We start from the raw sequence: 57,671 nt of genomic DNA on the forward strand, positions 1-57,671 counted from the left end.
TCTAAAATTGGTTTTATAAATTCTTCTAAAGAATCCATTTTTCCAGTATCATAGAACAATTCTTTTAGCCTAACAGTGCCAATATCAAGAGATATACAAGAAATAATTCTATTATTTTTTATTAAACACAATTCACTAGAACCACCACCTATGTCTAAAGTGGTTCCATCCTTAAAAGGACTTAATAAATTTAAAGCCGCAAGACCACCTAAGTAACTTTCGCTTTTTCCATCTATACAGCGTATATTTAAAGACAGATTATCTTTGATTCTTTTAATGAAATTTTTTGAATTTGGGGCATCTCTTAAGGCTGATGTGCCTACTATAAATATTTTTTTGCACTTATGCTTTAAAGCACATTGTTTGAAAAAAGCTAAGGCATCTTCGGCTCTTTGCATGGCTTCTTCTTGGAGAATTTTGCCATTATTATAAGCATTTTCTCCAAGTCTTACTTTGCGTTTGTATTCACAAGTTGTATAAAAACCATATCTAGAAGTTTTTTCAAAAATCACCATTCTAATGGAGTTTGAGCCAAGATCAACAACGGCTGTTTTTTTTGCCATTAAAATTCTCTATCTCTATGTTTGAGTTTTAATTCTTCTATAGTTTCTACATTATCAGGATCAGGAATGATACATTCATATGGGCAAGCAACAATACAGGCAGGCTCTGAAAAATCATTAACGCACTCTGAACAAAGATCAGGGTCTATTACATAAATTGGACTATTTTCATAAATAGCTTCATCAGGACATTCTTCTCTGCAAGCATCACAACATACGCAGTCTTTTGTAATTAAAAGAGACATCATAACCTTTCAAAAATTTAAAAAATAATTTTAGTTTATACAATAACCAAACTTAAATAAAATATAAAAATAGAAATAAAGATAAATTTTTTGCACCGAAGGTGCAAAATTGTTAAGATTTTTTAGGGAAGCAGAAACGGTATCCTCTACGACGAACTGTTTCTATGGTAGATATATTTAATGGTTTATCCATTTTTTGACGAATTTGATTGATAGCTACTTCGATAACATTTGGAGTTACTAGCTCAGGTTCTTCCCAGATGGCATCTAAAAGTTGTTCTTTGGATACAATTTGATCCGAATGTCTTGCTAAGTGCGTTAAAACTTCAAAAGGTTTTCCTTTAAGTTCTATATCTTGACCTTTATAAGTAATTTTTTCCTCATCTGGATCAATAACTAAGTCTTCAATTTTAATAACATTGGTTCCGCCAAGTCTTAGTCTTGCTTCAATTCTTGCGAGTAGAATATCAAAATCTAAAGGTTTTTTAACAAAATCATCAGCTCCAGCTTTCAAAGCTTTGATTTCTGTTTCTTTGTCTGTTTTTGAAGACATAATCATAACTGAAGTTCTTGGAGATTTATGCTTAATAGTGTTAACAAGTTCCGCTCCATCTCCATCAGGTAAAGTCCAGTTTGCTAAAACTAAATCATAATGTCTAATGCCGATAAAGTATTCTCCATCTTTAAAATTTTCAGAAGAATCAGTTTGATAACCAAATTCATTAAGATTGTCTATAATTGTTTTATTTAGGCTAATCTCATCTTCTATAACTAAAATTCTCATTTGTTCTATCCTTATTAAGAAAAATTTAAAGAATTATATCATAGCTTAAGTAAATGTTTAGATATCTTTAAAAAAAAATTAATATTTTTTTTTCAATTTAACCCCAACTGTAGCATTTTTTATTATATGGGGTTTGAAAATTTTTATGTTAAGATTGGTTAAATTAGGAAAATCTTTTTTTAAATTTAAGCTTACAAAGTCTAAAGACTCTTCAAGGGTGTAAAATTCTTCTTTTTTATACCATTTTTTAATTTTGGTAATTACCTCTGCATAATTTAAAAATTCATTTGCTTTAGCTTTAAGCTTGATAATAATTTTTTGTTTTTTCCTTCTTTCGAAATCTAATATACCGATGATACACTTAAAGTGAAATTTTATTTTTATATGACTTTGCATTCTTCTTTAAAAATCAATCTTTTAATATTAGGTAGATGTTTATATACTATAATAAAAGCGATAATGAAAACGGGTGCATGTGTATGAATTTCTAAGTCATAATTAAATATAAAAGAACTTGCAACAAAAGCAAGTAATGCTGCTAAAGAAGCTAGCGAAGATATTTTAAAAATTTTTCCAATAACTACCCACACAATAAATGCTGTAAGCACTTCCAATGGAAGCAAAACTATCATAGCACCTGCTCCTGTTGCTATGCCTTTTCCTCCTTCAAATAACAAGTAAATTGAAAAACAGTGTCCAAAAATAGCCAAAACTGCCACGCTCCAAAGCAAAGCTTGATCATAATGAAGAAATTTCAAGATTAGTAAAGGAATAGCTGCTTTTGCAAAATCTAAAATTATTGTAGCAATGGCAAGTTTTTTTGCTAGTTTGGGATTTTTTTCTTTTACTACTCTTAAAACATTGGTTGCCCCTATACTTTTTGAACCTTCTTTTTTGATATCAGTTTTAGCAAAAAATTTAGCTAGGATTAGCCCAAAAGGGATTGAACCTAAAAGATATATAAAAGCGTAAATTATTAAATTTTCCATAATATCCTTTTCAAATCATCTTAAAATTTTAAGATTTATAACTAAAAATTATATCTTATGAAAATAAATAAACAAAAAATAATTTTTAAGATAAAAATAGTATTAATTAATTATAAATATTTTTTAATAATATTTATTTTTATTTAAGCTCTAAATGATTATTATTTTATTTTAATTTATCTTTAATAGGAGTTTGTAAATGAAAGTAAAATCATTGCTAATCGCATCCTTAGTTGCTTTTTCAAGCTTAAATGCTGCAAGTCTTATAGATGAAGCTAAAAATTCAGGTCTTGTTGCCTTACCAAAAGATCAAAAAGGCGTTGATGAAATTTTGAAACAAAATGGAGTAAAGGCTAGTGAATTTACTCTTGAAAAAGCAGAGCTTGGTAAAAAGCTTTATTTTGAACCACGCCTTTCAAAAAGTGGTATCATTTCTTGTAATACCTGTCATAATGTAGGACTTGGTGGAATAGATGGAATCAGTGCTGCAATAGGTCATAAATGGACAGCAAATCCCCATCATTTAAATTCACCAACAGTTTATAATGCAGTTTTAAATAGTACTCAATTTTGGGATGGTCGTGCAGGTACTCTAGCTGATCAAGCTAAAGGTCCAATCCAAGCTGATCCTGAAATGGCAACTCCTGCTAAACTTGCAGTAGAAAAAATTTCATCTTTGCCTGAATATGTGAGTGAGTTTAAAAAAATCTATGGTAAAAGCGGTGTAAATTTTGACAATATTGCTGATGCAATTGCAAATTTTGAAAGAACTTTGATCACTCCATCTCGTTTTGATAAATTTTTAGAAGGCGATGAAAAAGCTTTAACAAAAGAAGAGCAACAAGGTTTAAAACTTTTTATAGATAAAGGTTGTGTAGCTTGTCATAATGGTGTGAATTTAGGTGGCAATATGCAAGCGTTCGAAGTTGCTGGTAAATATAAATTTGCAAATTTAGGCGATTTTAAAGGTGATGCAAATGGCATGGTAAAAACTCCAACTTTAAGAAATGTTGCTGAAACTGCTCCATATTTTCATAATGGCGCTATTTGGAATCTAAAAGATGCTATTAAGGAAATGGGTAGTGTGCAACTTGGCATTAAAATTTCTGATAAAGAAGCAAAAAGTATTGAAACTTTCTTAAAATCTTTAACAGGAACAAAACCAGCAATTGTTTATCCACAACTTCCTATTTCTACTGAAAGAACTCCTAAACCTGAACTATAAGGTTCTAAACAAGCTCTATTTTTAGAGCTTGTTTAAATTTCTTTATCTTAGCTTTGTTATAATTGTCTTTAAATTTTTGCTAGAAAGGTTTGCAATGAAACTTTTTGGAACCGATGGAGTTCGTGGAAAAGCGGGTGAATTTTTAGATAGTTTTTTGGCTATGCGTTTAGCAATGGCTGCGGGTATTTATTTTAAAGATAAAAGTATTACTAATAATATCTTAGTAGGAAAAGATACAAGAAGAAGTGGCTATATGATAGAAAATGCTATTGTTTCAGGGCTTACTTCTATAGGATATAATGTTATACAAATTGGTCCTATGCCAACTCCTGCGATTGCATTCTTAACTGAAGATATGCGTTGTGATGCAGGGATTATGATTTCAGCTTCTCACAATCCTTATTATGACAATGGTATTAAATTTTTTGATGCTCATGGAAATAAACTCAGTGAAGATATAGAGAAAAGAATAGAAGAAATTTATTTTGATGATAAGCTTATACAAGCCTCTAAGGTGGATATGGAAAAAATTGGTCAAGCAAAAAGAATTGATGATGTTATAGGAAGATATATTGTTTCTATTAAAAATTCTTTTCCAAAAGATCTTACTTTAAAGTCTTTGCGTGTGGTTTTAGATGTGGCTCATGGGGCAGCTTATAAGGTAGCACCTACTGTTTTTAAGGAATTAGGTGCTGAAGTTATAGTAATGAGCGATAAACCTAATGGACTTAATATCAATGAAAATTGTGGAGCTTTGCATCCTGCAAACTTAGCTGCTGAGGTAAAGCGTTTGCGTGCAGATGTAGGCTTTGCTTTTGATGGTGATGCAGATCGTTTGGTGGTTGTAGATGAAAAAGGAGAAGTGGCTAATGGAGATAGTTTATTAGGGGTTTTAGCGCTTTATCTTAAAGAACAAGGTAAATTACAATCAAGTGTTGTGGCTACTATAATGAGTAATGGTGCTTTAAAAGAATTTTTAAATAAACATGGTATAAAACTTGATACTTGTAATGTGGGCGATAAATATGTGCTTGAAAAATTAAAAGCTAATGGTGGAAATTTTGGTGGAGAGCAAAGTGGGCATATTATTTTTAGTAATTATGCAAAAACTGGAGATGGTTTGATAGCTGCTTTGCAATTTAGTGCTTTAATGCTTTCTAAGAAAAAATCTGCAAGCTCTATTTTGGGTCAAGTCAAACCTTATCCTCAGCTTTTAACCAATCTTAAAATTGCAGAAAAAAAAGATTTAGATAAAATTAAAGGTTTAAAAGAATTAAAAAAAGATTTAGAAAATAAAAATATTAATACCTTATTTCGCTATTCTGGAACAGAAAATTTGATAAGACTTTTGCTAGAAGCTAAAGATATTAAGCTCTTAGAAAAAGAAATGAAAAATGTTGTGGAGTTTTTTAAGAAAGCTTTAAATGGCTAAAACTTTTAAATTTATTTTTTATTTTTGGGGTGCCTTTGTTTTGGTTTTTACTCTTGATCAATGGGTAAAATCCTTAACTTTAGCAGGACTTAGATGGCAGAGTGAATACTTAGATTTAACTTATGCTCTAAATACAGGCGTAGCTTTTTCAATGTTGAGTTTTTTAGAACATAATTTAAAATATTTACATCTTGCTTTAATTGGCGTGCTTTTTATTTATCTTTTTTGGCAAAAAACACTTTTAAAAACTCATAGTATAGCTTTTGGAATGATGCTTGGTGCTGGTGTTTCAAATTTATTGGATCGTTTTATACATGGAGGTGTAGTGGATATGTTTTTTTGGCATAAATGGTTTAATTTTGCTATTTTTAATGTTGCAGATGTCATGATAAATATAAGTGTGGCTTTGATTTTAATACAAGAAATATTTAAAAAAAGGAAAAAAGATGACAGAATGGATTAATGATTATTATTTTTGGATTAAATGGGTGCATTATTTGGCATTTGTTTCTTGGATGGCGGGTCTTTTTTATTTACCTCGTCTTTTTGTGTATCATGCTGAACATAAAGACAATAAAGGTTTTGTCGAGATTGTAAAAATTCAAGAAAGAAAACTTTATTTTTATATACAAACTCCTGCAATGATTGTGACTTTAATCACAGGAAGTTTAATGTTGCATGCTCATAAGGAAGTTTTAATGGTAGGTTCGGGTTTTATGCATGTTAAACTTACCTGTGTTACACTTTTGATTATTTTCCATATACATAATTATTATTGTTTAAAAGCTTTAGCAAATGATACTTCTGCTAAAAGTGGGAAATATTTTAGAATTTATAATGAATTCCCAACTATAATGTTTATTATTATCGCTTTAATGATGGTTGTTCGCCCCTTTTAGTTTGTCTCCGCTTTAAATTCCATACTAGCGGAGTTAAGCGGATCAATATTTTCTTTCATGATATCGATATAATCTTTATTTTTAAGACGCTTATCATCTCTAAATACTGCACGCACAAGATCCATTCCTGTGTAAAAATCTTTCATTAAAACCACAAAAAGATATTGACCAAATTCAGTTGCGATTAAAGCATTTTGATCTTTTATGATGGCACCACTTGTTTTAAGCCCTAAAAGTTCTATGAAAAGTTCTTTTTCGAGATTGCAATTTAGAGTTTTATTAAATTTATCAATTTCTATTTTCCCTGAAAAAATTTCAGTTAAAAAGACATATTTGATAATTTCTTTCTTATCAAAACAAGCTTTGGCTATATTAGCATTTTGTTTTTCTTGTATAAATTTAGCATAATCATTTAGATTAAATGCATTGATTAAAAGCTCCCCATCTAAAAAGCTAAAAGCCCCACTGCCCACTCCTAGGTATTCATGATGAGAACTGACATATTCGTCATTAAGCTTGTTTTTTTCTAAAGAAAAACTCCAACCATTGTTTTGGGTATAGTCTTTAAAAAATTCGCGTATGATTTGATAATAAGTAAATTCATTATCTTTAATGCTCACTCCTAGACTTTTAGCGATATTATCTTTGGTAAGATTTGATTTCATTAAAGGATAGGTTGTGATTTGTTGCGGGGCTAAATTTTTAGCAATTCCTAAGTCATTTAAAAGTTGTTTTTCGCTTTGTCCTGGAAGATTGAAAATAAGATCTATACTAAAAATAGGTAAAATTCCTAAAGCTTTTGAAATTTTTTCTTGAAGTTCTTTAGATGAACCAAATTTATTATATCTTGCCACTTTTTTTAAAGTTTCATCATCAAAACTTTGAATTCCGCAACTTAAACGATCAATTATACCTTTAAACATAAAAAGCTTATTTGGATCAATATGATTTGGATCACTTTCGCATGAAATTTCTTTTATATTAAATAATTTTTTACAAAGTTCTAAGGTTTTTAATAATTCCTCTTCGTTAATCAGTGTTGTACCACCACCCACATACATGGAAGTAAAATCAAAACCTTTATCTTTCATGATTTTAATTTCTTCTCTAAGATTTTGAAAATACACTTTGGCTAAATTTTCATCATAATAATATTTATGAAAGCTACAATAAGGACAAAAAGTATGGCAAAAAGGTACATGGGCATAAAGCATATAGCTTTTGTCTTGTTTTGGAATTTTTTCTTCGGGTTGTTTTAAAAGTTCGACATTGAAACCTTTTTGGAGGGATTTTTCCATCATAGTATGAGAGTATTTTAAAGCTAAATTTTGAAATAAATTCATAAGTGGCCTATATATTAAAATATTTAAGATATAACTTTATCAATTTTTAGCTAAAATAGGAGTAAATTTTTTATTTCTTAAATAAAAAATGGGATTAAGTTTTTAAATTATTTAAAAAGGATATAAAATGGATAAAGCCAAAATTGTTCAAAATTTAAATGCTTTGTTTAAACAAAGAGCAGAGTTTTACTCTTATTTTGATGAAAATATTGCCAAAATCAATAATACTGAAGTATTTGATTTTAAGAATGCTAAAAATTTAAATCCAGAAGAGGTATATAGGCAATTTTATCATTTTGATTATGCTATAAGAAAATTATTGCCTGCTATTTACAAGGCTTATGAAATTACAGATGCAGATTTAGACAAAGATTTTTAATTTATTTAGAGAATAGAATAAACTATTCTCTAAAAGACATATCTAAATTTTTTGATTCTTCTTTTATATTTTTGCCTGTATCTTCGCTTTGCTCAAATCCTCCACCAAATGCTTTGATTACATCTACTATGGAATTAGCATAAGAATATTTAGTATTATTAAAAGCAACCGCAGCATTAAGCCAATTTTGACGTGACTCTAAATAATCTTGCAAAGACATTTCTCCTATATCATAGCGTTCTTTAGCAATTTCATAGATTCTTTTGTAAGATTGTTCGCTTGCTTGTGCATTATCGTATTGTAAGCGTATAGTTTTTCTAGCTACTAAAGCATAGCGAATTTCTCCAAAAGCAGTAATCAAAGTATTTTGATAATTTACAAAAGCTTCATCTTTATTAAGCTTAGCTAAATTTACATTTTGGTAAATTTCACCCCAATGAAAAATAGGCAGAGTAAAGTTTCCACCTATATTCCAAGTCTTAGAACCTCCTTTAACCAAGGTATCTAAATCCCCACTTTCAAATCCCAATAATCCTGTTAAAGAAAGGCTAGGTAAGAAAGCCGTGCGAGCTACTCCAACAAGATAATTTTGCTGAGTTAATTTTTCTAAAGAAGAGCCAATATCTGGACGTTGAAGCAAGATGGTACTTGAAATTCCAGTTGGAATGTCAAATTCTTTAAGATTAAAAACTTGATAGTTTTGATTTTTGTAAAGTATGTCATTTAAATCATTTGAAGTTAAAATTTTTAAAGCTTTAAGGTAATTTTCTTTATTTAATTTTGCTTCATTATATTGCAAAGCCATACTTTCTAAGTTGGCTCTTGCTTGAGCAAGTTCATATTCACCTACAGCGCCAACTTGAAATTTTTCATCATTAATCCTATAAATTTCTTTTGCAGATTCATAGGCTTCTTTAAGAGCATTTTCATTTTCATAAGCATTTACAAGATTAAAATAAGTTTGAACCGTATTTGAAATAACAGAAAGTCTTGCAGCTTCATAATCATACTCACTTGCTTTAAAGCCTGATTTTGAGGCGCGATATGTATCGCGATATTTTCCCCAAAGATCGATTTCATAGCTTAAATTAAGCCCCATTTTAAAATCATTACCGTAACTTACTTCCCCGGTTCGATTGCTTGGAGCATTTATAGCTGTTTTTGCACGATTACCGCTTGCGCTACCATCAAATTTTGGCAATAAACTGCTAAAATCTATGCCTAATTGAGCAGCAGCTTGTTCCATGTGTATGAAGGCAAGTTTTAAATCATTATTATTTTTAAGTGCTAAATCAACCACTTTATTTAAATTTTCATCATCAAAATCTTTCCACCAATTTTTTGTGATAGAGCTATTGTTTTCTTTTTCCCAGGATAAGGCTCCAAACTTATTATCAATGCTATAGTTTGCTTCGGGAATATTTAAATTTGGACTTAAAGAGCAAGCTGAAATCAAAAGAGTAAAACTTGCTATAGCGCTAATTGAAATTATTTTATTCATGAACCTTACCTCTTTTTTTATCTAGCCATTCATTAAAATTTTCTAAAAGATAGAAAAATAAAGGCACAAAGAATATCGCTAAAGTTGATGCTGCGATCATTCCACCAATAAGCCCTGTTCCTAAAGAGTGTCTTGAAGCACTTCCTGCTCCTGTTGCGAAAATCATTGGCAAGACCCCAAAAGTAAATGCCAAAGAAGTCATTATGATAGGACGAAAACGAAGTTTTGCTGCTGCAACAGCTGCTTCAAAAACTCCTTTGCCTTTTTTAAAGCGCTCTTCCATTGCAAATTCTACGATCAAGATAGCATTTTTAGCTGAAAGTCCAATCAAGAGCAAAAGTCCTGTTTGAAAATATATATCATTGCTAAATCCTCTTAAATATACCAATAAAAATGATCCAAATACCGCAAAAGGCACAGCTGTTACAACTGCTAAAGGTATAAGCCATCTTTCATATTGGGCAGCTAGAATTAAGAAGACAAATATCATCCCTAAAGCAAAAGCATAGCTTGCTGTTCCTTTGCTAGAAACTTCTTGATAGGCTGATCCACTCCAAGCTATGGAATAATCATCCCCTAAAGTTTCTTTTGCTACTTGAGCAATCGCTTCTATAGCTTGACCTGAAGTATAACCTGGTGCGGGTTGACCTTGAACTTGTGCCGCTGGGAAAAGGTTGAATCGTTTTACATCATCAGGCCCTGAACTTCTTTGTAAAGTTAAGAAAGAATCAAGTGGTATCATTTTTCCATCGTTTGATCTTACAAAAATATTTTTTAATGCATCTTGTGTATTTCTAAAATCACCTTTTGCACGGATATTTACTTGGAAGTTTTTGCCTAACATAGAAAAATCATTAACATAATAAGTGCCTATAGTTGCATTCATTGTGTTAAAAACATCTTGCATGTTAAGATTGTAGTGTTTTAATTTATCTCTATCAATTATAAGCTTGTATTGAGGGAAAGTTGTATCAAGGGTTGTTCTTACTCTTGATAGTTCTTTTCTTTGGTTGGCTACAGCAACAAGTTTATTTACATCTTTTTGTATTTCATCATAACTTTTTCCACTTTTGTTTTGAACATACATTTCAAAACCACCTGTGATGCTTAATCCAGGTATAGGAGGTAGGCCTATAAATATACTTGAAGCGTTGCGATCAAAAGCAAATTTTTTATTAAGTTCCATGGCGATTTCATCAGCACTCACATTTCTATCTTTCCAATCTTGCAAGCCTATAAACATTGCAGCAGCGTTTTCTTTTAATGAGCTTGTAAAAAGATCAAATCCTATCATAGCCATTGCATCTTTAATTCCATTGGTTTTTAAAACTTCTTGACTTATATGATCAACTTCTGAGATTGTTCTATGAAGTGCTGAAGCCGAAGGAAGATTAATAATGCCAATCATCAAACCTTGATCTTCTTCAGGAACTAAAGAGCTTGGTACAGCTTTATAAAGATAAAAAATTGCCCCAAGCATAATACAAAAAATTAAAACAAAGCGAATGGTTCTTTTTAAAATATATGCTACTCCTGTGCTAAATACAGAAGTACTCCAATCAAAAAAATCATTAAATTTCTTTACAAATTTAAATGGCTCTCCTTCATTACGTCGTAAAAAGAGTGCACATAAAGAAGGTGTTAAAGTAAGAGCAACAAAACCTGATATGGCTACAGATATTGCTAAGGTAAGGGCAAATTGTCTTTGAATTTCTCCAACAAAACCTGATATAAAAGAAACGGGTATAAAAACAGCACAAAGTACAAGAACAATTGAAATAACCGGAGAGCTAACTTCTTGCATCGCTTGGATAGCAGCATCTTTTACGCTTATTTGTTCATTTTCGTGTAAAATCCTATCGATATTTTCCACAACTATAATCGCATCATCTACAACAATCCCTATAGCTAAAATCAAGGCAAAAAGCGTAAGCAAGTTAATACTAAAGCCTAAAACATAAAGTCCAGCAAAAGTTCCTAATAATGAAACAGGTACTGCTATCATAGGAATAAGGGTTGCACGGAAATTCTTTAAGAACATATACATAACAATGATAACTAAAATTAGAGCTTCAACAAAAGTTTTAATTACTTCTTTGATTGATTCTATCACAAATTTTGTTGTGTCGTAAGGAATTTTATATGTTAAACCTTTTGGGAAATTTTTTGAAAGTTCTTGCATTTTAGCCTGGACAAGTTCTGCTGTATGCAATGCGTTTGCCCCTGATTGAAGATTGATTATAATCGGAACTGCATCATTGCCATTTAATCGTCCTTGTGAGCTGTATTGCTGTGATCCTATTTCTACATCAGCTATATCTTTAAGTCTTAAAAATGATCCATCATCATTTGTTCTTAAAATAATATTTTCAAATTCACTAGGATTTTGTAGTCTTCCTTGCATAGTGATTGAATAAACATAAGGGGATTTTTGAGTTACGGGCTCTTCGCCAATTTTACCAGTTGCGTATTGAGCATTTTGGTCATTAACCGCAGAAATTACATCAGTAGCTGTGATTCCAAATTTATTTAATAAATCAGGTTTTAGCCAAATTCTTAAAGAATAATTACGATTTCCTATAGCGTTTGCATCCCCAACTCCCGGAACTCTTTTTAACTCATCTAAAACATTTAAAGCGATGTAGTTGTATACATCCACTGCACTCATTGAACCATCATTTGAATACATAGAAATTGCAGCAAGTGTTGCTGAAGAAGTTTTTCTAACAGTTACTCCAAGTTTTTTAACTGCATCTGGCATTTTTGCAGTTGCAGCTGAAATTCTATTATTAACATCTATAGTGGCTTGATCGGGATCTGTGCCGATATCAAAATAGACAGTCAAACTCATAGTTCCTGAAGAACTTGAAGTTGAATCCATATAAATCATATTATCTGCACCATTGATTGCATCTTCGATAGGACTTGCAACCGTTGAAGCAATGGTTTGTGCATCAGCTCCTGTGTAAGTTGCGCTTACCTTAACTGTAGGAGGAGTTAAAGAAGGATATTGTTCTATGGGTAAATTTGTAAGACCGATGACTCCAGCTAAAGAAATGATAATTGCAACAACTGAAGCAAAAACAGGTCTTTCGATAAAAAATTTAGAAAACATTATTGTGCTCCAATTTCTTTAACTTCGCTACCAACTTGAATTTTTTTAAAGTTATCTAAAATGATTTTGTCGCCATTTTGTAATCCTTTGTCAATGATAGCGTATTCATTGTTTTGGTAGCTTATATGTACAGAAGATTTTTCTACTTTTCCATTTTTAACAAGAAGAACATAAACATCATTTTGATCTTGTTTAATAGCTATTTGAGGCACTTTAAAGCCATTTTTTTGTATAAAACCTTCTGAAGTAATTGTTGCAAAAGCACCCGGTAAAAGTGTTGAGTTGTTGTTATCAAATACAGCTTTGGCTTTTACTGTTCCACTATTAGCATCTATAACGGAATCAATAAAATAAAGTTTGCCTTGAACGGTTTCTCCATTAAGATTTAAATTTGCATGAATGCTGTCTAAATCCCATTTTCCGCTTTGAGTATTGCGGACTAAATTTAGTTTATCTGTATCTGAAATAAAGAAATCTGCGTAAATAGGATTTAAATTTGTAACTCTAACTAGTTCAGTTGTTGAAACACTTACATAATCCCCTATATTAACTAAAGCATCTCCTATAGTACCATCAAAAGGAGCTTTTATTTCGGTATGATCTAGATCAATTCTTGCATTTGCAAGTTGTGCTCTAGCAGTTGTTAGACTAGCTTTTGCATTATTAAATGTAGCAAGAGAAGAGTCGTATTCTTTTTGAGAGATTGCATTTTTGCTAAAAAGAGCCTTGGAACGATTAAAATCCTTGCTCGCGTTTTCAAAAGTTGCCTTAGCCATTAAAGCTTGTCCGTAAGCTGAATCAACGCTAGCTTTAAATTTATCTTGCTCTACAATAAATAATGTCTGTCCTTTTTTTACCTTATCTCCAGCCTTAAAAAGTTTATTTACTATTACGCCACTAACTTGAGGTTTTATAATAACATCATAATCACTGACAAGTTTAGCAGGATAAGTAAAACTAAGTGACAAATCTTCAGATTTAGCACTCATTGTCGTTACAGGTTGAGGCGGCATTTGTATTTTTGGTGCTTCTTCTTTGCTACAAGCAGTGAGTAAAAGCACAACACTTAAAGCTAAAATAGTATTGTTTTGAAATAATTTCATGGTTTTACCTTGAAAAATTAAATTAAAAATTGTAATATTTATTACAAAAATTTTTGGCTAATTATATCTTAATTTTGGTTAATAAAATTATTTTTTAAGCTTTGGAGCCATTGATCCCATTTAGAAAAACGTTTACAACAAATTCAACATGTTCTTTTTGTTCTTTTTTATTTTTCAAAGGAGCATTAATTAAAACATTAAGATGATGATAAGGTTCTTTTAACATAGTGCAAAAAAGAACAGCAAGTTTTTCTGCATTTTTTTTCATATAAGAATTATTTTGTTGTTTAAAAAAATCCATAAGTATGTTATAGGAAAAATTTTGTTGATTGTTTTCTATCCAATTAGCAAGGTGTCTATCTTTATCATAAACTTGAGAATAAACAATTTTACCAAAAGCTACAGCTTCTGGTTGATTAAAAATTTCTATAAAAGTTAAACCAAAAGAAGTTAAAATTTCTTTTAAAGTACCATTTTCAATTTCTTGTGTTTTGGAATAAATAAGATGAAAATGTTTTTTACATATGTCATCTAAAATTTCAAAGAATAATCCTTCTTTGCTTTTAAAACTATTATAAATATTAGAATAAGATCCTCCGGATAATTTAATAATATCACTCAAACTTGTTTCTTGGTAACCTTTTGTTAAAAAAAGCTCTAAGGCCACTGCTTTGATTTTCTCTTGTCTAGCTAAAACTTTTTGTGATGGTGTTCTATTTGAGTTCATTTTTTATCCTTTGTAAGAGTGTTTTTGGGGTATACAAATATACTTTTTCTAAAAACCGAAATTTTTTCATTATCTTTTGCATAAGCTTTTATATGTAAAGGAAAGATTACATCTTTTTTATCGTTGTTTGCTAAATTTTTTGTAGCTTTGATAACAACTATTTTTTTAACTTGTTCTCCTGCTTTTAATTTAAAAGGTTTGTTTGGTCTTATGATTTCAATTCCATCATTTATTCCGTCTAAATTTGCCGTAAAATAATATTCATGAGGTTTAGAATCTGTATTTTGAAACAAAAAGGTATAAGCATTTGAAATGACTAATTTACCTTTAACATTTGAAATATTATATAATTCACTACTACGATTGATATTTAAAAGCATGCTTTCTTTTTTGCTTCCCATGATAATTAAAGCCAATAAAGCAATTAAAAGAACTATAAAATATGCTATCGTTCTAAATCTTAAATAATGAACCTTAGAACGCGTTTCAATAGCTTTTGCACTTGTCCAATTGATCAAACTTGGACGATTAAATTTGCTTTGTACCTTAGAACAAGCATCGGCACATTCAAGACAATTAATACATTCAAGTTGCATTCCTTTGCGTATGTCAATATGAGTTGGACAGATGCTAACACAGGCTTCACAACCTATGCATTCTCCTTCAGGCGGTTTTTTATGAAGTTTGATGTGTCCATCATAAATCAAACCCCCGCGTTTTTCATCGTAGATCACTTGCATTGTATCATGATCAAACATTACAGATTGTATTCTTGCATAAGGACAGACATAAATACAAAATTTTTCTTGTAAATAGGTAATATCCAAAGTAAAAAGTAAGCTAGCACAAAATAAAACTCCAAGTAAAAGTAGATGCTCACCAGGATTTTGAATATAATTGAAAAAATCTTCAGGAGGAATAAAGTACCAAAGTAAATTACTAACAGCAACTAAAGATATAAAATAAAAAATTATTACTCCAAGAAATTTTTTAAAATATTGTCCCTCATATTCTTTTTGTTTGTTATTGATATTTTTGCGAATTTTAAGAATTTTAGTTTGTATGATATCTCTATATATAACTCTAAAAATTGTTTGTGGACAACTCCAAGCACACCAAATTCTTCCACCTAAAGTTGTAATAAAAAAAATAAATAAAAAAAGAAATATAAGAACAAAAGGCATGAGATAAAATTCTTGTGTTGAAAAAGAAATAAAAAATAGGTTTAATTTAGAATGATCAAAACTTAAAAGAAAAAAATGATTTTCATTAATTCTTATGAAAGGTAGGGCAAATATGATAATACTTGCAATTAAATATACAAAATATCGTTTTTTTGTATAGTTTGTAATGTGTCCTTGCATTTTTAGACCTTAATTATAATTTTTTAGCACTTTGTAATTAAGGATTATAACCGATAAAAACTAAAACAATTTTTAAATGCTTTCTAAGTCAGAATTAATAAGAAGTGTTTTATAATTATATTTCACAACAAAAATTTACACAGAAAGGTGGTGAGGACTGTGCCAGGAATCAAGGTGCATCCTAACGAGTCTTTTGATGAAGCGTATCGTAAATTCAAAAAACAAGTAGATAGAAATCTAGTTGTAACTGAAGTAAGAGCAAGAAGATTTTTCGAGCCTATGACTGAAATTCGCAAAAAACAAAAAATTTCAGCACGCAAAAAAATGCTTAAAAGACTTTATATGCTTAGACGCTACGAGTCAAGACTCTAACCCAAAAGCCCGAAAGGGCTTTTTTTATATCTACGAACTTCATTTGGTGTTAAATTAAAAAGTATTTATTATTTTTTGTTAAAATTTCTAATCTAGATTTTCTGTTTTTAGGATAAACTTATGAAAAAAATCAAAAAAATCATTCAAATTGGTATGATAGGTGGTTTAGCAGCTGTTGCTGGAGGTGCTTTAGCAGGTTGTGGAAGTAATAATGACAATACAGATACTTTAAATCAAGCAGCTAATGCTCAAGGAGCTTTTGTAATTATAGAAGAAACAGCTCCAGGGCAGTATAAAATCAAAGATCAATATCCAAGTGATGAAACAAGGGTAGTTTTAAAAGATCTTAATGGTACAGAAAGAATTTTATCCAAAGAAGAAATGGATGCTTTGATTAAAGAAGAAGCAGCTAAAATTGATAATGGAACTTCAAATTTAACTAAAGACAATGGACAAATCAGCAGCGGGGGATTGAGTTTAGGAGAAACTTTACTCGCAAGTGCTGCAGGCGCTATTTTGGGAAGTTGGATAGGTTCAAAGCTTTTTAATAATCAAAATTTTGCTAACCAACAACGCGGTGCTTTTTCAAATCAAAGTGCTTATCAAAGGAGTGTTAATAGTTTTAATAAAGCAGGCACAACAAGCTCTGCTTCAAGTGCTAAAAAATCAGGTTTTTTTGGTGGAGGCTCTAAAGCTGCAAGTTCTAGTTCTTCTTTTGGCTCTTAAGGATAATTAATGCAATTACTACAAGTAGACAAACTTCAAAAAGATTATTTAGAAAATATAGGTTTTTCTTGGCATACAGATGAAGATGGAAGTGATTATATTAGCAATAAGTTAGTTTGTGTTAAGGAAAGTGAAGCTAATGCTTATTATGAAGCGGTAAATGAGCTTTATGATATGTTTATTGCTGCAGCGCAAGAAGTGATTGATAATGATCGTTTTGATGAGCTTGGAATTCCTTTTAATCTTATTGATGCGATTAAGATGAGTTGGGAAAATGAAGTGCATTGGCACTTATATGGGCGTTTTGATTTAGCGGGTGGACTTGATGGTAAGCCTATAAAACTTATAGAATTTAATGCTGATACCCCTACTGCTCTTTTTGAAAGTGCGATTTTACAATGGGCGCTTTTAAAACAAAATGGAATGGATGAAAGCGCACAATTTAACAGCATTTATGAAAGTTTGATGGATAATTTTAAAAGACTTATTACCCTTGATGAAAGTGTTGAAGGGTTTGAAGAGCATTATCAAGGATGGAAAATTCTTTTTTCAAGTGTTGCAGGAAGCAAAGAAGAAGAAATCACTACAAAATTACTTTCTCATATAGCCAATGAAGCAGGTTTTCAAACTAATTTTTCCTTTGTGGATGAGGTGGAATTTAGCGAAGAGGGTATTTTTAAAGAGGGCGAAAATTATGAGTATTGGTTTAAGCTTATTCCTTGGGAAGATATAGCCATAGAAGAGGGTGAACTTGCCATGCTTTTAACTCAAATTATGCGTAATCAAAGAGCAATTATTTTAAATCCTGCTTATACGCTTTTATTTCAATCTAAGGGAATTTTAAAAATTTTATGGGAACTTTATCCAAATCATCCTTTACTTTTAGAAACAAAAGATACTCCTTTAGAGGGTAAAAACTATGTTAAAAAACCTGTTTTTGGTAGAGAAGGTGCAAATATCAGTATAATTAAAGATGGAAAAACTTTGCATGAGAATGTAGGTCCTTACGGGAATAATAAGGCTATTTATCAAGAATATGTAGAGTTTAATTCATGTGAAAACGAATACTATCAAGCAGGTGTTTTCTTTGCCTATGAAGGGTGTGGTTTAGGATTTAGAAAAGGTGGTCTTGTGCTTGATAATTATTCTAAATTTGTAGGACATATCATAAAGGATTGAAAAATGAAAATTGTTTGTTTAGATGCGGCAACTTTAGGGGATTATGATTTAAGTGTTTTTGAAAAATTTGGTTCTTTACAAATTTATACTACAACAAATAAAGAGCAAACCATAGAGCGTTTAAAAGATGCTAATGTCGCCATGACAAACAAGGTTGTAATTGATAAAGATGTGATTGATGCTTGTAAAAATTTAAAACTCATTTTAGAAACTGCTACAGGGGTTAATAATATCGATATTGAGTATGCTAAAGAAAAAGGTATTATTGTAAAAAATGCTGCTGGGTATTCTACCATGAGTGTTGTACAACATACTTTTGCATTTATGTTTGCTTTTTTAAATCAAGTGCTTTATTATGACAAATGGAGTAAAGAGGGTAAATGGTGTGAAAGTCCTATTTTTACAGATTATAGCAGAATTTTAAACACCTTAAGCGGTAAAAAACATGGTATTATAGGCTTAGGAACTATAGGTAAAGAAGTGGCAAAAATTTCAAAGGCTTTTGGAGCTGAAATTTATTATTATTCTACGAGTGGAGCTAATAAAAACGCAGATTTTATACATTTGGAATTAAAAGATTTATTAAAAACTTGTGATATTATAAGTATCCATGCACCTTTAAATGAAAAAACTAAAAATTTACTCACCTTTGAAGAATTAAAGCTTTTAAAAGATAATGCGATTTTGATTAATGTAGGAAGAGGTGGGATTATCAATGAAAATGATTTAGCTAAAATCATAGATGAAAAAAATATTCGTGTAGGGCTTGATGTTTTAGAAATTGAACCTATGATGAAAAATCATCCGCTTTTAAGCATTAAAAATAAAGAAAATCTTATTATCACCCCTCATGTTGCATGGGCGAGTAAGGAAGCTTTAAATGCTTTAATGGATATAGTTTATAATAATTTAAAAGAATGGATAGAAAATGGCAAGTGAACATAGTTTTGATATTTCAGCAGCTTTAGATAAGCAAGAGTTAAAAAATGCTTTTGAACAAGCTAAAAAAGAACTTGATAGTCGTTATGACTTAAAAGGAATTAAGTGTGAGATTGATTTAAACGAAAAAGAGAGTATTTTTAAACTCAGTTCTTCTAGTGAAGGAAAACTTGATGTTCTAAAAGATATAGTGATTTCTAAACTTATCAAAAGAGGAATTAATCCTAATGCTATTAAAGAGCTTTCTCGTGAAAGTGGAGCAATGTTTCGTTTAAATTTGAAAGCAAACGATGCTATTGATAGTGAAAATGCTAAAAAAATCAATAAAGCTATTAAAGATAGCAAGCTTAAAGTTAACTCTTCGATTCGTGGTGAAGAAATTCGTGTTGTAGCAAAACAAATCGATGATTTACAAGCTGTGATGAAGCTTGTAAAAGAGCTTGATTTAGAGTTAAATATCAGTTTTAAAAATCTCAAATAAGGTTAAATTTGAAACATTGTTTAGCTCTATGTTTTGTTTTTTTTCTTTGTGCTTGTAGTGTGAAAAATCAAAATTTTTCAAGTCAAAGCTTGATGGTTTTGATTGCTTCTCCTATGATAAAAATCAATGATGCAGCTTTTTTAAAAAAAGAAAATAATGCTTTAAATTTGGAAGTTTATAAACTAGGGCAAGCTTTTTTTGAACTCAAAATCAAGGATAAAATTTGCATCAATGCAGTGTGTTATGATAAAAAAGTGTTTAATCAAAAATTTTTTAAAAATGTATATTATGATGATATTTTAAGTGATATTTTAAAGGCAAATGCTTTATGGCAGGGTAAAAATTTAGAAAAAACTGATTGTGGTTTTGAGCAAAATTTAAAAGCAAAAAATTATGAAATTTTTTATCAAGTTTGTGATAATAAAGTAAGTTTTTTTGATAAAATTTCACATACTAAAATTATCTTAACGCATATTCAAAATTGAAGGATAGAGTTTGAAATTTTTTTTACTGGTATTTTGCTTTGTAAATCTAGCTTTAGCACAAGTTTATAAAGGTGAATTGTATTTTTATCATTTGCAGGATAAAGAAATTTTTGCCATAGTTTATGATAATGCACCTATGACTCCACTTTTTGACAGGGATAAAAATCAAACAAGTTCTAGTTTTTTAATTGTTGATGATATAAATGGAAATTTAGAGATTCCACTCTTTAAGACAAATGATTTTTGGCAGGATGAGCGTAAAAAATATAAAATCAATTCTTCTAAAATGCTTACATATGATAATAAAAATTTTCAAGGAGAAAATTTAGGAACGACTACTTTAGAACTTATTGAAACGCAAGATGGCATTCGTATAAAGCGTAGTCTTGATTTTATAGGTTTTAATGATGATTTTAAAGAATTTCATCCTGTTCATAAGGGTGTATTTAGCTTTGAACAAATTCGCCAAAAACCTATTTTTTTGCAAGATGGAAAAATTAGTTTTGAAGAATGGTATTATTTTTATGAAGATGGCATGAGTCGTGCTATTTTAGAGTTAAATAATTTTGTTTATGATATTAATGTTCACGCGTTTGTAAAACTAAATGATTTGTATAATACTGAAAATCAAAAATTTCAAAATCTTTTACATGAGAAGCTTAAAAATACATGTGATGAGTGTTTTGAAGATCTGCAAAATTTACAATTTAATAATAATTTTTTGCTTAATAATGGAAAACTAAAAATTTGTTATCTACCTTTTGAAGGTCATTTTTTAGATGAAAATATTTGTGTAGAATTTAATGAAGATGAACTTAAGGAATTTAAAAAATAATGGAAAAATTAAAAAATTTTTTAAGTTTGAAAAATATAGAAGATACTCAAATTTATAAAGAGCTTAAGTGTGCTAAAAATGAGGCTTTGATTCTTAGAGAGCTTTGTAGAAATTATGTCGTTTCTATTTCTTCTATCAATGCCTTTACTTTATTATCGACAATTTTTGGAAATGATAAGTATCTTTATCTTGATGCTTTGGAGGATTTAAAAAAACTTATCGAAAGAGGTTTTGTAAATCAAAATTCGAGTTTTTTTAAAAGTTTGGAAAATAATAAAACTCAAACATTAACTCTTGCCTTATTGCAAAGCGAGCTTAGTCTAAGTGAATATTTTTTAGAATTTTTAGAAGCAAAACCTCGTTTAAATTTTGAGAAACAAGAGGCTTATGCAGATTATTTAGAATATTTAAAAGATGAATTTGTGCGTATTCAATTATACGAAAGATTAAGTTTTATACAAAAAAGTGCTTATAATAGTGAAATAAAAAATCAAATTAAACTTTATGAAAAACATATCAAAGAAAGACTAAAAAAAAGTAAATTTTATAATGTATTGGCTGATATTTTTAAAGAATACAATCTTGAACATAAAGAACAAATTATTTTTCTAGCACTTTTAAAAGAAGAATACGCCTTAAGTAATGAAAGTTCGATTTCTAGAGAAATGAATTCTTTACTTTCTTTAATCAGTGAAAATGATTTAGAAAGGCATAAAAATAAAAAACTATTACAAGAAAATGCTCCTCTTTTAAACTTAATCGAGTATGATGAATATTTAAATGCTTTTGGAGATATTTCTAAAAGTTTTTTTATTATTGATGAAATCTTACAAAGAATTATAAATTTTGAACCAAAACAAAGTAAAAAAATCAAAATTGAAAGTGTTTTAAAAGATCAGGATATTTTTGAGCTTATAGAACCAAGCACTGACATCAATGATATTATTATGCCTGAAAATACAAAAGAGCTTTTAGAAAATATTTTAAAACAACAAGATAAAAAAGTCCTAGAAAGACTTCATTCTTGGGGTATAAAGAGTAATAAAAATATAGAAGCTAAAATTATTTTTTATGGTCCTGCTGGTACTGGAAAAACTATGTCAGCTTTAGCTATGGCTAAATCAATGAAAAAATCTGTTCTTAGTTTTGACTGTTCTAAAATTTTGAGCAAATGGGTTGGAGAGAGTGAGCAAAATGTAAGAAAAATTTTTGATACTTATAAAAATATCGTGCAAACTTGTAAACAAAGTCCTATTTTACTTCTCAATGAAGCCGATCAGTTTTTAAGTACGCGTGTAGATGGAAGTAGTGGTAGCGATAAAATGCATAATCAAATGCAAAATATATTCTTAGAGCAAATTGAGCGTTTTAGCGGTGTGATTATCGCTACGACAAATTTTTTAGAAAGCTTAGATAGTGCATTTTCAAGAAGATTTGATTATAAGATAGAATTTAAAAAACCTGATTTTAAAGATAGGCTTAAAATTTGGGAAAAATTTCTACCTAAAAAAGCATTATTTGAAAAAGATTTTGATATAAATATTTTATCAAATTATGAATTAAGTGGAGCACAAATTTTAATGGTGGTGAAGAATACAGCTTTGAAAGTAGCTGTATCACAAGATGGGGTTTTTAAAATGCAAGATTTTATAGAAAGCATACAAAAAGAATTAAATTCAAGTTTTGATAAAAGTAAGATTGTTGGATTTTAACTTTTTTAATGTTTTTGTATAGCGAACTATAAAATAAAACAAAGCTACAATTAAAGTACTCCATTCCCAAAACATAGGAACTTTTGGAGTTAAAAAATAATGATAACTTGCCAAAACTAAGCTTAAATATCCTAGTTTTCTAATTTTACTAAGTTTTTTAAAGATTTTAAAAGAACTTAAAAGCATTAAAAATATGATTAAAAATGCGATAAATCCACTTGCTTCTAATAAACGATGTGAAATATCATCAAAAAGCCTTAAAATTTGAGCATTTCTATCAAAAATAAAATAATTTAAAAAGTGTAAAATCGCCCAAAAAGTTGCAAAAATACCTAAAATTTTAGGATAATTTTTTGTTTTTTTAAATTTAAGCAAAGAAAATAAAAGACTTAAATTTAAAAAGATCAAAGCAAATATTCCGGTGTAAATATAGGCTTCTTTTACAAAATCAAAGGCTTTTATGATGCGATAAAAGCCATAGATTAAACTTATGATAAAGCTAAAATAAGCAAGAAATTTAAAGTATTTTGTCTGCATTAAAAATTCACTTTCAAGTCCATGTTTTTATATAAACTTGCTACTTCTTTTTCATAGCCATTAAACATTAAAGTAGGCTTGGTAAAGAAATCTCCTAAAGTCCTCTCGTTAGCTTGAGACCATCTAGGATGAGAGACATTAGGATTGACATTGGCATAAAAACCATATTCACTTGGAGCGTAACTTTCCCAAGTGGATTTAGGCTGTTCTTTGGTAAATTCTATTTTAACTATGGATTTAATACTTTTAAAGCCATATTTCCAAGGAACAACAAGGCGTATTGGAGCGCCATTTTGAGGCTTTAAGGCTTTTTTATACATTCCTACTGCAAGCAAGGTAAGAGGATGCATAGCTTCATCCATGCGAAGTCCTTCTACATAAGGATAGTCTATAGTTGGAAATAAAGCGTCTTGATCGGGAAATTGACTCTTATCTAAAAGAGTGGTAAATTTAACAAATTTTGCTTTGCTTGTAGGCTTTGCCATTTCAATCAAACGACGCAATTCAAAGCCTACCCAAGGTACCACCATAGACCAAGTTTCAACACAGCGAAAACGATAAATTCTTTCTTCTAGAGGGAATTTTAAAATATCTTCCATGCTTAGAGTTAAAGGTTTTTCTATTTCTCCACTGATATCGATTTTCCAATTTTGAGTGTTGAAATTTTGTGCTAATGATACAGCCTTTTTTTTGTCTGTTGAAAATTCATAAAAATTAACATAATTTGTAGCCAGTTCTTCATCGCTGATTTCAAGTTTGTTTGGATTAGTATCGTTTGTGAAATTTAAAGCAGATAGTTTAGAAGTAAGCACGCTTGAACTTATTAAAACACCTGCTCCAAGTTTTAAAAAATCTCTTCTTTTTTTATATAAATTCTCAGGAGTTATAATCATAATTTTTCCTTATTAAAAATTTTTATTATTAAAATATAACAAGGATAATGATTATTAAATTTCTTGTAGAATTTTTTCACAAATTTTTCTAGGGTTATTATCTTTATAAATAGGGCGTCCAACTACTATAAAATCGCTTAAATTTTCTCTAGCCATTGTTAAATTAGCGACGCGTTTTTGATCATCATTTTTCTCTCCAAATGGACGAATTCCTGGAGTGAGAGTTAAGAAATTTCTTTGGGTGTGTTCTTTGATGATTTTACTTTCAAAAACAGAGCATACCATACCATCAAGTCTATTTTCATAGGATATTTTTGAAAAATTAATTACAGCTTCTTCGATTTTTTGTCTATAAATACTAAAGAAATTTTCTTCATCAAAACTCGTAAGAGCAGAAACTGCTAAAACTAATGGTCTTTTTGAAAATTTGCTAAGCCGTGTCATAACTTCTTGCATGGCTATTTTTCCAGCACTTGCGTGGATATTGATCATATCAACACCAAGTTTTGATATTTCTTCGCAAGCATCTGCCATAGTGTTGGGAATATCATGAATTTTAAGATCAAGAAATATTTTAAAATCATCAACTTTTTTAAGTTCTTCTATGAATTTAAAACCATCTCTTAAATATGCTCTTAAACCTACTTTTAACCATATGTCTAAATTTTTTAATTCTTTAGCAAGTTGTAAGCATTCTTCTTTTGTAGAAAGATCAAGTGCGACACAAAGCTTCATTTTTTAGCCTTTATTAAGGCATCTAAAACTCCATTTATAAATTTTGGAGAATTGTCATTAGCAAGTTCTTTGGCAAGTTCTATAGCTTCATTGATAACAATGGCACTAGGAGTATCGGTAAAAAGTAACTCATAAGCTCCAAGTCTTAGTATAGCTCTTTCTACATGTCCTAAAGCTGTAATTTGATTATCATTTAGAAATGAATTTAAGGTTTCATCAATATTGTTTAAATTATCTAAAATTCCATGATATAAATTTAAAGTAAAATTTTTTTGTTCATTGCGTATTTTTTTTTCATCTAAAATTTCATCTACAAAAACGTTGTTTTGAGAATTTAATTCAAAAGCATAAAGTAAGGAGATGACGCTTTGGCGAACTTGATGACGCGTTGCCATTAAAGCTCCTTGCTTAAATTTAACATCTCGATTACAGTTGTCATAGCTTCAAAGCCTTTATTGCCTGCTTTGCTTCCAGCTCTTTCTATGGCTTGTTCTATTGTATCTGTAGTTAAAACACCAAAGCTTACAGGGATATTATGATTTAAACTCACATTGGCTATGCCTTTGGTGGTTTCTGCTGAAACATAGTCAAAATGCGGAGTTGAGCCACGAATTACTGCGCCTACGCAACAAATTGCATCAAATTTTTTGCTTTCTATAGCTTTTTTTAACGCATACGGAAGTTCAAAAGCACCAGGAACAAGTATAAGGCTTAGATTTTCCTCTTTGCCTCCGTGTCTTAAAAAAGCATCTTTTGCTCCTTCTACAAGGCGATCTGTGATGATATGATTAAATCTTGCATTAATGATAGCAATTTTTGTATTTGAGTCTAAATTTAATTTTCCTTCAATAATGTTCATTTGTTTTCCTTTATGATATTTTGTATTTCTAGTAATGTATTAACGCAATTTTTAAGGCGTGTAAGATTAAGCATATTAGGTCCATCGCATAAAGCCTCGCAAGGATTAATATGTGTTTCAAAGAAAAAGCCATCTATGCCTACGGCTGCTGCCGCTCTTGCTAAAGGTTCTACAAATTCGCTTTTCCCTCCGCTACTTCCACCTGCAGCCCCTGGCATTTGTACACTATGGGTAGCATCAAAAATAACTGGAGCAAATTCACGCATGATAACTAAAGAACGCATATCTACTACTAGATTTCCATAGCCAAAGCTAGCTCCTCTTTCAGCTACAAAAACACCATTTTTTTGAGCAGCTTCATAGCCTTCATCTTCTATACCACGGGTTTGTAGAACTTTTTTAACGCTGTATTTGATATCGCTTGGGTTTAAAAATTGTCCTTTTTTGATATTAACTTTTGCCTTAGTTTTTGCTGCGGCTACAAGTAAATCGGTTTGACGACATAAAAAAGCAGGAATTTGCAAGACATCAGCTACTTCACTTACAGGGTTTGCTTGATTGCTTTCGTGTATATCGGTTAAGATTTTCATGCCAAATTCATCTTTTACGCTTTGTAAAATTTTTAATCCTTCTTCAAGACCAGGACCTCTAAAAGAATTAATACTTGTGCGATTGGCCTTATCAAAACTTGATTTGAAATAAAATTCTATATTTGGATTTTCATTAAAATTTTTTAACTGTTCAGCAACTTTAAAAATCAAATCTTTGCTTTCTATCACACAAGGACCAGCAATGAGTATCATTTTTTTCATTTTTTTCCTTTGTTCTTAACTAAAATTAATCCACCAAAAATAATGCCTATTATACCTAAAAAAACCATAGTACTTGGTAAATTATCTCCTAAAATTATCCCAACTATCATACTAAATACCACATCAAGATAACTAACTCCAGCAACCACTCCTGCTTGTTTAGCGATACCATAAGCTTTAGTGACATGAATTTGATAAATGGTGCCTAAAGTTCCCATAATGGCAATGATAAGCCAAGCTGTAAGACTTGGCATCACAAAAGGTGCTAGAATGAAATCTAAATGTAAAGAATCAAGATGCTGTGGTTCAAAAAATTCAGCACTGATCATAGAAATTAAAGGCATTAAGGTTCCTAAAAGGATAAAAGAAAAGGCAATTTGTTCTGTAGTGTAAGATTTTCTAAGTTCTCTTACACTTGTAAGAGCTAAAGCAGCTAAAAATCCACTCGTGATACCTATAACTGAATTTTTTAAATCAAAGCCTGAATGATTTAAATTATGAGCCCAAGGCTGAGCGATTAAAAGTACTCCACCAAATGCTATTAAAATTCCTATCCAGCCTTTGATGCCAATATTTTCTTTAAAAACAACAAAAGCTATTAAAGTAATAAAAATAGGAGCAGTTTTTTGAAAAGCAAAAGCTCCACCTAGTGTAATATTTGAAACATTATAGAAAAACATATATAGTGAAAGCGTGCCTACTACTCCACGAAATACCAAGAGCCAAAAATGTCCCCCTTCTTTATGTGCCTTAGATCGTTTTAAAAGATAGACTATAAAAAAAATTCCTATGATATTTCTAAAAAACATAATTTCTATAGAACTCATTTCCTTGCTAAGAATTTTTGCACAAGCTCCCATAAGTGCAAAATCCAAACATGCTAAAATCATGAAATAAATTCCTAAATTATGCTTGATTATTTTTAGCATTTTTTTCCTTGACTAAAATCTGGGTTAATTCTAGTCTTTTTTTGCTTAATATTAAGCCAAATTTTATATAATTTTAAAAATATAATTTTCTAGGAAAAAAATGCAAAGCATTATACTTATAGGTAAGCCAAATGTTGGAAAATCAAGTCTTTTTAATAGAATGGCAAGACAAAGAATAGCTATTACAAGTGATATTTCAGGCACAACTAGAGATACAAATAAAACAGAAATTCATATTCATTCAAAAAAAGCCATGCTTATTGATAGTGGGGGGCTTGATGAAAGTGATGAACTTTTTAAAAATGTGAAAAAAAACACTTTAAAAGTAGCTAAAGAAAGCGATATCATACTTTATCTAGTTGATGGGAAATTAGCGCCTGATGATGAGGATAGACAGTTTTTTTATTCTTTAAAAAAACTTGGAAAACCTATAGCCTTAGTGATTAATAAAGTAGATAATAAAAAAGATGAAGAAAGGGCTTGGGAGTTTGCAAATTTTGGCGTAAAGGAAATCTTTAATCTTTCAGTAACTCATAATGTAGGCTTAGATGAACTTTATGAATGGCTTGGAAAATTTTTACATGAAGAGTTTTTAATCCCCGATGAAGAAGAAAATTTAGAAGATTTTTTAGAGCATTATGAAGAAGGAAAAGAATTTCAATTTAAAGAAGTTGATCAAAATCATATCAGAGTGGGTATTGTAGGGCGTGTAAATGTTGGAAAATCAAGTCTTTTAAATGCTTTGGTTAAGCAAGAACGCAGTGTTGTAAGTTCTATCGCAGGAACTACTATAGATCCTGTTAATGAAAGTGTAGTTCATAAAGATAAAGTGATAGAATTTGTTGATACTGCAGGTATTAGAAAAAGGGGTAAAATTCAAGGACTAGAACGCTTTGCACTAAATCGCACGGAAAAAATTTTATCTCATTCTCAAATAGCACTTTTGGTTTTAGATGCGCATGAGGGCTTTAACGAGCTTGATGAACGCATTGCTGGGCTTGTGGCTAAGCATTATTTGGGTGTGATTATTGTTTTAAATAAATGGGATAAAAGTGAGATGGATTTTGATAAGACTGTAAAAGAATTGCGTCTTGATCGTTTTAAATTTCTAGCTTACGCACCCGTGATTAGTGTATCAGCTTTAAGTGGAAAAAGGGTGCATGTTTTACTCGATAAAATTTTGCAAATTTTTGAAAATTTTACTCAAAAAATCCAAACTTCTAAGCTTAATACCTTGATAGAAAATGCCACAAGAGCACATCCTTTGCCGCATGATTATGGGAAATTGGTTAAAATTTATTATGCAGTACAATATGACTTAGCACCGCCAAAAATTGCACTTATTATGAATCGTCCTAAGGCCTTGCATTTTAGCTACAAGCGTTATTTGCAAAATCAAATCAGAAAAGAATTTAATTTCGAAGGTGTGCCTTTAGTGATTGCTTCGCGTAAAAAGGGCAGTAAAGAAAATGATGAAAGTTAAAAATATCGTTTTTATAGGATTTATGGGTTCTGGAAAAAGCACTTTAGCAAGAGCTTTGGCCAAGGATTTAGATCTTGTTTTTTTAGATAGTGATTTTTTAATAGAACAAAAATTTAATCAAAAAGTCAGTGAAATTTTTGTGCAAAAAGGGGAGAATTTTTTTAGAGAACAAGAGCAAAAAATGGCTGATTTTTTTAGTTCTTGTGAGAAAACTTGTATTGCTACAGGTGGGGGCTTTGTTAATGTTTCAAATTTAGAAAAAGCAGGTTTTTGTATTTATTTAAAAGCAGATTTTGAATATTTAAAAAAGCGTTTAGATGAAAATGAAATTTCTAAAAGACCTTTATTTTATGATGAAATTAAAGCAAAAAAATTATATAATGAGCGTTTAAGCAAGTATGAACAAAAGGCAAATTTTGTTTTAAATATAGAAAATAAAAATATAGATGAGCTTTTAAGCGAGATTAAAAAGGTGATAAAATGAGAGTATTAACAGGCCTTCAGCCAAGTGGCGATTTGCATATAGGTAATTATTTTGGTGCGATTAAACAAATGGTAGATGCGCAAGAAAAAAACCAAATGTTTATGTTTATTGCTAATTATCATGCCATGACTTCTTCTCAAGATGGAGAAAAAATTCAACAAAATTCCTTAAAAGCTGCTGCGGCTTTTTTAAGCCTTGGTATAGATCCACAAAAGAGCGTTTTTTGGTTGCAAAGTGATGTTAAGGAAGTTATGGAGCTTTATTGGATTTTATCGCAATTTACTCCTATGGGTTTATTAGAGCGTGCGCATAGTTATAAGGATAAAGTTGCTAAGGGGCTTAGTGCTTCACACGGACTTTTTTCTTATCCTGTTTTAATGGCAGCTGATATTTTACTTTTTGATACACAAATTGTTCCTGTGGGAAAAGATCAAATCCAACATGTTGAAATCGCACGTGATATTGCTTTAAAAGTTAATAATGAATGGGGTGAAATTTTTACCCTTCCAGAGGCTAAAGTTAATGAAGAAGTAGCTGTAGTTGTAGGCACCGATGGGGCAAAAATGAGTAAATCTTATCAAAATACTATAGATATTTTTAGCAGTGAAAAAACCTTAAAAAAACAAATTTCTTCCATAGTTACAGATAGCACCGCTTTAGAAGATCCAAAAGATCATGAAAACTGCAATATTTTTAAAATCGCAAAGCTTTTTTTAGATGAATCAGGGCAAAAAGAATTACAAATACGCTATGAAAAAGGTGGTGAGGGTTATGGACATTTTAAAATGTATTTAAACGAGCTTGTAAATGCTTATTTTAAAGAAGCAAGAGAAAAATATAATGAGCTTTTAGAAAAGCCTTCGCATTTGAAAGAAATTTTGGATTTTGGTGCGACAAAAGCAAGAAAAATCGCCCAAGAAAAAATGCAAAAAATTTATGAAAAAATCGGACTTTAAGGAGTAGAAAATGCTAGATTTAAAAAATTTGCAAAATAATTTTGATGAAGTGGCTAAAAAGTTAAAAAATAAAAAAGTTGATGAAAATATCTTAAAAAAACTTGCTGAACTTTTTGCAAGTTTAAAAAAAGAAAAAACAGCTTTAGAAGAATTTCAAGCTTTTCAAAATAAATTCAGTAAAGAACTTGCTACAACCGAAGATAAAGAAAGTTTAAAAGCAAAATTAAGCGAAAATAAAAGTAAAATTAATGAGCAAAGCGCTAAAGTAAATGCTTTAGAAAATGAGCTTGAAGAAATCGCTCATGCCATCCCAAATATCCCTGATGAATGTGTGCCTGTGGGTGAAGACGAAGATGAAAATGTGGAGCTTAAAGAAGTTTTAAATCCACCTAGCTTTGATTTTACTCCAAAAGAACATTTTGAATTAGGTGAGAGTTTAAATTGGCTTGATTTTGTGCGTGGGGTAAAAATTTCACAAAGTCGTTTTTGTGTGCTTAAAAACGAAGGAGCTTTATTAAGCCGCGCTTTGGTAAATTATATGATAGATTTTAATAGAAGTCGTGGATTTGAATTTGTTAATGTGCCTTTTTTGGTAAATGGTGCTACTATGTTTGGGACAGGTCAGTTGCCAAAATTTAAAGAAGATATGTATAAGGTAGATGATGAGGATTTGTATTTGATCTCAACTTCTGAAATTCCAGTAACCAATCTTTATAGTGGAGAAATTTTAGCGAGTGAAACTTTACCGATAAAAATGACTTGTTATAGCGCTTGTTTTAGAAAAGAAGCAGGCAGTGCAGGGCGTGATACAAGAGGTATTATAAGACAACACCAGTTTGAAAAAGTAGAGCTTGTAAGTATTACTAAACCTGAGCAAAGTGATAGCGTGTTTAATGAAATGCTTGAGTGTGCAAGTGATTTGCTGAGTTCTTTAGGTTTAGCGCATAGACATTTGATGCTTTGCACTGGAGATTTGGGTTTTAGTGCAGCAAAAACTGTGGATCTTGAAGTGTGGCTTCCAGGACAAAATAAATATCGTGAGATCAGCTCGGTTTCAAATTGTCGTGATTTTCAAGCAAGACGTGCTAAAATTCGCTATAAAAATGAACAAGGAAAAAATGAACTCGTTCACACTCTTAATGGCTCATCTTTGGCAGTAGGAAGAACCTTGGTAGCGATTATGGAAAATTATCAAGACAAAGAAGGAAAAATTCATATTCCTGATGCTTTGAAAAAATATTTTTAAAGAGTATAGATGGCTGAACAAGAAGATATAATACTAGAAAAACCCGAAGATGGCTTAAATCAACCAAGACTTGATGAGAGTTTAGAGGGATTTAAAGGGCAAGAGGGGCAAGCTCCAGAAGATGAAGAATTTGCATCATTGCCAGAAGAATTACCTCAAGAAAATAGTGATAGTGGTTTTAAATTTACAAGAGAAAGTGCGCCTGAAGATGTATTAACTTTTGAAGAAGTTGAAAGTCAAGAGCCTACGCCTTGGTATAAAGATCGTAAGTTTATGTCTCTTGTGGGTTTATCTTTGGGGATTATTTGTATTTTAGTTTTTACACTTTTTTATTTAACTTTTAGTGAAGGAAAAATTAAACCAGATATTATAGCTTCTAAGCCTTTAGAACAACCTGTTGTTATGCCTGATGAATCATATAAATACAATGATATGCAAAGAATTGATAGTATGATCCAAAAAGCAAATGCTTTATATTTAAAGGGTGAGGTTGAACAGGCTTTAAAAGTTTATGAGCAAGTTGCCGTATATAACGAATCTTTATCTAATTATAATTTAGGCGTTTCTCAAATGAATGAGAATAAATTCCAAGAAGCTTTTGAAAGCTTCAAGAAAGCTATAGCCAATGGAGAAAATCAAAGTGTAGCTGCTATCAATGCTGCTGTTTGTGCTTTAAAGCTTAATGATAAGGAAAAATTTAGATATTATATTGATTTAGCTCAAGTGTATCTTCCAAAAGAAGGAAAATCAAAATTATATGATTATTATTTAAGCTTGATTAATTATTACAAAGGATATTACCCTGAGGCTTTACAAATGTTACAAAGAACAGATGTGGAGCCGTATTCTGATGTTGCAAAGTATTTGTCTGCTAAAATTTATGCAAAAATGGACTTTGATTCCAAGGCTATACAGCAATTAAATTCTCAAGGCAATTTTGAATCTAGTTTATCTTTAGGTCTTTTATACGCTAGAATAGGAGAATATGCTAAAGCTAAAGTCGCTTTAAGTACAGCGATGAAAATTGAAAGAGATTTTAATCAGAGTTTGGCGGCTTTAACATTGGTTGATATTAAAACAGGAAATTATCAAGATATGTTAGCGCGCTTGCAAAATTCTTATGATAACGATAAAGATAGATATAAGATTTTAGATACTTATAAAATTCAAGTTCGTTTAAATAAGGATCTTTTTAATATAGCAGTTGCTCAAAATTCTTTTTCAAAAGATTTGTTAAAAAAACAAAAAGATCAATTCGATTTGCTTTTTTATTTTGCACCTTATCAAGTTTTTGATAGTAAGCAGGCTGCTTTATATATTAAAAAAGCTAATGTTACAGATTTCGTTGATGATAGTACTGATGCGGGAATTTATCTTAATACAAGCAAGGCTCTTTCATCTACCAATGTAAAAATTGCCAATATTATTAACTATGCATTAAATCAGAAGTTACGCCTTGCTAACCAAGAATTTCAAAAACTTATCAAGGATTATCCAGAACATAGTATTTTACATTATAATTTGGCTTTAACTTACGCCCAAATGCAAAATTATGAACTTGCTTATAAGCATTTTTCAAGTTCATATCATCTTAATCCTAAAAATTATTTAGCAGGTGCTTTTGCTATGTTTTGTGCAAAATCAATTGATATTGATACAACTAAACTTTACAATGAAATTCTTGATAATATAGCTGCTGATTCTAATTTTAAAGCCAATATGCAAAAAAGTATGTTATTTTTAGTTAATAATAATTATATTTCTATGCTTCCTTATTTAGATGAAACAAAAAAAGATACACCTTTGAGTTTGATTTTTGAAGCTATTGTTGCTAAAAATAATAACCTTAATAATCAAGTAGATGTGAAAATTGCTAAATTGCGTTCAGAGTTGCCTGAAGATATTTTGACAAATATTTTGTATTTTAATTCTTTAAATTCAAATTTAAATATTAAAGAATATGCTCAAAATGCTCAAATTCATTTTAAAAATTTAAAACTTGATTATCGTAGTGTTTTTGGTGGGCCAAGTATCGCTAGGGAATTTTATGTTAATTTAATGCATATTGCAGGGCTTTTAAATTTAGAAAGACAGAAATTTAAAGAGTTGATTAATGTTTCAGGAGCAAAAGATGAGGGTATTTTGCAAACTTTAGCTTATTTGGATATTTTTGCACAGCAATACGAGGAGGCTTATGCGCTTTATAATTCTTTGATTGATGATTATGGAGCTAAAGATACTAAAACTTTATTTTTAGCAGCCGTAGCAGCCGTAGGTGCAAATAATCCAAATTCAGCTATAGCGCTTTTGCAGCTTTCTAAACTTACAGATAAAAATAACAAAGAGAGTAAAGCAGCTCTTGGTATGTTGTATCAAGAAGTAAAGAACTATGAAGCTGCGATATCTCAGTATAAAACTTTACCTAATAATTTTAAGAGTGAATTTTTTACTTTTGATATCAATAACAACTAAAAATGCTTAGAACTTTCTAAGCATTTTTAGTTAAGCTTGAAGATCTAGAGTTTTTCCGCCTAGTTCATCGATGCGATCGCTAACTTTTTTAAGTGCCGCATCTATTGTATTTTGACTGATTTGAGGAAGTTCTCCGCCCCACATTTTTTCTGCTTGCTCAAATCCTTTTTTCATACCTTCAAGACCTTTTTTCAATTTTTCAACATCATCGCCACCGCCTTTAATAACAAAATCCGCGATGCGACTGGCTGTATTTTCCACTCCAAAAAAACCATCTTCACTTACAAGTTGTTGAAGTTCATCTGTATTCATATCAAGTGGATTTTTGCCACTGTAGCCTAAGGATGCAAAATCAATATTTTTAAGTATAGATTTCGCAGTATTTAAATTGGCACCATTTAAAAGACTATCTAGTCCAGTTTGGGCATTGCTCGAACCTATTACAGCATTCATTGTTTGCTGTTGAAACTGAACTAGGTAAATTTGTGTAATGCCCTTTCCACCAAGTGCATTTAATTTTTCAAGGGTATTTTTATCTACATCCTTGCTAGAATTAGCACTTTGAACATTTTTGTCTTTTGTGTTTTCCTTAGCATCATCTGCCTTCTTATTGCTAACTTGTGTTTGTGCCATGCTAGCGATATTTGAAAAAGTATTCACTTGCATATTTGCTCCTTTGTGTGAGGCTTTAATTTATATCGACTTTTGACTTAAAAAATTTATAAGGACATTAAATTCCTTATTTTCAAAGGAATTTAATGTTTTATTGTAGATAATAAGCAATTTGCTCTTTATTGAGAATGCGGATAAGATTGCTAGTACCTTCTACTCCTGTTGGAAAGCCTGCAGTTAGAAGATAGCATTTGTCTTCATCCATAAAACCTTTTTCAACACTTGATCTTACAGAGTCTTTTAATAATTCTGTAAGTTCATTACTCTTGTTAACCAAAATCGCAGGATTAACTCCCCAAACTATACTTAAAGAGTTTAAGGTTTTTTCAGAATGCCCTACTGCTATGATTTCTATATTTGGACGATATCTTGCAATCTTAATAGCAGATTTTCCGCTACTTGTTAAAGAAAAAATAGCATCAGAGTTAAGATCTGTTGCAAGATGAGCTGAAGAACGCATGATTTTATCTGTATTGTCTAAATCATTAAAATCATTAAATTTGTTATATGGATAGCGTTTTTCTGTTTCTATTATAGTTTGGCACATTATATCAACAGCGTTTGCAGGATCTATACCAACGGCGCTTTCTTCACTTAGCATTACTGCATCTGTTCCATCTAAAACAGCATTTGCAACATCTGAAATTTCAGCTCTTGTGGCGGTTTTGCTTTTGGCTAATGAAAAAAGCATCTGAGTCGCAGTAATAACAGGCTTAGAGGCATTGTTTGCTTTTTGTATGATTTCTTTTTGGATATTAGGAACTTTATAATAAGGCACCTCAATACCTAAGTCTCCTCTTGCAACCATTATACCATCGCTAGATTTAATAATCTCATCAATATTTTCTACTGCATCAAATTTTTCAATTTTTGCAAAAATAGATATTTTTGCGTTATTTTGTGCTAAAATTTCACGAACTTCATCAATATCGTGCGCATTTTGTACGAAAGATATTGCTAAAAAATCTACTTCATTTTTTATACCCCAAAGTAAATCATTTTTATCTTTTTGTGTAATAACATCAATATTGATTTTAGTATTCGGAAAATTAATACCTTTATTTGAGTTTAAAAAACCATCATTTTCTATAATGGTTTCAATTTTTTGATCATCTATGTTTACTACTTTAGCACGAATTGATCCATCATATAGATAAATATATTCATCAATTTTTAACATATCTAAAATAGATTTTTGATTGATACTGATTTTATAATGATTTTGAGCAATCTTCTCCCCTAAAATTGTTTCACGATAAAAATCAATTCTATCACCCTTTTTTAATTCAAATGGTTCTTTAAGTTCACCTGTACGAATTTTAGGACCACTAATGTCTTGTAAAATTCCAATACGAGTATGCAATTCTTTAGCTACTCTTCTTATGGTATCTAAGTTTTTTTTATGATACTTATGTGTTCCATGAGAAAAGTTTAAACGGAAAACATTTACACCATTGATAATCATTTGGCGTAGAATTTCTTCCTTTTCACTTGCTGGACCTACTGTGGCTACAATTTTTGTTTTTTTAAGCATGGTAAACTCCTTTTGAAATTATTGTAGCTAAAAATAGAAACAAAATGATTACAATAATTCTGAAGAAAATTTATCTTCGTTAAATTCCATTCCTAGGTAATTACACACAAGCTTTGCATCTCTTTCAGCATTTCCTAAACAACTTGTTGCTCCAGGACTTGGAGTCATATTGAAAATAATACCAGGGGTTTCTGTGATGCTTGCTTCACCTAGCATTAATTCTCCTTTAGTTTTATCAATAACTTGCGGTCTTACGCCTCCAAAACCTTTCGCATAATAAATATCGCTTGCTTTAAGACTTGGGACTATTTTTTTGGCATCTTTAACAAATAAGCTTTTATCAACAAAAGGTAGTTCAAAAAGATAATTATAAAAGATGTAATTTCTAATTGTTGCATCTTTAAACATATTAAAAGTTACTTTTAAAACAGTTTTATCAAGTTTTAGCGCTTCAAAAAATTCTGGAACTGATTTTAGACCATGATAACGTTCTAGTTTTGGAATAACAAGTGCGGTAGGTCCAAAGCGAGTGTTCATATCAGCAAGTAAATCAGGATCTCCATGAAGAGCTGCAAATGGAAGTTTAGGATTTTGCACCATATAAACCTTACCATTTAAAAGTTTTTGTTTGGTTAAATAAAAACTTCCTGCAACAGGCCAACAAGACTTATCCATACCTAAGTTCATTTTATGTGCTAAATATAAAGAGTGCGCTCCAGCATTGACAACTACGCTTTTGGCATGGTATTCTTGATGATTTGAGGTTTTTAATATAAAAATATCATCCTTTTTTTCTATGTGAATAATTTCTTGATTAAAAGCAACGAAAGTATTTTTATTTTGTTTTTGGGCTTGTTCTATTAGATTTATACTCATTTTCCCAAAATCTACAGTTGTAAAAACCTCGCCGCTTTCAACACCCATGGCACAGATATTTTCAGGTCTATCTTGATTGCAATCTTCTCCTAAAACAACCTTGGGTTCAATTTGTTTGATTTTTGCTTTATCGAAAAATTTTATATAAGGATAAAGTTCTTTAAATTCTTCATAGCGTTTTTTCATATAATCACATTCTATATCTCCAACAGCTAGAGCCATTTTTTGATGAGAAAACATGAAATTATTTTGCGCATTTTGCATGAGTCCATATTTAACTATCATATCAGCTGTTCTTTTTACTTTTCGCGCTTTTTCTAAAGTATAATTGGTTTCAATATCTCCACAATGAATGGTTTGAGAATTACTCGTTCCCTTAGAATTTAATGTTGCAGCTGTATTATATTTTTCTATCAAAGCAATATTTTTAATATTTGTATATCTTGCAAGCTCGTAAAATAATGCTGCTCCTGAAATTCCAGCTCCGATGATAAGCACATCAAATTCTTGTTGGCTCATTGTTTTTCCTTTTTTTATTTTAATAAACTTTTTTCTAAATAGAAGTTTAATTGAATTTGTTTTACAAAAAGTTAAATTTCATTAAGGTTTGATATCAATGAGAATTTTTGTAACATTTTTAATAAAGTAAATTGGGATTTTCTTTTATAATCTTTTTCATTCCTCGAAAGATTAAAAGTTTATCATAAATTGCGTGATCGAAATAATTTGCTAAAAATTGCCCATCTCCACCAGTGAAATAAAGCTTTTTATTTTGAGCGGCATCTTTTATCAGTAGGTAAATTCCTTTAAAAACACCATAACTTAAAGCATCCATGGTTTTTTGTGGGAATGCATCAAGACTAACTTGAGTGTTAAATTCACTTTTTAATCGTGGTGAAATATGGCTATAAATTTTTTTATAATTTGCAATACCTGGCAAGATAAAACCACCAAGATGTATAGAATTAGAAATAATATCAATTGTAATAGCACTACCTGCATCTACAACAACTCCATCTTCAATAGTATAACAAGCTGCTATGCGATCGATTCCTAATCCTTGATAAATAGTATCAAATAAAAAATAAGGTTCAAGATTGATAAAATTTTTTTGATTTTTTAAATGTTCTTTGAGATGTTCATTGACATTGATATAAAAAATTTTTTGTTCATTTTTAAATTCTAAAAACTGATCTATACTAAGAGTAAAATATTTGTTATCATCTAGGAAATTAGCATTTGAATTCCCAATGTCACAGAGCAGCATAGATATTAAATCCTTTCATTTCTAGATGATTTTTTGCTTTAGAGCAAAGAGAAGCCATGCTAAAAAAATATTTGTTATTTATGTTAATTTGCTGTGCTAGATTTTCTAAAAATAAGGCATCTTTCATTAAAAATTTTGTTTTTCCTGTATACATAAAAAGAATGTTATTTTGATCTTTAGCACAAATATAACTTTTTTTTCTAGTCAACATACTTAAGTCATAGGGCTTTAAATTTAATTTTAAAGCCTTTATTGTTTGTTCTAAAATTTTTATCATAGCAAATCTAAAATTTTATCTCCGTAGTAAAATTTACCATTTCCCATGAAAGAAATTTTATCAACAGCTTCTGAAAGTTTAAATACTTGTGCATTATCTAAATTTAGATTCATTTTGATAAGATAGCCTGTTTTTTCAAAAATATATAAATAATTATTGTATATATTGCTTTTTACAAAAATAGCAAATTCAAATTTTTTTTCCGCAATTTTTCTTAAGTTATAATCAGTTTTAATAATAGTGCCATCTTTTTCTAGTATAAAAATACCATCATCGCTAAGTGCAACATCTTTTATGTCAGCGTCAAGATAAAGAGTTCTAGCAGGGCTTACAACAATGATTTTTTTAGCTGTTGCTGCTATAAGTTTATCTCCGATTACACTTAGATGGATTACATTGTTGAAAAAATTTTCTGCTGAAATAACCACATCTTTAATGATTTGAAGATTGTTTCTTGAAAGAATTAAAATTTTACCATCTAGTGTTGGATAAACGATGATATTGTCTAAAAATATAGGATTAGCGGTACGACTGTCTTGGGCTGGAGCTGAGGTTAGGGTTTGACTGAATTTAATACCCAAAGAACGATTTGCAAGAACTATGGTATTGTTTGCAAGTACAAGGGCTAAATCATCTCCATTAGAAGCTACTCCTACAACACTAGCGTCAAATTGAAAATTATAAATTTCATTATAAGAATTGTCAAAAATTTTTAAATTTCCATTGTTATCTGCAGTAAAATATTCCCCATCTTGATAAGCTAGAAGCATATAATTTTTAGGAAGTTTAAACTTGTCTATGGAGATATTATTTTTTAAGATAGCTGTATTATTGCTAAGTTTTGCAGAAACTAGATTCCAATCAACGATTTTACTTTTTAAATTGCTATTATGACTTAAATCTCCATCGGTTTGTTTTGGTTCAAAATATTGTCTTTTGGTGCCACAAGCACATAGAAATATTAAACAAAATAGTGTTAAAAATATTTTTTTCATTGTGTAATGCCTTGATAATGTTTGAGGTTTTTAGCTATTTGATTTAAACTTGAATTTTCTTTTATCTGAGAAAGTAAAACATTAGCTTCTTCGATTTTATTTTGCTCTAAAAGTTTGTAAGCTTCTAATAATTTATCATAATTTTTTAAAAATATCGATTTATCCCCTAAAGATAATGCGATAATATTTTTAAGTAAAGTGTTTGTTTGAGCATTATTATAAATTTGTTTTAGTTCATTTTGGAGAGTTGTATTATTAAAATCATTAATATTTTCTTTTAGTAAAAAGATAGCGTAAAGATTAGTATTTTTATTTTTAAGTTGTTCTAAAAGATTTTTATTGCTAGGATCTTGTATTAGATTGGCATAAATTTCATTTGCTTCTTTTGTTTTATAATCGTTTATTTTTGAGATTATAAAATTTCCAGCAAACCAAGCAACTAAAATTATCACAACAGCAGATATATAAAATTTATACTTGCGTATAAATCTCTCTCCTTTGATAAAATTTTCTATAAATTGTTCTTCTGTGTTAAGTTCATTTTTAACAGCTTTTAAATTATCTTTTAGTCCCAAAATTTATCCTTGAAAAAATATTTTTATTTTTGTATAGAAAAATTATGGTATTGTATCATATAAATTGCAAAATATCCTAAACAATTTAAAGCTTTTTATGATATAATTTTCAAAATTTTAACTTTTTTATTAAGGTTTAAGAAATGCAAATAGATGAGAAATTATTAAGCAAGCTTGAAAAATTAAGTGCTTTACAAATAACAAAAAACAGAAATGAAACCATTGTACAGTTAAGTGAAATTGTGAATTTTGTTGAAAAATTAAACGAACTTGATTTAGATTCCCAAGAGATTACTGTGAGTACTATAAAAGGTGGAGCTCCTTTGAGGATTGATGAGATAAGAAATAGCAATGTTATTGATGAGGTTTTAGATTGTGCTCCAAAAAAACAAGAACATTTTTTTGTTGTTCCTAAAATCATAGAATGATTAACTTAGCATTTAGTGCTTATTTGTAGAATAAATTTAAAACAAAAAAATCAGAGAGTGATTGAAATGAATTTTTATTGGTTTGATGCTTTTATTTTAGGATTTACCTTGCTTTTAGGGCTTAAGGGTATTATCAATGGTTTGATAAAAGAAATTTTTGGGCTTTTGGGTATTATTGGTGGTGTTTTTATTGCTTCAAAATATGCAACTCAAGCGGCTGAATTTATACAAAGTACTTTTTATAAGATAGAAAATCAAAGCTTAGCTGGATTTGCTGGATTTTTGGCCATATTAATTATTTTTTGGATAGTTTGTTTGTTGGCAGGTAATTTTCTTTCTAAGTTGATCAAATTAAGTGGCCTAGGTTTTTTAGATCGTATTGGTGGCTTTATATTTGGTGGGGCAAAAATCTTTTTAATTTTTGCAATTTTGGTTTTTTGTGTAGCAAGAATCGATTTTTTAAATGATAAATTAGATAATTTTGCTAAAAATAGCTATACTTTGAATTTGCTTAAAGAAACTGGATCTTTTATTATGAATCAACCTTTAACAGAAAATAGTCTAGATCATGCTAATGAAAAGTTGCAAGATATTGTAAGTGATTTAAACAATACTCAAAAAGGGGAGTGATATGCTGATAGAAAATGTGGAATATGATGTTTTACTTGAGAGGTTTAAAAAAATATTAAGACAAGGCGGGCTTAAATATACTAAGCAAAGAGAAGTGCTTTTAAAAACTCTTTATCACAGTGATACTCATTACACACCCGAAAGTTTATATATGGAAATCAAACAAGCTGAACCTGATTTAAATGTAGGAATTGCAACTGTTTATCGTACTTTAAATTTGCTTGAAGAAGCAGAAATGGTAACTTCCATTTCTTTTGGTTCAGCAGGTAAAAAATACGAGCTTGCCAATAAACCTCACCATGATCATATGATATGTAAAAATTGCGGAAAAATTATAGAATTTGAAAATCCTATTATAGAAAGACAGCAAGCCTTGATTGCAAAAGAACATGGTTTTAAACTTACAGGGCATTTGATGCAGCTTTATGGTGTTTGTGGTGATTGTAATAATCAAAAAGCAAAGGTAAAAATATAAATGTTTGATAATATTTTAGAGCAGCAAAGAATAGAAAAAGCTAAGGAATTAAAAAATTTAGGGATCAATCCTTATCCTCATTTTTTAGAAAAAGAAATGTCTTTAAAGACTTTTAAGGATAAATTTTCTTATATTTTAGAGCAAGTTGAAAAAAGAGATGAAAGTGTCAATGCTGTCGTTGCAGGACGTTTGAAACTTTTGCGTATAGCTGGGAAATCGATTTTTGCAAACATTGAAGATGAGGATACAAATTTACAAATTTATTTTAGTAAAGATAGCGTAGGTGAAGAACTTTATGCGATTTTGAAAAAGAATTTAGAAGTAGGTGATATTGTTTTGGTTAAAGGTTTTCCTTTTGTAACTAAAACAGGTGAGTTTAGTTTGCATGCAAGTGAAGTAAAACTCGCTACAAAAGCTATTGTTCCTTTACCTGAAAAATATCATGGATTAACAGATATTGAACAAAGATATCGTAAACGTTATGTTGATATGATAATGAATGCAGAAGTTAGAAAAGATTTTTTAGTGCGTTCTAAAGTGGTGAGTTTGATTCGTCATTTTTTTGAAAATAAAGGCTTTTTAGAAGTAGAAACTCCTATGATGCATCCGATTGCAGGTGGAGCAAACGCTAAGCCTTTTGTAACTTTTCACAATTCTTTAGGCGTAGAAAGATTTTTAAGAATTGCTCCAGAACTTTATCTTAAAAGACTTGTAGTGGGTGGTTTTGAGGCGGTTTTTGAAATCAATCGTTGTTTTAGAAACGAAGGTATGGATTTAACCCATAATCCTGAATTTACAACTATAGAATTTTATTGGGCTTATCATAATTATAAAGATTTAATGGATTTAACTGAAGAACTTTTTGCTTTACTTTTGGATAAACTTAATTTGGGAAAAACAATAGAATTTGATGGAAAAATGATAGATTTTTCTAAACCTTTTGAACGAATAACCTATAAAGATGCACTTTGTAAATATGGTGGTTTAGATAGGGATTTAATCGAAGATAAAGAAAAAATTCTTACTAAATTAAAAGCTGATGGTTTTGAAGCGAATGAAAAGCTTGAACTTGGACATTTGCAAGCTGAACTTTTTGATAATTATGTGGAAGAAAAATTGATCAATCCTACTTTTGTGATTGATTTTCCTATTTCCATAAGTCCTTTATCAAGACGTAGCGATGAGGATTCTCAGATTGCTGAGAGATTTGAGTTGTTTATTTGTGGAAGAGAATTGGCAAATGGTTTTAATGAGCTTAATGATCCTCTTGATCAATATGAGAGATTTTTAAAACAAATTGAAGCTAAAAATGCAGGCGATGAAGAGGCTTGCGAAATGGATGAAGATTTTGTAAATGCTTTGGGTTATGGAATGCCTCCAACGGCAGGGCAGGGCATAGGCATAGATAGACTTGTTATGCTTTTGACAAATAAAAAATCTATTCGAGATGTGATATTGTTTCCTGCAATGCGTCCATTAAAATCAGAACTAAAGGAGAAAGAATGAGTTTGGAAATGTTTGATAAAGAAATTTTTGATTTAACAAACAAAGAGTTAGAGCGTCAATGTGAAGGTCTTGAAATGATAGCGAGTGAAAATTTCACTTTACCTGAAGTAATGGAAGTTATGGGAAGTATTTTGACAAACAAATACGCAGAAGGTTATCCGGGTAAAAGATATTATGGTGGTTGTGAATTTGTTGATGAGATTGAAACTCTAGCCATTGAAAGATGTAAAAAACTTTTTAATTGTAAATTTGCTAATGTTCAGCCTAATTCAGGTTCTCAAGCTAATCAAGGTGTTTATGCGGCTTTGATTAATCCAGGTGATAAAATTTTAGGAATGGATTTAAGTCATGGTGGACATTTGACTCATGGTGCAAAAGTAAGTTCTTCAGGTAAAATGTACGAAAGTTGTTTTTACGGCGTAGAACTTGATGGAAGAATTGATTATGAAAAAGTAAGAGAAATTGCTAAAAAAGAAAAACCAAAACTTATAGTTTGTGGAGCTAGTGCTTATGCAAGAGTGATTGATTTTGCTAAATTTAGAGAAATCGCTGATGAAGTAGGCGCCTATCTTTTTGCTGATATAGCACATATTGCAGGTCTTGTTGTGGCAGGTGAGCATCCAAGTCCTTTTCCACACGCTCATGTAGTAAGCTCAACTACGCATAAAACTTTGCGTGGCCCAAGAGGTGGTATTATTATGACAAATGATGAAGAGCTTGCTAAAAAAATTAATTCTGCCATTTTTCCAGGTATTCAAGGTGGTCCTTTGATGCATGTAATTGCTGCAAAAGCAGTAGGATTTAAATTTAATCTTAGCGATGAGTGGAAAGTTTATGCAAAACAAGTAAGAACCAATGCTCAAGTTTTAGCTAATGTTTTAATGGATAGAAAATTTAAACTTGTTAGCGATGGAACGGATAATCACCTTGTTTTAATGAGTTTTTTAGATCGTGAATTTAGTGGAAAAGATGCAGATTTAGCTCTTGGAAATGCAGGAATTACCGCAAATAAAAATACCGTTCCAGGAGAGATTAGAAGTCCTTTTATCACAAGTGGATTAAGACTTGGAACTCCAGCCCTTACTGCCAGAGGTTTTAAAGAAAAAGAAATGGAAATTGTGTCAAATTATATTGCAGATATTTTAGATGATATTAATAATGAAAAATTACAAAAGAATATTAAACAAGAATTAAAAAAACTTGCAAGTAATTTTATTATTTATGAAAGGGCTATGTTTTGATTTCACCAATGGATATGTCGCTAATTAAAATAATTGGCGATCATTATTATATAAGACGCGATAAAATTGTAAATAAAATTACACATAGAGGTCGCTTATTTTTTGATAAATTTGAAAGAGTTGATGCTCCTTTAAATTTAAATGTCATGAGAGAACACGCTGCTAAAAAAATTGTTGTCGCTCATGATTTAATAACAAAAGATAATAAAGTAGAAAATATTGTCTTTGATTATAATGGTTTTAATGCTGAAAGATTTTATCACCGTGCACAACTTATTTTAAGAGAGGAAGGTTTTATAAATTTCACAGCCTATAAGACTAAAACTCCAGGACATTTACATCTTTATATTCACAAAGGACACACGGCGTTAAACGAAGGTTATTCTTTAGCATCTAAACTTTCAATGATGTTTGCAAGTAAAATGCCAGTAGAATGGAAGGTGTTTCCTAGTATGGATGTACCTAGGGAATTTAATATTTTAATATTGCCTTATGAGGTTTATCAAAAAGAACGAGGAAGTTCTTGGTCTAAGCACATGTAAGAAAGGACAAATTATGGAAAATCAAAAAAATGAATTTGATGATATTATTTTAGAAAAAAGTAATAAAAGTGAAAAAGTAAAAAAAATTCTTTTACGAGTTATTGCTTTAGTTATTTTGTTTTTAGCTATCATGATAGTTATGAAACTTATTAATGGTAGTGGTGATGAAAATACGCAAAATCAAAGTGTATTACCAAGTGAACCTATAGCAACTCAAGACAATAACAATGATACTTCTTTTGAAAGTATGCCAATTACAGATAATACTTCAGCAGAAGATCAATTTGAGGCATTAAGAAAACAATTTCAAGATGAACAAAATACAACTCAAAATACAACAACCTCTAGTTCAAATAACAATGATAGTACAAATTTTGCTATGCCTGATCAAGAAGTTCCAGCAGAACCAACAGCAACTACTTCAGAAAATACTACTCCGCAAGCAAGTGCTCCCAAACAAGAAGTAAAACAAACTGCAAAACCTAAAGAAGAAGCAAAAAAACAAACAGCTGTAAAAAAAGAAAGTGCAAAACAAACCCCTAAAAAAGAACAAAATGCAAATGATTTATTTAAAAATGTTGATGCTAAACCTGTACATCCAAGTGGTTTAGCATCGGGTATTTATGTGCAAATTTTCTCAGTAAGTAATTTGGATCAAAAATCAAAAGAACTTGCTTCTGTAAAACAAAAAGGTTATGATTATAAACTTTATAAAACTACAGTTGGAGGTAAAGAAATTACTAAGGTTTTAATAGGACCATTTGAAAAGGCAGATATTGCAGCAGAACTTGCTAAAATCCGTAAGGATATTGCAAAAGATGCTTTTTCTTTTACTTTAAAATGAAATTTTTAGCAGTTATAGGCGATCCTATTTCTCACTCTAAATCGCCTAGAATGCATAATAATGCTATCAAAGCCTTAGGACTTGATAGCATTTATACACGCTATCATTTAAGAAATGCTAACTGTTTAAGAGAAGATTTTTTTAAATTAGGACTTAGTGGAGCTAATATTACTTTGCCTTTTAAGGAAAAAGCTTTAGATATTGCTGATGTGAAGGATGATTTTGCTAGAAATATTGGCTCTGCAAATACTTTATGCTTAAAAGAAGATAAAATTTACGCTTATAATACTGATGCTTTAGGTTTTTTAGAAGCTATTAAGGATTTTGATAATATAAAAAAAGCTTTGATTTTAGGTGCTGGAGGTACAGCTTTGGCGCTTGCTTATGCATTAAAACAAAAAGGCGTAGAAGTGTATATAGCTAATCGCAGCAAAGAAAGATTTAAAGATTTTTTAGCTTATCCAACTTATCTTTATAAAAACTTGCAAGATTTTGACTTTGATTTGGTTATAAATTCAACTTCTGCTGGATTAAAAGATGAAAATTTACCTTGTGATAGGGAGCTTTTAGGTAGAATTTTACCTAAAGCTAAATTTGCTTTTGAGGTAATTTATGGCAGAGAAACACCTTTTTATAGATTGTGTAAAGAGTATCATTTAAAAATTAAAGATGGACTTGATATGCTTTTATGGCAAGGGGTTTTTGCTTTTGAGCTTTTTTTTGAAATACAAGATAAAAGAGAGATGATAAAAAATGCAATGCAACAAGCATTGATTTTAAAGTAGAATGATAGTTATTTTTTTGTATGAGAAAATTTAATTTTCTCACAAGTTTTATCATTCAAATATTTCTACCCCATCTTGATTTTTACTTTGATTATTTTGATTTGTTGAAGACGGATTTGTAGGAATATTTTGCGTAGGTGTGTTTTCAATTGTATTATTTTGATTAAAATTTGTTTGAGGTAAGCTTTCTTCAAAGGTAGCATTGCCATCAAAACTATTAAAACTACTGTTTGTATTAGGTATAGTTTTGCCTATGTCTGTTGCTTTTGGAAGATTGTTATAAAGTGTATTTAATGTATTTTTATAAAAAGCTAAAATACTTTTATCAATTTCAAAAGCAGGTTGCTCCAAACCTTTATTGAGTTGAGTTGGTACGGTGGAGATAGTAGTTTTAAACATATTAACCCCATCATCATTTTTAATAGGATAGTTAAGCGCAACTAAAGAATCCAGTTTGGTGCTGCTTGAAAGATTGGTTGAATTTTGTGGATTGTGTGCATCTATAAAATCTATTTTACCTTTAAAATTTATACCTAAATTGGATTTTACATAATCTCCACTCATAAAATTGCTTGTTTTTTGTGCATTTTTTTCTTCTGTATAAATACTGATTGAACTTTTAAGAGTGTAGTCTGGATTAGTAGTAACTATTTTATAGCCTTTTAGTTGAGCGATGGTTTTGATCTGCTCTTCTAAATTTTGTTTTAAAAGATCAATTTCTTTTTCTATGCGAATTTTAAGCACTGAATTTTCAAAATAATCAGAATAATTGTTATTTTGTTCTATATTAATAGGCTCAAGAGCAATGCTTACTCCAGAATCAATAGGTTCAACCTTTGTTGGAACTTGGGGTTTAAAATTTGGCATAGAAACATTGACAAAATTACTACTTGTGCCTCCACAAGCTGCTAAAATTAACATACTGCTAGCAAGTAAAATATATTTTTTCATTTTTTACCTTTATTTAATGTGTTTGTGTTAATTATAGCAAGTTAAAGTTTTTTTGTTATATTTTTATAAAAGAAAATTAGGAAAGATATATGGAATTTTGGCAGCATATTTATTCAAATTTTAATGTTATAGCTTTTAGCATCTTTGGTTTAAAGGTGCATTGGTATGGCATTATGTATGTTATAGCTTTGCTTTTAGCTTTGCTTTTGGCTAAATTTTTTGTAAGAAAATTTCAACTAGACATTAATGAAAAACATTTGGATAGTTATTTTATATGGGTTGAAATAGGGGTTATTTTAGGTGCAAGACTTGGATATATTTTGATTTATGATGCAAATACTATGTATTATATTACTCATCCTTGGCAAATTTTTAATCCTTATATTAATGGTGAATTTGTAGGTATTCGAGGTATGAGTTATCATGGAGCAATTATAGGATTTTTGATAGCTACTTTATTGTTTTGTAAAAAATATAAAACAAATCCTTGGATTTTTCTTGATTTGGTTGCTTTAAGTGTTCCATTGGCTTATGTTTTTGGTCGTATAGGAAATTTTTTAAATCAAGAGCTTTTTGGTCGCATTACAAATGTGCCTTGGGGAATTTATGTTGATGGAGTATTGCGCCATCCATCGCAACTTTATGAAGCATTTTTAGAAGGTATTGTTGTTTTTATTATAGTTTATTTAGCAAGATTTAAGCAAAGTTTTCAAGGGGAATTGATTCTTGTGTATGCTGGTGCTTATTCATTGGCAAGATTTATATGTGAATTTTATCGCGAGCCTGATTTTGGTATAGGTTTTGTTTTATGGGGTATGAGTATGGGGCAAATTTTAAGTTTTATAATGTTTATAACAACTTTGTTAGTTTATATTTGTATAAAGTTTAAAAAAGTAAATATTTAATCTATCTTAAAGACTTTTGTAATATAATGAAATGGATTTTTTTAATTTCTTTTTACAAAGGAGTAAAGATGCGTGAGCTTATCGAAGGTTATTTGGGTAAGAGCATTGAGGGCAAAAAAAGTAAAATGCCTGCGAAATTAGACTTTATCCAAAGTGCCTCAGGGCTTTTTTTAGGTCTTTTTATGTGGGTGCATATGCTTTTTGTTTCTACAATTTTAGTCAGTGAGGATTTTTTTAATTCTGTGGTACATTTTTTAGAATTAAAATTTGTTTACGATAATCCTGTTATGAGTTATCTTACTTCATTTTTAGCCGCCTGTGTTTTAGTGGTTTTTTTCGTTCATGCTTTACTTGCAATGAGAAAATTTCCTATTAATTACCGTCAGTATCAAATACTAAGAACACACAGTAAAAAAATGAATCACAGCGATACTTCGTTATGGTGGGTTCAAGCTTTTACAGGTTTTATTATGTTTTTCTTAGGTTCTGCTCATCTTATTTTTATTGTAACCAATGCAGATAAAATCAGCGGCGATATGTCAGGAGATAGGGTTGTAAGTCATTTTATGTGGCTTTTTTATGCTGTTCTTTTAGTCTGTGTTGAACTTCATGGAAGTATAGGGCTTTATAGACTTTGTGTTAAATGGGGTTGGTTTGAAGGAAAAAATGTAAAAGAAAGTCGTAAAAAGCTTAAAACTGCTAAATGGATAATCAGTATTTTCTTCCTAGTTTTAGGTGTGTTAAGTCTTGCAGCATTTATAAAAATAGGTTATGAAAACTACCAAAATCAAACCCAAACTACTGCGATGATAAAAAACTACAATGGAGCAAATTATGAATATACAATATAGTGATGCTTTAGTAATAGGCGGAGGATTAGCAGGTCTTAGAGCGGCTATTGAAGTAGCAAAGAGTGGCCAAAGTGTAACACTTTTAAGTATTTGTCCAGTGAAGCGTTCTCACTCTGCAGCGGTGCAAGGAGGTATGCAGGCAAGCTTAGCAAATGGGGCAAAAGGTGAGGGTGATAATGAAGATCTTCACTTCGCAGATACAGTAAAAGGAAGTGATTGGGGCTGTGATCAAGAAGTAGCAAGAATGTTTGCTCAAACTGCACCAAAAGCAGTGCGTGAACTTGCGGCTTGGGGTGTGCCTTGGACTAGAGTTACTAAAGGTCCAAGAACTGTTGTAATCAATGCACAAAAAACTGTGATTGAAGAAAAAGAAGAAGCGCACGGGCTTATTAATGCTAGAGATTTTGGTGGAACTAAAAAATGGAGAACTTGCTATATCGCAGATGCAACAGGGCATTGTATGCTTTATGGTGTAGCAAATGAAGCTATTAAACATCAAGTAAAAATTATTGATAGAATGGAAGCAGTAAGAATTATCCATGATGGTAAAAAATGCTTAGGTGTGATCGCTAGAGATTTAACTAATGGACAACTTATTGCTTATATTGCAAAAGGAACCATGATAGCAACAGGGGGCTATGGTAGAATTTATAAGCAAACTACAAATGCGGTAATTTGCGAAGGAACGGGCGCAGCCATCGCTCTTGAAACAGGGCTTTGCAGACTTTCAAATATGGAAGCAGTGCAATTTCATCCAACTCCTATTGTACCAAGCGGTATTTTGCTTACCGAAGGTTGTCGTGGTGATGGCGGAATTTTGCGTGATGTGGATGGATATCGTTTTATGCCTGATTATGAACCAGAGAAAAAAGAACTTGCAAGCCGTGATGTGGTAAGTCGTAGAATGATGGAGCATATTCGCAAAGGTAAAGGTGTAAAAAGTCCTTATGGGGATCATTTATGGCTTGATATTTCTATATTGGGTCGTGCTCATGTGGAAAAAAATCTCCGCGATGTACAAGATATTTGCAAAACTTTCAATGGTATTGATCCAGCAGATGAAGGTCCAAAAGGTTGGGCGCCAGTTCTTCCAATGCAGCATTATTCTATGGGTGGAATTAGAACTAAACCAACAGGTGAAAGTCAATGGTTAAACGGACTTTTTGCTTGTGGAGAAGCAGCTTGCTGGGATATGCACGGATTTAATCGTTTAGGTGGAAATTCATGTGCTGAAACTGTTGTAGCAGGTATGATAGTGGGAGATTATTTTGCAGATTATTGTAAAAATAATGGTGAAGTAATTGACACAAATGTAGTAAAAGACTTCTTAACTAAAGAGTATCAATATTTAAAATCTTTAGTAGATAAAGAAGGTAAATATAATGTTTTTGAAATCAAAAACAGAATGAAAGAAATCATGTGGGATAAGGTGGCCATCTTTAGAACAGGTGAAGGTTTGAAAGAAGCAGTAGATGAACTTGAAAAACTTTATAAAGATTCTCAAGACGTTAAAGTACATTGTAAAGAACTTGATTGTGCAAATCCAGAGCTTGAAGAAGCGTATAGAGTGCCAAGAATGTTAAAAATAGCACTTTGTGTAGCTTATGGAGCGCTTTTAAGAACAGAAAGTCGTGGGGCGCATTATAGAGAAGATTATCCAAAAAGAGATGATTTAAATTGGATGAAAAGAACCAATACTTTTTGGGTAGAAGGCGAAACCTTACCACGCATAGAATACGAAGAGCTTGATATTATGAAAATGGAAATTCCACCAGCATTCCGTGGATATGGAGCTAAAGGAAATATTATAGAAAATCCTTTAAGTGAAAAACGCCAAGCTGAAGTGGATGCTATCCGTGAAAAAATGGAAGCTGAAGGCAAAGGTCGTTATGAAATTCAAAACGCTTTAATGCCTTATGAATTGCAAGCTAAATATAAAGCACCAAACCAAAGAATAGGAGTTGATTATGAGTAGAAAATTGACAATAAAGGCATTTAAATATAATCCTTTAAGCAAAATTTCTAAACCACATTTTGTGACTTATGAGCTTGAAGAAACTCCTTTTATGACAGTTTTTGTATGTTTGACTTTGATCCGTGAAAAAATGGATGCGGATCTGAGTTTTGACTTTGTTTGTCGCGCAGGGATTTGCGGATCTTGTGCAATGATGATTAATGGAGTGCCAAAACTTGCTTGCAAAACTTTAACTAAAGATTATCCTGATGGAGTGATAGAGCTTATGCCTATGCCTGCATTTAGACATATTAAAGATTTAAGCGTGAATACAGGCGAGTGGTTTGAAGACATGTGTAAGCGTGTTGAAAGCTGGGTGCATAATGAAAAAGAAACTGATATTTCTAAACTTGAAGAACGCATTGAGCCAGAGGTTGCGGATGAAACTTTTGAACTTGATCGTTGTATAGAGTGTGGAATTTGTGTAGCTTCTTGTGCAACTAAACTTATGCGTCCAAATTTCATAGCTGCTACAGGACTTTTAAGAACAGCTAGATATTTACAAGATCCGCATGACCATAGAAGTGTGGAAGATTTTTATGAATTAGTGGGCGATGATGATGGTGTTTTTGGTTGTATGTCATTGCTTGCTTGTGAAGATAATTGCCCTAAAGAATTACCTTTGCAAAGTAAAATTGCTTATATGAGAAGACAACTTGTGGCTCAAAGAAATAAATAAATCTTTCCCCTTTTTAAGGGGAAGATTATGAAAGAATTATTCCAAAAAATTTGGCAAAATGAACTCCAATTTTTAAATTTTGATGCTAAATTTCAAAATAAAAGCAAACTTGATACGGCCGAGTGTGCGATTATTTTAAGTGTCAATAAAGACAATTATGAAAGATATTTTCTCTTAAAAGAATTTCAAGAGCTTTGCAAAAAAATTGATTTAAGAGTGGATATTTTTAGTATACAAAATGCTCAAATTTGTATTTTAAATCTTTTTAAATCAGGTTTTATTTCAAAGCAAGATTTGCTTAAGGCTCTAAAAATTTTAGAAAAAATTTCAAAAAATACTGAAATATTTGATTTTATTTCACAAGAAAAAGTTCAAAGTATAGATCAAAAAGCTTTATTTCAAAATGATTTTAAAGAATTAAACGCCATTAATTTGGAGCTTCAAAAGCTAAGTTTTGATGAAAATTTAAAATCAAGACTTCAAAAAACTTTGGAAAAATTTCAAAATTTAGAGTTTAATATAGCCATCACTGGCGTGATGAATGCAGGAAAATCAAGTCTTTTAAATGCTCTTTTAAAAGAAGATTTTTTAGGGGTTTCAAACATACCTGAAACAGCTAATTTAACAGTATTAAGCTATGGTAAGAGTGAAGAAGCAAGGATATATTTTTGGGATAAAAAAGAATGGCAAAATATACTTGAAAGTTCGCACTTTAATGCAGATTTAAAAGAATTTATTGACAAGCTGGATAAGAGTGTAAATATAGAGGATTTTATCAAAGATAAACCTTTAATACAAAATATCGCACTTTGTGAGCTTAAAAATTTCAGTTCAGCTAAAAATAAAATTTCAGCTTTAATTAAAAAAATAGAAATTAAAAGTCATTTAGATTTTTTAAAAAATAATATTTCTATAGTTGATACTCCAGGGCTTGATGATGTTGTAGTTCAAAGAGAAATTGTTACAAATGAGTATCTTAGAGAAAGTGATTTTTTAATTCATTTAATGAATGCTTCTCAAAGCTTGACTCAAAAGGATGCGGACTTTTTGGTGCATTGTCTTTTAAACTCAAGGCTGAGTAAGTTTTTAATTGTTTTAACTAAAGCGGATTTGTTAAGCAAAAAGGATTTAGAAGAAGTCATTGTTTATACCAAAGAAAGCTTAAAATCAAGACTTGTGGATTTAGATGAAAATTTGGTGGAAAAGATTGATTTTTTATGTGTGAGTGCTAAAATGGCAAGTGATTTTTATAAGGGTTTAGCGCCTAAGGAAAGTTTGCAAAAAAGTGGTATGCAAGAATTTGAAAACTATCTTTTTAATGAGCTTTATGCAGGAGAAAAAAGTAAGATTGCCTTAAGAGCTTACAAAAAAGAATTACATTTAGAGCTTAAAAATATTCTAAGCGAATATGAAATGCAAAATCGTCTTATTAAGGAGAATAAACAAGGTGTAAGTGAAGAAAATCAAAAGCTTTTACTTGAACTTCAAAAGCAAAATACCTTGTTAAAAGAAGCACAAGATGAAATTTCAAATTCCATTGCAAAACTTAAAAATATAGATAGTGGCATAGATAATCTTGTTTTACTTTTGGCTAAAAAATTAAAAGAACGCTTGATAGATGAGTTTAAATATCTGAAAAATAATGCACAAAAGCTTAATCTTTCTCGTATTTTAAATATAGTTGATATTACTACAAAAGATGGAATTAATGATATTTTAAGAGAAATTAAATTTGAAAATATTAAAAAAATCGAGGAGCTTAAAACAAATTTATCTTTAAAATATGATTTTTTAAAAGATGATTTTGATAATGGTTTTGAAGGTTTTAAAGATGGAATTTCAAAAAATATAGATAGTATTTTTCAAAGCGAAAAATTTGCACTTTTAAGATTGAAAATTGAAAAATTAAGCAATCTAAAATCAGATTTATATGAGCTTGAAACGAATTTAGATACGGTTATTTTTGATACTTTTAAAGAATTTAAAATGAGCGAAATTTTAAACTCTTTAAATATCAATGAAGCATTTTTTGAGTTTTTAAATGATAAATTAAAACATTATGAAAAAAATCAAAAATCAAAATTAGAAAGTCTTGAAAAAGTTTTACAGAGTCTGAAAAATCAAGATATTAATATTTTAAATTCTTTTGAAGAAAATTTAGAAAAAATTGAAAAATTAAAACAACTTGAAATGGGGCTTTTAAATGCAGATTAATCTTTTAAATGATTTTATAAAAGCCTATGAAAATACTTATAGTGTGAGTTTTGATGATAGCTTTAAAGGGCGTATTCAAGAGCTTTGCAAGGAACTTAACGAGCCTTTTATGCACGCAAGTTATGCTTTAGAAAATGAATTAAAAGAGCTTGTGTTTTCTTTGGATAAGAATGTTAATATCGCTATTATAGGGCAGTTTTCAAGTGGTAAATCAAGTTTGCTAAATTTGATCTTAGGGTGTGATTGTTTGCCTACGGGTGTTGTTCCTGTTACTTTTAAACCTACTTTTTTACGCTATGCAAAAGAATATTTTTTAAGAGTAGAATTTGAAGATGGAAGTGATATTATCACAAATATAGAAAAATTAGCCTTTTATACGGATCAAAGAAATGAAGTAAAACAAGCAAAAAGTTTGCATATTTTTGCACCCATTCCTTTACTTGAAAAAATCACTCTTGTAGATACTCCAGGTTTAAATGCAAATGAAAATGATACTTTAACAACTCTTGATGAGCTTAAAAATATTCATGGGGCGATTTGGTTAAGTTTGATTGATAATGCGGGTAAAAAAAGTGAAGAAGATGCCATAAAAGCAAATTTAGAACTTTTAGGAGAAAATAGCATTTGTGTATTAAATCAAAAAGATAAATTAAACACAGAAGAGCTAGATAATGTTTTAAATTATGCAAAAAGTGTGTTTTTAAAATATTTTAATGAGCTTATTGCTATTTCTTGCAAAGAAGCCAAAGATGAGCAAAGCTATGAAAAATCTAATTTTCAATCTTTGCTTGATTTTTTAACTCAGCTAGATACAACAGCTTTAAAAGAAAAATTTGTTAAAAGAAAAATTTTAAATTTATGCGAAATTTTAGAAGATGAAAACCAACTTTTTGTAGGTATTTTTGATCGTTTATTAAATCAATTTCAAAGTTATGAAAAGCATTTACTTTTAGCGTATGAAAATTTTTTAAAAGAGATTGAAATTTTAAACCATCAGATTTTAGAACAGCTTAAAAGCATTAGCGAAAGAATTTCTAGTGAAATTTTTGCAAGTGTTAAGGAAAAAGATGCTTATTTTTACAAAGAAAGCAAAGGATTTTTAAAGAAAGATTTATACACAAGATATGATTATAAAGCGCCTTATATTTCAAGCGACGATGCTTTTTTGGCGATGTTTTATAATAGTGATGTGATGAGTAAAGAGTTTAAAAAAATCAAAAATGAACTTTATAAATCTTTTGAAGAAATCAAGATGAAATTAAAAGATTTTATAAACATACTTGAAAGAGAAATTTTGCTTTTTAAAGCAGAATTTTCAAACATACAAAAAGATCACATTTTCCAAAGTGATAAAAATTTTAGTGAATTAAGAGCTTTTTGTAATGCAAGCGATGAGTACTTTTTGAAAGATTTTAAAGAGCTTTTATTTAAAAGTATTTTAGAGCTTGATTTATTTTTTGAAAAATTAAATCTTAAGGCTTTTACAAATTATGAAAATGCTACAAAACTAAGCCTTGCATTTTTTAGTCGTAAAATCAATGAAAGCCGTGTTCTTTATGAGCTTGATAGTTCTGAATTTGTACTTTTTTATCCTAAAAAAAGCGAAATTTATGAAAGAGTTTTAAATGAATTAAATGTTTATGAGTTTGAAGCTTTGCTTATTAATAAGCCTATTCTGATAAAAATTGCAAAAAATTTCTTAGAACAAAGTCAAAATTTAATCCAAGAAAAAAATAAATTTTTAGATCTTAAAAAAGCAGAACTTCAAAAAAGAAGAGCACAGATTTTAAATGTTAGAGAAAATATAAAGGAAGATTGATGAGAATATTTTTAGCTTTATTTTTATTTTTTAATTCATTATTTGCATTAAGTGAGCTAGAAGAGGGTTTAAAACTTTACGAGGCAAATAAATTTGATAAAGCTTATGAAATTTTTAAGAATCTTTGCGAAAAAGATATTTCTAAAGCTTGTTTTTCTTTAGCTTTTATGCATGAGAGTGCTAAGGGTGTGAGTAAGGATTTAAATCAAGCTTATAAATTTTATGATAAAGCTTGTAAATTGGGTTTAGCAAATGCGTGTTCTAATATGGCTTTGCTTTTGCAAAATCAAGGTTATAAAAATGAAGCTCTTTTGGCTTTTAATAAAGCTTGTGCTTTAGGAGAATCGTTAAGTTGTAATAATATAGCTTTATTTTATGAAAAAGAAAAAGATGGACAAATGGCTTCAAGTTTTTATAAAAGATCTTGTGATTTAAAAAATGCAAGAGCTTGTTATCAGTTAGGATCTTTATATGATAAAGGAGAGCTTGTTAAGGCAAGTGTAAAATCTGCCCTTGCTTTTTATTCTAAATCTTGCACTTTAGGTTTTAGTGAGGCTTGTTATTTGTTAGGACGCTATAATCAACTAGAAAAACAAGATCTAACAAAGGCAAAAAGATATTTTGGTATGGCTTGTGATCAAAAACATCAAGAAGCTTGTGCAGCTTATAAAGAACTTAATTCTAAAGATATAGAGCTTTATTAAAAGTTCTATTTTCATTACTTTCAAAGATATACTTAAATAAAATTAAGAATAACACAAAATTTATCGCTTTTTAAAGTTAAATTTATATTAATAGGACTAATATAGTCTTGTTTAAATTATTATCAAGGAGAAGTAATGCAAGACAATATTATTGATCGCAGAAGCTTTTTTAAACTAGGGCTTCTAGGTGGTTCTGTAGTAGCAGCTAGCACTATAGGTGGCGGTGCTGTTTTAAAGGCAGCAGAACTTACGCATTCGCCTCAAGCTTCACAAGGAAAATCAAATAAAATTAGAGGTAGAATGTTTTTTCAAACTCAAACTGAATTTGATACCTTAAGTGCAGCCTGTGAAAGAATTTATCCTAAAGATGAGCAAGGAGAAGGAGCTATAGGTTTAGGCGTGCCTTATTTTATCGATAATCAGCTAGCTAGTGCTTATGGTTATAATGATAGAGAATATATGCAAGGGCCTTTCATGGAGGGCAAAGCCGAACAAGGTTATCAAACCCCTATGCAACGCAAAGATATTTTTTTAGAAGGCGTGCATGCTCTTGAAGAAAATGCTCAAAAGCGTTATAAAAAATCTTTTTCTTTGCTTAAAGGTGGAGATCAGGATAAAATTTTAAGCGATTTTGAAAAAGGAAAAATTCAAACTACAGGTTTTAAATCTTCTTATTTTTTCACACTTTTAAGAGATATGACAGTAGCTGGAGTTTTAGCTGATCCAATTTATGGCGGAAATGATAATAAAAATGGTTGGAGAATGATGCAATATCCAGGCGCACAAATGAGCTATGTGGATAAAATTGCAAGTGATGAATTTTTTAACATTGAACCTATGGGTTTAGCAGATATGGAGAGTTAAAATGGCTGAAGTATTAAAAAAAGTAGATGTGCTAACAGTTGGAGCAGGATGGACTGGAGGTATAGTGGCTGCAGAGCTTACTAAAGCAGGTTTGAATGTACTTAGTTTAGAACGCGGACATATGCAAAGTACTGAAAATTTTAATTTTATCCATGATGAGTGGAGATACGGGATTAATTATGGTTTGATGCAAGATTGCTCAAAAGACACTGTGACTTT

The 57,671-nt window shown here is 30.2% G+C and carries 59 protein-coding genes and 2 pseudogenes (2 of these 61 only partly in view); 35 read left to right on the forward strand and 26 right to left on the reverse strand.

Annotation, left to right across the window (positions count from 1 at the left end):
- The 5 genes from AJ888_RS06860 to plsY all read right to left on the reverse strand — a co-directional run.
- Positions 1-563 carry the start of a Ppx/GppA phosphatase family protein gene (locus tag AJ888_RS06860; protein WP_002861121.1) on the reverse strand. 898 nt of this gene lie to the left of the window's left edge, so only the first 563 of its 1,461 coding nucleotides appear in the window; it begins with the start codon at positions 561-563; its stop codon lies off the left edge, out of view.
- On the reverse strand, positions 563-808 hold the full coding sequence (locus AJ888_RS06865; protein WP_002854647.1) for a YfhL family 4Fe-4S dicluster ferredoxin: 246 nt from the start codon (positions 806-808) through the stop codon (positions 563-565). Before AJ888_RS06865 ends, AJ888_RS06860 begins: the two co-directional genes overlap by 1 nt.
- A 112-nt stretch (positions 809-920) precedes the next feature.
- A complete protein-coding gene (hsrA, locus tag AJ888_RS06870) occupies positions 921-1,592 on the reverse strand; it encodes a homeostatic response regulator transcription factor HsrA (protein WP_002857553.1) in 672 nt (223 codons plus the stop codon).
- A 78-nt stretch (positions 1,593-1,670) separates the two neighbouring features.
- A complete protein-coding gene (locus AJ888_RS06875; protein WP_002857609.1) occupies positions 1,671-1,988 on the reverse strand; it encodes a dihydroneopterin aldolase in 318 nt (105 codons plus the stop codon).
- Positions 1,973-2,581, reverse strand: a complete 609-nt coding sequence (gene plsY, locus AJ888_RS06880; RefSeq protein ID WP_002861122.1) for a glycerol-3-phosphate 1-O-acyltransferase PlsY — start codon at positions 2,579-2,581, stop codon at positions 1,973-1,975. Before plsY ends, AJ888_RS06875 begins: the two co-directional genes overlap by 16 nt.
- A 199-nt stretch (positions 2,582-2,780) precedes the next feature.
- Here plsY and AJ888_RS06885 point away from each other — a divergent pair, with 199 nt between their 5' ends.
- The 4 genes from AJ888_RS06885 (at position 2,781) to hemJ (ending at position 6,137) form a co-directional block, all read left to right on the forward strand.
- Positions 2,781-3,806, forward strand: coding sequence for a cytochrome-c peroxidase (locus tag AJ888_RS06885; protein ID WP_002861123.1), 1,026 nt, complete (start codon positions 2,781-2,783; stop codon positions 3,804-3,806).
- A 94-nt stretch (positions 3,807-3,900) separates the two neighbouring features.
- A complete protein-coding gene (glmM, locus tag AJ888_RS06890; RefSeq protein ID WP_070296216.1) occupies positions 3,901-5,238 on the forward strand; it encodes a phosphoglucosamine mutase in 1,338 nt (445 codons plus the stop codon).
- Positions 5,231-5,701, forward strand: a complete 471-nt coding sequence (lspA, locus tag AJ888_RS06895; RefSeq protein WP_002861125.1) for a signal peptidase II — start codon at positions 5,231-5,233, stop codon at positions 5,699-5,701. Before glmM ends, lspA begins: the two co-directional genes overlap by 8 nt.
- Positions 5,685-6,137, forward strand: coding sequence for a protoporphyrinogen oxidase HemJ (hemJ, locus tag AJ888_RS06900; RefSeq protein WP_002861126.1), 453 nt, complete (start codon positions 5,685-5,687; stop codon positions 6,135-6,137). Before lspA ends, hemJ begins: the two co-directional genes overlap by 17 nt.
- Here the strand turns inward: hemJ and AJ888_RS06905 are convergent.
- Positions 6,134-7,480, reverse strand: coding sequence for a coproporphyrinogen III oxidase family protein (locus AJ888_RS06905; RefSeq protein WP_002861127.1), 1,347 nt, complete (start codon positions 7,478-7,480; stop codon positions 6,134-6,136). The genes hemJ and AJ888_RS06905 overlap by 4 nt on opposite strands.
- 127 nt (positions 7,481-7,607) lie before the next feature.
- On the opposite strand from AJ888_RS06905, the gene cmeU reads away from it, so the two are divergent.
- A complete protein-coding gene (cmeU, locus tag AJ888_RS06910; protein ID WP_002861128.1) occupies positions 7,608-7,859 on the forward strand; it encodes a CmeU family protein in 252 nt (83 codons plus the stop codon).
- A gap of 22 nt (positions 7,860-7,881) precedes the next feature.
- Here the strand turns inward: cmeU and cmeC are convergent, their stop codons facing one another.
- The 5 genes and pseudogenes from cmeC to ccoG form a co-directional block, all read right to left on the reverse strand.
- Positions 7,882-9,360: a multidrug efflux transporter outer membrane subunit CmeC gene (gene cmeC, locus AJ888_RS06915; RefSeq protein ID WP_002861129.1), complete on the reverse strand. Its 1,479-nt coding sequence runs from the start codon at positions 9,358-9,360 to the stop codon at positions 7,882-7,884.
- Positions 9,353-12,475, reverse strand: a complete 3,123-nt coding sequence (gene cmeB, locus AJ888_RS06920) for a multidrug efflux RND transporter permease subunit CmeB (protein ID WP_002861130.1) — start codon at positions 12,473-12,475, stop codon at positions 9,353-9,355. The genes cmeC and cmeB overlap by 8 nt, the downstream gene beginning before the upstream one ends.
- Positions 12,475-13,578, reverse strand: a complete 1,104-nt coding sequence (gene cmeA, locus AJ888_RS06925; RefSeq protein ID WP_002861131.1) for a multidrug efflux RND transporter periplasmic adaptor subunit CmeA — start codon at positions 13,576-13,578, stop codon at positions 12,475-12,477. Before cmeA ends, cmeB begins: the two co-directional genes overlap by 1 nt.
- A 94-nt stretch (positions 13,579-13,672) precedes the next feature.
- Entirely contained in the window at positions 13,673-14,305 is a 633-nt protein-coding gene (gene cmeR / locus AJ888_RS06930; protein WP_002861132.1) for a multidrug efflux system transcriptional regulator CmeR, read from the reverse strand.
- A pseudogene (gene ccoG / locus AJ888_RS06935) lies at positions 14,292-15,669 on the reverse strand (cytochrome c oxidase accessory protein CcoG). The gene cmeR and the pseudogene ccoG overlap by 14 nt, the downstream one beginning before the upstream one ends.
- A gap of 159 nt (positions 15,670-15,828) precedes the next feature.
- Between ccoG and rpsU the strand changes: the two are divergent.
- From rpsU to AJ888_RS06975, 8 genes are all read left to right on the forward strand, one after another.
- The gene (gene rpsU, locus AJ888_RS06940; protein ID WP_002780697.1) at positions 15,829-16,041 is read left to right on the forward strand and encodes a 30S ribosomal protein S21; all 213 of its coding nucleotides are present in this window, start codon (positions 15,829-15,831) and stop codon (positions 16,039-16,041) included.
- A 120-nt stretch (positions 16,042-16,161) separates the two neighbouring features.
- Entirely contained in the window at positions 16,162-16,767 is a 606-nt protein-coding gene (locus AJ888_RS06945) for a UPF0323 family lipoprotein (protein WP_002861134.1), read from the forward strand.
- Between the two features lie 9 nt (positions 16,768-16,776).
- Positions 16,777-17,946 (forward strand): glutathionylspermidine synthase family protein, encoded by a 1,170-nt coding sequence (locus tag AJ888_RS06950; RefSeq protein WP_002831077.1) that lies wholly within the window; start codon positions 16,777-16,779, stop codon positions 17,944-17,946.
- A gap of 3 nt (positions 17,947-17,949) precedes the next feature.
- Positions 17,950-18,885 (forward strand): D-2-hydroxyacid dehydrogenase, encoded by a 936-nt coding sequence (locus AJ888_RS06955; protein ID WP_002861135.1) that lies wholly within the window; start codon positions 17,950-17,952, stop codon positions 18,883-18,885.
- Positions 18,875-19,366, forward strand: a complete 492-nt coding sequence (locus AJ888_RS06960) for a YajQ family cyclic di-GMP-binding protein (RefSeq protein ID WP_002861136.1) — start codon at positions 18,875-18,877, stop codon at positions 19,364-19,366. The genes AJ888_RS06955 and AJ888_RS06960 overlap by 11 nt, the downstream gene beginning before the upstream one ends.
- Positions 19,367-19,374: 8 nt before the next feature.
- Positions 19,375-19,851, forward strand: a complete 477-nt coding sequence (locus AJ888_RS06965) for a hypothetical protein (RefSeq protein WP_002861137.1) — start codon at positions 19,375-19,377, stop codon at positions 19,849-19,851.
- A 10-nt stretch (positions 19,852-19,861) separates the two neighbouring features.
- Positions 19,862-20,686: a hypothetical protein gene (locus AJ888_RS06970; protein ID WP_002861138.1), complete on the forward strand. Its 825-nt coding sequence runs from the start codon at positions 19,862-19,864 to the stop codon at positions 20,684-20,686.
- Positions 20,686-22,398 (forward strand): AAA family ATPase, encoded by a 1,713-nt coding sequence (locus AJ888_RS06975; RefSeq protein WP_002861139.1) that lies wholly within the window; start codon positions 20,686-20,688, stop codon positions 22,396-22,398. The genes AJ888_RS06970 and AJ888_RS06975 overlap by 1 nt, the downstream gene beginning before the upstream one ends.
- Here AJ888_RS06975 and AJ888_RS06980 read toward each other — a convergent pair.
- The 7 genes and pseudogenes from AJ888_RS06980 to AJ888_RS07010 all read right to left on the reverse strand — a co-directional run bounded on the left by AJ888_RS06980 (position 22,363) and on the right by AJ888_RS07010 (position 27,163).
- Positions 22,363-22,935 carry a ferric reductase-like transmembrane domain-containing protein gene (locus tag AJ888_RS06980; RefSeq protein ID WP_002861140.1) on the reverse strand — a complete coding sequence of 191 codons (573 nt, stop codon included), beginning with the start codon at positions 22,933-22,935 and terminating at the stop codon, positions 22,363-22,365. The two genes, AJ888_RS06975 and AJ888_RS06980, sit on opposite strands and share 36 nt — an antisense overlap.
- Positions 22,935-23,828, reverse strand: coding sequence for a protein-methionine-sulfoxide reductase catalytic subunit MsrP (gene msrP / locus AJ888_RS06985; RefSeq protein ID WP_002861141.1), 894 nt, complete (start codon positions 23,826-23,828; stop codon positions 22,935-22,937). Before msrP ends, AJ888_RS06980 begins: the two co-directional genes overlap by 1 nt.
- 57 nt (positions 23,829-23,885) lie before the next feature.
- A pseudogene (gene pyrF / locus AJ888_RS06990) lies at positions 23,886-24,563 on the reverse strand (orotidine-5'-phosphate decarboxylase); the annotation flags it as partial.
- A complete protein-coding gene (nusB, locus tag AJ888_RS06995) occupies positions 24,560-24,958 on the reverse strand; it encodes a transcription antitermination factor NusB (protein WP_002854405.1) in 399 nt (132 codons plus the stop codon). The pseudogene pyrF and the gene nusB, both read right to left, overlap by 4 nt.
- On the reverse strand, positions 24,958-25,422 hold the full coding sequence (gene ribE, locus AJ888_RS07000; protein ID WP_002854278.1) for a 6,7-dimethyl-8-ribityllumazine synthase: 465 nt from the start codon (positions 25,420-25,422) through the stop codon (positions 24,958-24,960). Before ribE ends, nusB begins: the two co-directional genes overlap by 1 nt.
- Positions 25,419-26,234: a 3-deoxy-8-phosphooctulonate synthase gene (kdsA, locus tag AJ888_RS07005; RefSeq protein WP_002854449.1), complete on the reverse strand. Its 816-nt coding sequence runs from the start codon at positions 26,232-26,234 to the stop codon at positions 25,419-25,421. The genes ribE and kdsA overlap by 4 nt, the downstream gene beginning before the upstream one ends.
- Positions 26,231-27,163 carry a DMT family transporter gene (locus AJ888_RS07010; protein WP_002861143.1) on the reverse strand — a complete coding sequence of 311 codons (933 nt, stop codon included), beginning with the start codon at positions 27,161-27,163 and terminating at the stop codon, positions 26,231-26,233. Before AJ888_RS07010 ends, kdsA begins: the two co-directional genes overlap by 4 nt.
- Positions 27,164-27,263: 100 nt before the next feature.
- On the opposite strand from AJ888_RS07010, the gene der reads away from it, so the two are divergent.
- From der to pflB, 5 genes are read left to right on the forward strand one after another with little or no spacing between them, the layout of a single operon-like run.
- A complete protein-coding gene (der, locus tag AJ888_RS07015) occupies positions 27,264-28,646 on the forward strand; it encodes a ribosome biogenesis GTPase Der (RefSeq protein ID WP_002861144.1) in 1,383 nt (460 codons plus the stop codon).
- Positions 28,633-29,130, forward strand: coding sequence for a shikimate kinase (locus tag AJ888_RS07020; RefSeq protein ID WP_002861145.1), 498 nt, complete (start codon positions 28,633-28,635; stop codon positions 29,128-29,130). The genes der and AJ888_RS07020 overlap by 14 nt, the downstream gene beginning before the upstream one ends.
- Entirely contained in the window at positions 29,127-30,086 is a 960-nt protein-coding gene (gene trpS, locus AJ888_RS07025; protein ID WP_002861146.1) for a tryptophan--tRNA ligase, read from the forward strand. The genes AJ888_RS07020 and trpS overlap by 4 nt, the downstream gene beginning before the upstream one ends.
- A 10-nt stretch (positions 30,087-30,096) precedes the next feature.
- Positions 30,097-31,332, forward strand: a complete 1,236-nt coding sequence (gene serS / locus AJ888_RS07030) for a serine--tRNA ligase (protein ID WP_002861147.1) — start codon at positions 30,097-30,099, stop codon at positions 31,330-31,332.
- Between the two features lie 9 nt (positions 31,333-31,341).
- Complete coding sequence (pflB, locus tag AJ888_RS07035) at positions 31,342-33,804, forward strand: motility protein PflB (RefSeq protein WP_002861148.1); 2,463 nt, start codon at positions 31,342-31,344, stop codon at positions 33,802-33,804.
- Between the two features lie 30 nt (positions 33,805-33,834).
- On the opposite strand, the gene AJ888_RS07040 is transcribed toward pflB, so the two are convergent.
- From AJ888_RS07040 to AJ888_RS07070, 7 genes are all read right to left on the reverse strand, one after another.
- Positions 33,835-34,470, reverse strand: coding sequence for a hypothetical protein (locus tag AJ888_RS07040; protein ID WP_002861149.1), 636 nt, complete (start codon positions 34,468-34,470; stop codon positions 33,835-33,837).
- Between the two features lie 97 nt (positions 34,471-34,567).
- A complete protein-coding gene (gene pyk, locus AJ888_RS07045) occupies positions 34,568-36,010 on the reverse strand; it encodes a pyruvate kinase (protein WP_002861150.1) in 1,443 nt (480 codons plus the stop codon).
- A gap of 48 nt (positions 36,011-36,058) precedes the next feature.
- Positions 36,059-37,405 carry an FAD-dependent oxidoreductase gene (locus AJ888_RS07050; RefSeq protein WP_002861151.1) on the reverse strand — a complete coding sequence of 449 codons (1,347 nt, stop codon included), beginning with the start codon at positions 37,403-37,405 and terminating at the stop codon, positions 36,059-36,061.
- Between the two features lie 118 nt (positions 37,406-37,523).
- On the reverse strand, positions 37,524-38,153 hold the full coding sequence (locus tag AJ888_RS07055) for a type III pantothenate kinase (RefSeq protein ID WP_002854234.1): 630 nt from the start codon (positions 38,151-38,153) through the stop codon (positions 37,524-37,526).
- The gene (locus AJ888_RS07060; RefSeq protein WP_002854689.1) at positions 38,140-38,430 is read right to left on the reverse strand and encodes a hypothetical protein; all 291 of its coding nucleotides are present in this window, start codon (positions 38,428-38,430) and stop codon (positions 38,140-38,142) included. Before AJ888_RS07060 ends, AJ888_RS07055 begins: the two co-directional genes overlap by 14 nt.
- Positions 38,427-39,425 (reverse strand): hypothetical protein, encoded by a 999-nt coding sequence (locus AJ888_RS07065; protein ID WP_002861152.1) that lies wholly within the window; start codon positions 39,423-39,425, stop codon positions 38,427-38,429. The genes AJ888_RS07060 and AJ888_RS07065 overlap by 4 nt, the downstream gene beginning before the upstream one ends.
- Positions 39,422-40,000: a hypothetical protein gene (locus AJ888_RS07070; protein ID WP_002851102.1), complete on the reverse strand. Its 579-nt coding sequence runs from the start codon at positions 39,998-40,000 to the stop codon at positions 39,422-39,424. Before AJ888_RS07070 ends, AJ888_RS07065 begins: the two co-directional genes overlap by 4 nt.
- A 143-nt stretch (positions 40,001-40,143) precedes the next feature.
- On the opposite strand from AJ888_RS07070, the gene gatC reads away from it, so the two are divergent.
- From gatC to AJ888_RS07110, 8 genes are all read left to right on the forward strand, one after another.
- On the forward strand, positions 40,144-40,428 hold the full coding sequence (gene gatC / locus AJ888_RS07075) for an Asp-tRNA(Asn)/Glu-tRNA(Gln) amidotransferase subunit GatC (protein WP_002854550.1): 285 nt from the start codon (positions 40,144-40,146) through the stop codon (positions 40,426-40,428).
- Between the two features lie 66 nt (positions 40,429-40,494).
- Positions 40,495-41,058 (forward strand): CvpA family protein, encoded by a 564-nt coding sequence (locus AJ888_RS07080; RefSeq protein ID WP_002857472.1) that lies wholly within the window; start codon positions 40,495-40,497, stop codon positions 41,056-41,058.
- A gap of 1 nt (position 41,059) precedes the next feature.
- Positions 41,060-41,533 (forward strand): Fur family transcriptional regulator, encoded by a 474-nt coding sequence (locus AJ888_RS07085; protein ID WP_002854230.1) that lies wholly within the window; start codon positions 41,060-41,062, stop codon positions 41,531-41,533.
- The gene (gene lysS / locus AJ888_RS07090; protein WP_002861153.1) at positions 41,534-43,039 is read left to right on the forward strand and encodes a lysine--tRNA ligase; all 1,506 of its coding nucleotides are present in this window, start codon (positions 41,534-41,536) and stop codon (positions 43,037-43,039) included.
- Positions 43,036-44,280: a serine hydroxymethyltransferase gene (locus tag AJ888_RS07095; RefSeq protein WP_002861154.1), complete on the forward strand. Its 1,245-nt coding sequence runs from the start codon at positions 43,036-43,038 to the stop codon at positions 44,278-44,280. Before lysS ends, AJ888_RS07095 begins: the two co-directional genes overlap by 4 nt.
- Positions 44,277-44,822 carry a DUF1882 domain-containing protein gene (locus AJ888_RS07100; RefSeq protein WP_002859481.1) on the forward strand — a complete coding sequence of 182 codons (546 nt, stop codon included), beginning with the start codon at positions 44,277-44,279 and terminating at the stop codon, positions 44,820-44,822. Before AJ888_RS07095 ends, AJ888_RS07100 begins: the two co-directional genes overlap by 4 nt.
- 13 nt (positions 44,823-44,835) lie before the next feature.
- On the forward strand, positions 44,836-45,666 hold the full coding sequence (locus AJ888_RS07105; RefSeq protein ID WP_002861155.1) for an SPOR domain-containing protein: 831 nt from the start codon (positions 44,836-44,838) through the stop codon (positions 45,664-45,666).
- The gene (locus AJ888_RS07110; protein ID WP_070296217.1) at positions 45,663-46,451 is read left to right on the forward strand and encodes a shikimate dehydrogenase; all 789 of its coding nucleotides are present in this window, start codon (positions 45,663-45,665) and stop codon (positions 46,449-46,451) included. Before AJ888_RS07105 ends, AJ888_RS07110 begins: the two co-directional genes overlap by 4 nt.
- 51 nt (positions 46,452-46,502) lie before the next feature.
- Here the strand turns inward: AJ888_RS07110 and AJ888_RS07115 are convergent, their stop codons facing one another.
- Complete coding sequence (locus tag AJ888_RS07115) at positions 46,503-47,402, reverse strand: membrane lipoprotein lipid attachment site-containing protein (protein ID WP_052858564.1); 900 nt, start codon at positions 47,400-47,402, stop codon at positions 46,503-46,505.
- 89 nt (positions 47,403-47,491) lie between these two features.
- On the opposite strand from AJ888_RS07115, the gene lgt reads away from it, so the two are divergent.
- The 9 genes from lgt to AJ888_RS07160 all read left to right on the forward strand — a co-directional run.
- A complete protein-coding gene (gene lgt, locus AJ888_RS07120) occupies positions 47,492-48,307 on the forward strand; it encodes a prolipoprotein diacylglyceryl transferase (protein WP_002861158.1) in 816 nt (271 codons plus the stop codon).
- Between the two features lie 68 nt (positions 48,308-48,375).
- Positions 48,376-49,158 (forward strand): fumarate reductase cytochrome b subunit, encoded by a 783-nt coding sequence (locus AJ888_RS07125; protein ID WP_002854660.1) that lies wholly within the window; start codon positions 48,376-48,378, stop codon positions 49,156-49,158.
- The gene (locus AJ888_RS07130) at positions 49,142-51,133 is read left to right on the forward strand and encodes a fumarate reductase flavoprotein subunit (RefSeq protein WP_070296218.1); all 1,992 of its coding nucleotides are present in this window, start codon (positions 49,142-49,144) and stop codon (positions 51,131-51,133) included. Before AJ888_RS07125 ends, AJ888_RS07130 begins: the two co-directional genes overlap by 17 nt.
- The gene (locus AJ888_RS07135) at positions 51,126-51,851 is read left to right on the forward strand and encodes a fumarate reductase iron-sulfur subunit (RefSeq protein WP_002854302.1); all 726 of its coding nucleotides are present in this window, start codon (positions 51,126-51,128) and stop codon (positions 51,849-51,851) included. The genes AJ888_RS07130 and AJ888_RS07135 overlap by 8 nt, the downstream gene beginning before the upstream one ends.
- A gap of 27 nt (positions 51,852-51,878) precedes the next feature.
- Entirely contained in the window at positions 51,879-54,065 is a 2,187-nt protein-coding gene (locus AJ888_RS07140) for a dynamin family protein (protein ID WP_070283854.1), read from the forward strand.
- The gene (locus AJ888_RS07145; protein WP_070233626.1) at positions 54,055-55,884 is read left to right on the forward strand and encodes a dynamin family protein; all 1,830 of its coding nucleotides are present in this window, start codon (positions 54,055-54,057) and stop codon (positions 55,882-55,884) included. The genes AJ888_RS07140 and AJ888_RS07145 overlap by 11 nt, the downstream gene beginning before the upstream one ends.
- Positions 55,884-56,588 (forward strand): tetratricopeptide repeat protein, encoded by a 705-nt coding sequence (locus tag AJ888_RS07150; RefSeq protein ID WP_044780457.1) that lies wholly within the window; start codon positions 55,884-55,886, stop codon positions 56,586-56,588. Before AJ888_RS07145 ends, AJ888_RS07150 begins: the two co-directional genes overlap by 1 nt.
- A gap of 135 nt (positions 56,589-56,723) precedes the next feature.
- Positions 56,724-57,452: a gluconate 2-dehydrogenase subunit 3 family protein gene (locus AJ888_RS07155; RefSeq protein WP_070296219.1), complete on the forward strand. Its 729-nt coding sequence runs from the start codon at positions 56,724-56,726 to the stop codon at positions 57,450-57,452.
- 1 nt (position 57,453) lies between these two features.
- Positions 57,454-57,671: the beginning of a GMC family oxidoreductase gene (locus tag AJ888_RS07160; protein WP_044780459.1), read on the forward strand. It continues 1,504 nt past the right edge of the window; 218 of the gene's 1,722 nt are visible here — the first part of the coding sequence; it begins with the start codon at positions 57,454-57,456; its stop codon lies off the right edge, out of view.

Source organism: Campylobacter sp. BCW_6467 (assembly GCF_001762855.1).
GTDB classification, from domain to species: domain Bacteria; phylum Campylobacterota; class Campylobacteria; order Campylobacterales; family Campylobacteraceae; genus Campylobacter_D; species Campylobacter_D jejuni.

Coding starts and splice junctions, on each gene's coding strand:
- AJ888_RS06865 (WP_002854647.1), bottom strand. CDS start 808: ATGTCTCTTTTAATTACAAAAGACTGCGTATGTTGTGATGCTTGCAGA.
- hsrA (WP_002857553.1), bottom strand. CDS start 1,592: ATGAGAATTTTAGTTATAGAAGATGAGATTAGCCTAAATAAAACAATT.
- AJ888_RS06875 (WP_002857609.1), bottom strand. CDS start 1,988: ATGCAAAGTCATATAAAAATAAAATTTCACTTTAAGTGTATCATCGGT.
- plsY (WP_002861122.1), bottom strand. CDS start 2,581: ATGGAAAATTTAATAATTTACGCTTTTATATATCTTTTAGGTTCAATC.
- AJ888_RS06885 (WP_002861123.1), top strand. CDS start 2,781: ATGAAAGTAAAATCATTGCTAATCGCATCCTTAGTTGCTTTTTCAAGC.
- glmM (WP_070296216.1), top strand. CDS start 3,901: ATGAAACTTTTTGGAACCGATGGAGTTCGTGGAAAAGCGGGTGAATTT.
- lspA (WP_002861125.1), top strand. CDS start 5,231: ATGGCTAAAACTTTTAAATTTATTTTTTATTTTTGGGGTGCCTTTGTT.
- hemJ (WP_002861126.1), top strand. CDS start 5,685: ATGACAGAATGGATTAATGATTATTATTTTTGGATTAAATGGGTGCAT.
- AJ888_RS06905 (WP_002861127.1), bottom strand. CDS start 7,480: ATGAATTTATTTCAAAATTTAGCTTTAAAATACTCTCATACTATGATG.
- cmeU (WP_002861128.1), top strand. CDS start 7,608: ATGGATAAAGCCAAAATTGTTCAAAATTTAAATGCTTTGTTTAAACAA.
- cmeC (WP_002861129.1), bottom strand. CDS start 9,360: ATGAATAAAATAATTTCAATTAGCGCTATAGCAAGTTTTACTCTTTTG.
- cmeB (WP_002861130.1), bottom strand. CDS start 12,475: ATGTTTTCTAAATTTTTTATCGAAAGACCTGTTTTTGCTTCAGTTGTT.
- cmeA (WP_002861131.1), bottom strand. CDS start 13,578: ATGAAATTATTTCAAAACAATACTATTTTAGCTTTAAGTGTTGTGCTT.
- cmeR (WP_002861132.1), bottom strand. CDS start 14,305: ATGAACTCAAATAGAACACCATCACAAAAAGTTTTAGCTAGACAAGAG.
- AJ888_RS06945 (WP_002861134.1), top strand. CDS start 16,162: ATGAAAAAAATCAAAAAAATCATTCAAATTGGTATGATAGGTGGTTTA.
- AJ888_RS06950 (WP_002831077.1), top strand. CDS start 16,777: ATGCAATTACTACAAGTAGACAAACTTCAAAAAGATTATTTAGAAAAT.
- AJ888_RS06955 (WP_002861135.1), top strand. CDS start 17,950: ATGAAAATTGTTTGTTTAGATGCGGCAACTTTAGGGGATTATGATTTA.
- AJ888_RS06960 (WP_002861136.1), top strand. CDS start 18,875: ATGGCAAGTGAACATAGTTTTGATATTTCAGCAGCTTTAGATAAGCAA.
- AJ888_RS06975 (WP_002861139.1), top strand. CDS start 20,686: ATGGAAAAATTAAAAAATTTTTTAAGTTTGAAAAATATAGAAGATACT.
- AJ888_RS06980 (WP_002861140.1), bottom strand. CDS start 22,935: ATGCAGACAAAATACTTTAAATTTCTTGCTTATTTTAGCTTTATCATA.
- msrP (WP_002861141.1), bottom strand. CDS start 23,828: ATGATTATAACTCCTGAGAATTTATATAAAAAAAGAAGAGATTTTTTA.
- nusB (WP_002854405.1), bottom strand. CDS start 24,958: ATGGCAACGCGTCATCAAGTTCGCCAAAGCGTCATCTCCTTACTTTAT.
- ribE (WP_002854278.1), bottom strand. CDS start 25,422: ATGAACATTATTGAAGGAAAATTAAATTTAGACTCAAATACAAAAATT.
- kdsA (WP_002854449.1), bottom strand. CDS start 26,234: ATGAAAAAAATGATACTCATTGCTGGTCCTTGTGTGATAGAAAGCAAA.
- AJ888_RS07010 (WP_002861143.1), bottom strand. CDS start 27,163: ATGCTAAAAATAATCAAGCATAATTTAGGAATTTATTTCATGATTTTA.
- der (WP_002861144.1), top strand. CDS start 27,264: ATGCAAAGCATTATACTTATAGGTAAGCCAAATGTTGGAAAATCAAGT.
- AJ888_RS07020 (WP_002861145.1), top strand. CDS start 28,633: ATGATGAAAGTTAAAAATATCGTTTTTATAGGATTTATGGGTTCTGGA.
- trpS (WP_002861146.1), top strand. CDS start 29,127: ATGAGAGTATTAACAGGCCTTCAGCCAAGTGGCGATTTGCATATAGGT.
- serS (WP_002861147.1), top strand. CDS start 30,097: ATGCTAGATTTAAAAAATTTGCAAAATAATTTTGATGAAGTGGCTAAA.
- pflB (WP_002861148.1), top strand. CDS start 31,342: ATGGCTGAACAAGAAGATATAATACTAGAAAAACCCGAAGATGGCTTA.
- AJ888_RS07040 (WP_002861149.1), bottom strand. CDS start 34,470: ATGCAAGTGAATACTTTTTCAAATATCGCTAGCATGGCACAAACACAA.
- pyk (WP_002861150.1), bottom strand. CDS start 36,010: ATGCTTAAAAAAACAAAAATTGTAGCCACAGTAGGTCCAGCAAGTGAA.
- AJ888_RS07050 (WP_002861151.1), bottom strand. CDS start 37,405: ATGAGCCAACAAGAATTTGATGTGCTTATCATCGGAGCTGGAATTTCA.
- AJ888_RS07055 (WP_002854234.1), bottom strand. CDS start 38,153: ATGCTGCTCTGTGACATTGGGAATTCAAATGCTAATTTCCTAGATGAT.
- AJ888_RS07060 (WP_002854689.1), bottom strand. CDS start 38,430: ATGATAAAAATTTTAGAACAAACAATAAAGGCTTTAAAATTAAATTTA.
- AJ888_RS07065 (WP_002861152.1), bottom strand. CDS start 39,425: ATGAAAAAAATATTTTTAACACTATTTTGTTTAATATTTCTATGTGCT.
- gatC (WP_002854550.1), top strand. CDS start 40,144: ATGCAAATAGATGAGAAATTATTAAGCAAGCTTGAAAAATTAAGTGCT.
- AJ888_RS07080 (WP_002857472.1), top strand. CDS start 40,495: ATGAATTTTTATTGGTTTGATGCTTTTATTTTAGGATTTACCTTGCTT.
- AJ888_RS07085 (WP_002854230.1), top strand. CDS start 41,060: ATGCTGATAGAAAATGTGGAATATGATGTTTTACTTGAGAGGTTTAAA.
- lysS (WP_002861153.1), top strand. CDS start 41,534: ATGTTTGATAATATTTTAGAGCAGCAAAGAATAGAAAAAGCTAAGGAA.
- AJ888_RS07095 (WP_002861154.1), top strand. CDS start 43,036: ATGAGTTTGGAAATGTTTGATAAAGAAATTTTTGATTTAACAAACAAA.
- AJ888_RS07105 (WP_002861155.1), top strand. CDS start 44,836: ATGGAAAATCAAAAAAATGAATTTGATGATATTATTTTAGAAAAAAGT.
- AJ888_RS07110 (WP_070296217.1), top strand. CDS start 45,663: ATGAAATTTTTAGCAGTTATAGGCGATCCTATTTCTCACTCTAAATCG.
- AJ888_RS07115 (WP_052858564.1), bottom strand. CDS start 47,402: ATGAAAAAATATATTTTACTTGCTAGCAGTATGTTAATTTTAGCAGCT.
- lgt (WP_002861158.1), top strand. CDS start 47,492: ATGGAATTTTGGCAGCATATTTATTCAAATTTTAATGTTATAGCTTTT.
- AJ888_RS07125 (WP_002854660.1), top strand. CDS start 48,376: ATGCGTGAGCTTATCGAAGGTTATTTGGGTAAGAGCATTGAGGGCAAA.
- AJ888_RS07130 (WP_070296218.1), top strand. CDS start 49,142: ATGAATATACAATATAGTGATGCTTTAGTAATAGGCGGAGGATTAGCA.
- AJ888_RS07135 (WP_002854302.1), top strand. CDS start 51,126: ATGAGTAGAAAATTGACAATAAAGGCATTTAAATATAATCCTTTAAGC.
- AJ888_RS07140 (WP_070283854.1), top strand. CDS start 51,879: ATGAAAGAATTATTCCAAAAAATTTGGCAAAATGAACTCCAATTTTTA.
- AJ888_RS07145 (WP_070233626.1), top strand. CDS start 54,055: ATGCAGATTAATCTTTTAAATGATTTTATAAAAGCCTATGAAAATACT.
- AJ888_RS07150 (WP_044780457.1), top strand. CDS start 55,884: ATGAGAATATTTTTAGCTTTATTTTTATTTTTTAATTCATTATTTGCA.
- AJ888_RS07155 (WP_070296219.1), top strand. CDS start 56,724: ATGCAAGACAATATTATTGATCGCAGAAGCTTTTTTAAACTAGGGCTT.